At 69.6% G+C, this 52,444-nt stretch carries 62 protein-coding genes (2 of these 62 only partly in view); 36 read left to right on the top strand and 26 right to left on the bottom strand.

The features are described 5' to 3' along the window. From J2X20_RS17890 to J2X20_RS17850, 9 genes are all read left to right on the top strand, one after another. Positions 1-651 carry the 3' portion of a hypothetical protein gene (locus tag J2X20_RS17890; RefSeq protein ID WP_310267299.1) on the top strand. The gene continues 30 nt to the left of window position 1, outside the view, so the window shows 651 of its 681 coding nt (coding positions 31-681); its start codon lies off the left edge, out of view; it ends in the stop codon at positions 649-651. A gap of 3 nt (positions 652-654) precedes the next feature. Then, positions 655-1,326: a type III secretion system export apparatus subunit SctR gene (gene sctR, locus J2X20_RS17885; protein ID WP_310267298.1), complete on the top strand. Its 672-nt coding sequence runs from the start codon at positions 655-657 to the stop codon at positions 1,324-1,326. Next, positions 1,323-1,598, top strand: coding sequence for a type III secretion system export apparatus subunit SctS (gene sctS / locus J2X20_RS17880; RefSeq protein WP_119039777.1), 276 nt, complete (start codon positions 1,323-1,325; stop codon positions 1,596-1,598). The genes sctR and sctS overlap by 4 nt, the downstream gene beginning before the upstream one ends. Continuing rightward, positions 1,598-2,380: a type III secretion system export apparatus subunit SctT gene (sctT, locus tag J2X20_RS17875; protein WP_310267295.1), complete on the top strand. Its 783-nt coding sequence runs from the start codon at positions 1,598-1,600 to the stop codon at positions 2,378-2,380. Before sctS ends, sctT begins: the two co-directional genes overlap by 1 nt. Positions 2,381-2,529: 149 nt before the next feature. Then, positions 2,530-3,795, top strand: a complete 1,266-nt coding sequence (locus tag J2X20_RS17870; protein ID WP_310267293.1) for a LysM peptidoglycan-binding domain-containing protein — start codon at positions 2,530-2,532, stop codon at positions 3,793-3,795. Continuing rightward, positions 3,761-4,189 (top strand): hypothetical protein, encoded by a 429-nt coding sequence (locus J2X20_RS17865; protein ID WP_310267291.1) that lies wholly within the window; start codon positions 3,761-3,763, stop codon positions 4,187-4,189. Before J2X20_RS17870 ends, J2X20_RS17865 begins: the two co-directional genes overlap by 35 nt. Before the next feature lie 9 nt (positions 4,190-4,198). Next, positions 4,199-4,984 (top strand): hypothetical protein, encoded by a 786-nt coding sequence (locus tag J2X20_RS17860; RefSeq protein WP_310267289.1) that lies wholly within the window; start codon positions 4,199-4,201, stop codon positions 4,982-4,984. An 85-nt stretch (positions 4,985-5,069) separates the two neighbouring features. Continuing rightward, positions 5,070-5,291 carry a hypothetical protein gene (locus J2X20_RS17855; protein WP_310267287.1) on the top strand — a complete coding sequence of 74 codons (222 nt, stop codon included), beginning with the start codon at positions 5,070-5,072 and terminating at the stop codon, positions 5,289-5,291. After that, positions 5,284-5,898 (top strand): hypothetical protein, encoded by a 615-nt coding sequence (locus J2X20_RS17850; protein WP_310267285.1) that lies wholly within the window; start codon positions 5,284-5,286, stop codon positions 5,896-5,898. The genes J2X20_RS17855 and J2X20_RS17850 overlap by 8 nt, the downstream gene beginning before the upstream one ends. A 69-nt stretch (positions 5,899-5,967) precedes the next feature. Here J2X20_RS17850 and J2X20_RS17845 read toward each other — a convergent pair whose 3' ends face one another. Beyond that, positions 5,968-6,531, bottom strand: coding sequence for a helix-turn-helix domain-containing protein (locus J2X20_RS17845; RefSeq protein ID WP_310267283.1), 564 nt, complete (start codon positions 6,529-6,531; stop codon positions 5,968-5,970). A 17-nt stretch (positions 6,532-6,548) separates the two neighbouring features. Between J2X20_RS17845 and J2X20_RS17840 the strand changes: the two genes are divergently transcribed. Then, positions 6,549-7,730: an MFS transporter gene (locus J2X20_RS17840; protein WP_310267281.1), complete on the top strand. Its 1,182-nt coding sequence runs from the start codon at positions 6,549-6,551 to the stop codon at positions 7,728-7,730. Positions 7,731-7,916: 186 nt separating this feature from the next. On the opposite strand, the gene J2X20_RS17835 is transcribed toward J2X20_RS17840, so the two are convergent. Together J2X20_RS17835 and J2X20_RS17830 are read right to left on the bottom strand one after the other, a co-directional pair. Further along, a complete protein-coding gene (locus tag J2X20_RS17835) occupies positions 7,917-8,336 on the bottom strand; it encodes a hypothetical protein (protein ID WP_310267279.1) in 420 nt (139 codons plus the stop codon). Positions 8,337-8,895: 559 nt separating this feature from the next. Further along, positions 8,896-9,114 carry a hypothetical protein gene (locus J2X20_RS17830; protein ID WP_310267277.1) on the bottom strand — a complete coding sequence of 73 codons (219 nt, stop codon included), beginning with the start codon at positions 9,112-9,114 and terminating at the stop codon, positions 8,896-8,898. A 255-nt stretch (positions 9,115-9,369) separates the two neighbouring features. Between J2X20_RS17830 and J2X20_RS17825 the strand changes: the two genes are divergently transcribed. Next, positions 9,370-9,654 carry a LysR substrate-binding domain-containing protein gene (locus tag J2X20_RS17825; RefSeq protein WP_310267275.1) on the top strand — a complete coding sequence of 95 codons (285 nt, stop codon included), beginning with the start codon at positions 9,370-9,372 and terminating at the stop codon, positions 9,652-9,654. Positions 9,655-9,751: 97 nt separating this feature from the next. Beyond that, positions 9,752-12,109 carry a hypothetical protein gene (locus tag J2X20_RS17820; RefSeq protein WP_310267273.1) on the top strand — a complete coding sequence of 786 codons (2,358 nt, stop codon included), beginning with the start codon at positions 9,752-9,754 and terminating at the stop codon, positions 12,107-12,109. Positions 12,110-12,144: 35 nt separating this feature from the next. Here the strand turns inward: J2X20_RS17820 and J2X20_RS17815 are convergent, their stop codons facing one another. Next, on the bottom strand, positions 12,145-12,903 hold the full coding sequence (locus J2X20_RS17815; protein WP_310267271.1) for a helix-turn-helix domain-containing protein: 759 nt from the start codon (positions 12,901-12,903) through the stop codon (positions 12,145-12,147). Next, a complete protein-coding gene (locus J2X20_RS17810; protein WP_310267269.1) occupies positions 12,900-13,280 on the bottom strand; it encodes a phosphopantetheine adenylyltransferase in 381 nt (126 codons plus the stop codon). The genes J2X20_RS17815 and J2X20_RS17810 overlap by 4 nt, the downstream gene beginning before the upstream one ends. 113 nt (positions 13,281-13,393) lie before the next feature. Between J2X20_RS17810 and J2X20_RS17805 the strand changes: the two genes are divergently transcribed. After that, complete coding sequence (locus J2X20_RS17805) at positions 13,394-13,696, top strand: DUF2834 domain-containing protein (RefSeq protein ID WP_310267267.1); 303 nt, start codon at positions 13,394-13,396, stop codon at positions 13,694-13,696. On the opposite strand, the gene J2X20_RS17800 is transcribed toward J2X20_RS17805, so the two are convergent. From J2X20_RS17800 to J2X20_RS17775, 6 genes are all read right to left on the bottom strand, one after another. Further along, entirely contained in the window at positions 13,645-14,265 is a 621-nt protein-coding gene (locus tag J2X20_RS17800; RefSeq protein WP_310267265.1) for an HD domain-containing protein, read from the bottom strand. The genes J2X20_RS17805 and J2X20_RS17800 overlap by 52 nt on opposite strands. 135 nt (positions 14,266-14,400) lie before the next feature. Beyond that, positions 14,401-14,574, bottom strand: coding sequence for a hypothetical protein (locus tag J2X20_RS17795; RefSeq protein ID WP_409034168.1), 174 nt, complete (start codon positions 14,572-14,574; stop codon positions 14,401-14,403). Between the two features lie 332 nt (positions 14,575-14,906). Next, positions 14,907-15,467: an endonuclease V gene (locus tag J2X20_RS17790; protein ID WP_310267261.1), complete on the bottom strand. Its 561-nt coding sequence runs from the start codon at positions 15,465-15,467 to the stop codon at positions 14,907-14,909. 50 nt (positions 15,468-15,517) lie between these two features. Further along, positions 15,518-17,185: a long-chain-fatty-acid--CoA ligase gene (locus J2X20_RS17785; RefSeq protein WP_310267259.1), complete on the bottom strand. Its 1,668-nt coding sequence runs from the start codon at positions 17,183-17,185 to the stop codon at positions 15,518-15,520. After that, positions 17,182-18,057, bottom strand: a complete 876-nt coding sequence (locus tag J2X20_RS17780) for a DMT family transporter (RefSeq protein WP_310267257.1) — start codon at positions 18,055-18,057, stop codon at positions 17,182-17,184. Before J2X20_RS17780 ends, J2X20_RS17785 begins: the two co-directional genes overlap by 4 nt. A gap of 13 nt (positions 18,058-18,070) precedes the next feature. Beyond that, the gene (locus J2X20_RS17775; protein ID WP_310267255.1) at positions 18,071-18,784 is read right to left on the bottom strand and encodes a TetR/AcrR family transcriptional regulator; all 714 of its coding nucleotides are present in this window, start codon (positions 18,782-18,784) and stop codon (positions 18,071-18,073) included. A gap of 111 nt (positions 18,785-18,895) precedes the next feature. Between J2X20_RS17775 and J2X20_RS17770 the strand changes: the two genes are divergently transcribed. After that, positions 18,896-19,348 carry a nuclear transport factor 2 family protein gene (locus tag J2X20_RS17770; RefSeq protein WP_310267252.1) on the top strand — a complete coding sequence of 151 codons (453 nt, stop codon included), beginning with the start codon at positions 18,896-18,898 and terminating at the stop codon, positions 19,346-19,348. Here J2X20_RS17770 and J2X20_RS17765 read toward each other — a convergent pair. The 5 genes from J2X20_RS17765 to J2X20_RS17745 all read right to left on the bottom strand — a co-directional run bounded on the left by J2X20_RS17765 (position 19,312) and on the right by J2X20_RS17745 (position 24,874). Beyond that, positions 19,312-19,542, bottom strand: a complete 231-nt coding sequence (locus J2X20_RS17765; protein ID WP_310267250.1) for a cysteine-rich CWC family protein — start codon at positions 19,540-19,542, stop codon at positions 19,312-19,314. The two genes, J2X20_RS17770 and J2X20_RS17765, sit on opposite strands and share 37 nt — an antisense overlap. Beyond that, on the bottom strand, positions 19,539-19,961 hold the full coding sequence (locus tag J2X20_RS17760; protein ID WP_310267248.1) for a DUF1801 domain-containing protein: 423 nt from the start codon (positions 19,959-19,961) through the stop codon (positions 19,539-19,541). The genes J2X20_RS17765 and J2X20_RS17760 overlap by 4 nt, the downstream gene beginning before the upstream one ends. A 6-nt stretch (positions 19,962-19,967) precedes the next feature. Next, on the bottom strand, positions 19,968-22,610 hold the full coding sequence (locus tag J2X20_RS17755; RefSeq protein ID WP_310267246.1) for a DUF3857 domain-containing protein: 2,643 nt from the start codon (positions 22,608-22,610) through the stop codon (positions 19,968-19,970). Positions 22,611-22,651: 41 nt separating this feature from the next. Beyond that, positions 22,652-23,341, bottom strand: a complete 690-nt coding sequence (locus tag J2X20_RS17750) for a hypothetical protein (protein ID WP_310267244.1) — start codon at positions 23,339-23,341, stop codon at positions 22,652-22,654. A gap of 171 nt (positions 23,342-23,512) precedes the next feature. Further along, a complete protein-coding gene (locus J2X20_RS17745; protein ID WP_310267242.1) occupies positions 23,513-24,874 on the bottom strand; it encodes a DUF4397 domain-containing protein in 1,362 nt (453 codons plus the stop codon). Positions 24,875-25,101: 227 nt separating this feature from the next. Here J2X20_RS17745 and J2X20_RS17740 point away from each other — a divergent pair, with 227 nt between their 5' ends. Then, the gene (locus tag J2X20_RS17740) at positions 25,102-27,153 is read left to right on the top strand and encodes an oxidoreductase (RefSeq protein WP_310267241.1); all 2,052 of its coding nucleotides are present in this window, start codon (positions 25,102-25,104) and stop codon (positions 27,151-27,153) included. Here J2X20_RS17740 and J2X20_RS17735 read toward each other — a convergent pair. Beyond that, positions 27,150-27,356 (bottom strand): hypothetical protein, encoded by a 207-nt coding sequence (locus J2X20_RS17735; RefSeq protein ID WP_310267239.1) that lies wholly within the window; start codon positions 27,354-27,356, stop codon positions 27,150-27,152. The two genes, J2X20_RS17740 and J2X20_RS17735, sit on opposite strands and share 4 nt — an antisense overlap. Positions 27,357-27,596: 240 nt before the next feature. Between J2X20_RS17735 and J2X20_RS17730 the strand changes: the two genes are divergently transcribed. Beyond that, positions 27,597-27,983 carry a cupin domain-containing protein gene (locus J2X20_RS17730; RefSeq protein ID WP_310267237.1) on the top strand — a complete coding sequence of 129 codons (387 nt, stop codon included), beginning with the start codon at positions 27,597-27,599 and terminating at the stop codon, positions 27,981-27,983. On the opposite strand, the gene J2X20_RS17725 is transcribed toward J2X20_RS17730, so the two are convergent. Further along, on the bottom strand, positions 27,980-28,645 hold the full coding sequence (locus J2X20_RS17725; protein ID WP_310267235.1) for a DNA alkylation repair protein: 666 nt from the start codon (positions 28,643-28,645) through the stop codon (positions 27,980-27,982). The two genes, J2X20_RS17730 and J2X20_RS17725, sit on opposite strands and share 4 nt — an antisense overlap. A gap of 50 nt (positions 28,646-28,695) precedes the next feature. Here J2X20_RS17725 and J2X20_RS17720 point away from each other — a divergent pair, with 50 nt between their 5' ends. The 3 genes from J2X20_RS17720 to J2X20_RS17710 all read left to right on the top strand — a co-directional run bounded on the left by J2X20_RS17720 (position 28,696) and on the right by J2X20_RS17710 (position 31,152). Continuing rightward, the gene (locus J2X20_RS17720) at positions 28,696-29,124 is read left to right on the top strand and encodes a MerR family transcriptional regulator (RefSeq protein WP_310267233.1); all 429 of its coding nucleotides are present in this window, start codon (positions 28,696-28,698) and stop codon (positions 29,122-29,124) included. Next, entirely contained in the window at positions 29,121-29,537 is a 417-nt protein-coding gene (locus tag J2X20_RS17715; protein ID WP_310267231.1) for a nuclear transport factor 2 family protein, read from the top strand. The genes J2X20_RS17720 and J2X20_RS17715 overlap by 4 nt, the downstream gene beginning before the upstream one ends. 70 nt (positions 29,538-29,607) lie before the next feature. After that, entirely contained in the window at positions 29,608-31,152 is a 1,545-nt protein-coding gene (locus J2X20_RS17710; RefSeq protein ID WP_310267230.1) for a thioredoxin family protein, read from the top strand. Here the strand turns inward: J2X20_RS17710 and J2X20_RS17705 are convergent. Next, positions 31,149-32,027 (bottom strand): LysR family transcriptional regulator, encoded by an 879-nt coding sequence (locus J2X20_RS17705; RefSeq protein WP_310267228.1) that lies wholly within the window; start codon positions 32,025-32,027, stop codon positions 31,149-31,151. The genes J2X20_RS17710 and J2X20_RS17705 overlap by 4 nt on opposite strands. Positions 32,028-32,131: 104 nt before the next feature. Between J2X20_RS17705 and J2X20_RS17700 the strand changes: the two genes are divergently transcribed. The 3 genes from J2X20_RS17700 to J2X20_RS17690 all read left to right on the top strand — a co-directional run bounded on the left by J2X20_RS17700 (position 32,132) and on the right by J2X20_RS17690 (position 34,843). After that, the gene (locus J2X20_RS17700; RefSeq protein WP_310267226.1) at positions 32,132-33,010 is read left to right on the top strand and encodes an amino acid ABC transporter substrate-binding protein; all 879 of its coding nucleotides are present in this window, start codon (positions 32,132-32,134) and stop codon (positions 33,008-33,010) included. Between the two features lie 2 nt (positions 33,011-33,012). Next, the gene (gene cuyB, locus J2X20_RS17695; protein WP_310267225.1) at positions 33,013-33,711 is read left to right on the top strand and encodes a cysteate racemase; all 699 of its coding nucleotides are present in this window, start codon (positions 33,013-33,015) and stop codon (positions 33,709-33,711) included. 100 nt (positions 33,712-33,811) lie between these two features. Then, positions 33,812-34,843, top strand: coding sequence for a DUF3667 domain-containing protein (locus J2X20_RS17690; RefSeq protein WP_310267223.1), 1,032 nt, complete (start codon positions 33,812-33,814; stop codon positions 34,841-34,843). Here J2X20_RS17690 and J2X20_RS17685 read toward each other — a convergent pair. Then, positions 34,840-35,043, bottom strand: coding sequence for a hypothetical protein (locus J2X20_RS17685; RefSeq protein ID WP_310267221.1), 204 nt, complete (start codon positions 35,041-35,043; stop codon positions 34,840-34,842). The two genes, J2X20_RS17690 and J2X20_RS17685, sit on opposite strands and share 4 nt — an antisense overlap. A gap of 64 nt (positions 35,044-35,107) precedes the next feature. Continuing rightward, a complete protein-coding gene (locus tag J2X20_RS17680; protein WP_310267219.1) occupies positions 35,108-35,242 on the bottom strand; it encodes a hypothetical protein in 135 nt (44 codons plus the stop codon). Positions 35,243-35,410: 168 nt separating this feature from the next. Between J2X20_RS17680 and J2X20_RS17675 the strand changes: the two genes are divergently transcribed. Genes J2X20_RS17675 through J2X20_RS17660 form a run of 4 tightly spaced genes read left to right on the top strand, consistent with a single transcriptional unit; the run spans position 35,411 to position 39,335 of the window. Continuing rightward, positions 35,411-36,868, top strand: a complete 1,458-nt coding sequence (locus J2X20_RS17675) for an alpha/beta fold hydrolase (RefSeq protein ID WP_310267217.1) — start codon at positions 35,411-35,413, stop codon at positions 36,866-36,868. After that, complete coding sequence (locus J2X20_RS17670) at positions 36,865-37,647, top strand: ABC transporter ATP-binding protein (RefSeq protein WP_310267215.1); 783 nt, start codon at positions 36,865-36,867, stop codon at positions 37,645-37,647. Before J2X20_RS17675 ends, J2X20_RS17670 begins: the two co-directional genes overlap by 4 nt. After that, entirely contained in the window at positions 37,644-38,807 is a 1,164-nt protein-coding gene (locus J2X20_RS17665; protein ID WP_310267213.1) for an ABC transporter permease, read from the top strand. The genes J2X20_RS17670 and J2X20_RS17665 overlap by 4 nt, the downstream gene beginning before the upstream one ends. A 12-nt stretch (positions 38,808-38,819) precedes the next feature. Next, on the top strand, positions 38,820-39,335 hold the full coding sequence (locus J2X20_RS17660; protein WP_310267211.1) for a hypothetical protein: 516 nt from the start codon (positions 38,820-38,822) through the stop codon (positions 39,333-39,335). On the opposite strand, the gene J2X20_RS17655 is transcribed toward J2X20_RS17660, so the two are convergent. The 5 genes from J2X20_RS17655 to J2X20_RS17635 all read right to left on the bottom strand — a co-directional run bounded on the left by J2X20_RS17655 (position 39,332) and on the right by J2X20_RS17635 (position 43,061). Further along, entirely contained in the window at positions 39,332-39,829 is a 498-nt protein-coding gene (locus J2X20_RS17655; protein WP_310267209.1) for a hypothetical protein, read from the bottom strand. The two genes, J2X20_RS17660 and J2X20_RS17655, sit on opposite strands and share 4 nt — an antisense overlap. 99 nt (positions 39,830-39,928) lie before the next feature. Beyond that, a complete protein-coding gene (locus tag J2X20_RS17650; RefSeq protein WP_310267207.1) occupies positions 39,929-40,897 on the bottom strand; it encodes a Bug family tripartite tricarboxylate transporter substrate binding protein in 969 nt (322 codons plus the stop codon). Positions 40,898-40,929: 32 nt separating this feature from the next. After that, positions 40,930-41,187 carry a YkgJ family cysteine cluster protein gene (locus tag J2X20_RS17645; RefSeq protein WP_310267206.1) on the bottom strand — a complete coding sequence of 86 codons (258 nt, stop codon included), beginning with the start codon at positions 41,185-41,187 and terminating at the stop codon, positions 40,930-40,932. A gap of 43 nt (positions 41,188-41,230) precedes the next feature. Beyond that, positions 41,231-42,103, bottom strand: a complete 873-nt coding sequence (locus J2X20_RS17640; RefSeq protein ID WP_310267205.1) for an SDR family oxidoreductase — start codon at positions 42,101-42,103, stop codon at positions 41,231-41,233. 25 nt (positions 42,104-42,128) lie between these two features. Next, positions 42,129-43,061 (bottom strand): NADP-dependent oxidoreductase, encoded by a 933-nt coding sequence (locus J2X20_RS17635; RefSeq protein ID WP_310267204.1) that lies wholly within the window; start codon positions 43,059-43,061, stop codon positions 42,129-42,131. Between the two features lie 113 nt (positions 43,062-43,174). Between J2X20_RS17635 and J2X20_RS17630 the strand changes: the two genes are divergently transcribed. The 10 genes from J2X20_RS17630 to J2X20_RS17585 form a co-directional block, all read left to right on the top strand. Continuing rightward, complete coding sequence (locus tag J2X20_RS17630) at positions 43,175-44,047, top strand: LysR family transcriptional regulator (RefSeq protein ID WP_310267203.1); 873 nt, start codon at positions 43,175-43,177, stop codon at positions 44,045-44,047. A 236-nt stretch (positions 44,048-44,283) separates the two neighbouring features. Then, positions 44,284-46,245: a tRNA uridine-5-carboxymethylaminomethyl(34) synthesis enzyme MnmG gene (gene mnmG, locus J2X20_RS17625; RefSeq protein WP_310267202.1), complete on the top strand. Its 1,962-nt coding sequence runs from the start codon at positions 44,284-44,286 to the stop codon at positions 46,243-46,245. After that, entirely contained in the window at positions 46,242-46,868 is a 627-nt protein-coding gene (gene rsmG / locus J2X20_RS17620) for a 16S rRNA (guanine(527)-N(7))-methyltransferase RsmG (RefSeq protein ID WP_310267201.1), read from the top strand. The genes mnmG and rsmG overlap by 4 nt, the downstream gene beginning before the upstream one ends. 77 nt (positions 46,869-46,945) lie before the next feature. Continuing rightward, positions 46,946-47,719 (top strand): ParA family protein, encoded by a 774-nt coding sequence (locus J2X20_RS17615; protein ID WP_310267200.1) that lies wholly within the window; start codon positions 46,946-46,948, stop codon positions 47,717-47,719. Then, positions 47,716-48,258 carry a GNAT family N-acetyltransferase gene (locus J2X20_RS17610; RefSeq protein ID WP_310267199.1) on the top strand — a complete coding sequence of 181 codons (543 nt, stop codon included), beginning with the start codon at positions 47,716-47,718 and terminating at the stop codon, positions 48,256-48,258. The genes J2X20_RS17615 and J2X20_RS17610 overlap by 4 nt, the downstream gene beginning before the upstream one ends. Then, positions 48,251-48,997 carry a GNAT family N-acetyltransferase gene (locus tag J2X20_RS17605; RefSeq protein ID WP_310267198.1) on the top strand — a complete coding sequence of 249 codons (747 nt, stop codon included), beginning with the start codon at positions 48,251-48,253 and terminating at the stop codon, positions 48,995-48,997. Before J2X20_RS17610 ends, J2X20_RS17605 begins: the two co-directional genes overlap by 8 nt. A 108-nt stretch (positions 48,998-49,105) precedes the next feature. Continuing rightward, positions 49,106-50,140, top strand: a complete 1,035-nt coding sequence (locus J2X20_RS17600; RefSeq protein WP_310267197.1) for an OmpA family protein — start codon at positions 49,106-49,108, stop codon at positions 50,138-50,140. A gap of 31 nt (positions 50,141-50,171) precedes the next feature. After that, positions 50,172-51,212, top strand: coding sequence for an OmpA family protein (locus J2X20_RS17595; protein WP_310267196.1), 1,041 nt, complete (start codon positions 50,172-50,174; stop codon positions 51,210-51,212). Positions 51,213-51,231: 19 nt separating this feature from the next. Beyond that, positions 51,232-52,263: an OmpA family protein gene (locus J2X20_RS17590; protein ID WP_310267193.1), complete on the top strand. Its 1,032-nt coding sequence runs from the start codon at positions 51,232-51,234 to the stop codon at positions 52,261-52,263. Positions 52,264-52,294: 31 nt separating this feature from the next. Beyond that, positions 52,295-52,444: the start of an alpha/beta fold hydrolase gene (locus tag J2X20_RS17585; protein ID WP_310267191.1), read on the top strand. Its footprint extends 936 nt past the window's final position; only the first 150 of its 1,086 coding nucleotides appear in the window; its start codon is at positions 52,295-52,297; the stop codon falls past the right edge of the window.

Here is a 52,444-nt window from a genome sequence, read left to right as displayed (position 1 = left end):
GCCCTGAGCTGGCACTACCTGTGCGGCCAGGCGCGCCTGAGCCTCAGCGCCGACGACTTCGATCTCGGCGAGCTGACACCCTGCGCCGCCGAAGCCGCCGTCATGCTGGACCTGGCGGGCGAACTGCTCGACGGCCTCGTGGCCGCGGGCCTGGTGGCCGGTGCGGACTGGCAATGGGTGGCGCAATCGGGCGCCCTCAGCGCGGGTGGCGCCCAGGCCAGCTGGCGCGGCGCCGAGGTGCAGGCGCGGCTGTCCCTGCCCTGGGCGACGCTGCGGATGCTGGATGCCGCCCCCGAGGTGCCGGGCCTGCAGTGGCAGCCCGCGGCGGCGGAATGCCTGCTGGCGCAATGGCGGCTGCACGACGACGAGCTGGCCGCGCTGGAACCCGGCGGCCTGCTGCTGCTGGAGGAAACCGCCGGCAGGGAGCTGCGCGCCCGCAGCGAGGCGACGGCGGGCGAGCACCCCTGGCAACTGGTGGCGCGCTGGGAGCAGCCTCTCGCGGTGGCGACCCTGATGGGCTGGGGTGCGCCGCCGCCGGCGCTACCGCCGCAATGCCGGCTCATCGACGCCAGCCGGCCCGACATCACACGCGCCCTGGGCCGCCTCATCCCCTGGGGCAGCGGCCAGGCCTTTCGCATCGACGCGGTCTGAGCGATGGACCTGAGCACGTTCACGCCGGCCTCGGCCCTCATCACCGTCATCCTGCTGGCCCTGGCGCCCTTCGTGGCCGTCATGGTCACGTCCTTCACCAAGCTCGTCGTCGTGCTCAGCCTGCTGCGCAATGCCATGGGCCTGCAGCAGGTGCCGCCCAACGTCGTCATGAACGGCCTGGCCCTGGTGCTGAGCATCTATGTCATGTACCCGGTCGGCGTGGAAATGCAGGACCGATTGAGCGCCGCGCCGACCGTGGCGGCCAAGGCTGGCGGCGCATCGACCAGCCAGATGATCGCCGCGGCCGACGTGGCCAAGGAGCCGCTACGCGACTTCCTCATCAAGCACAGCCGGCCGCTGGAGCGCGCCTTCTTCCTGAAGACGGCCCAGCGCAGCCTGAAGCCCGAGCAGGCCAAGGAACTGAGCGAGCGCGACTTCCTCGTCATCGTGCCGGCCTTCACGGTCAGCGAGCTGACGGTGGCCTTCGAGATCGGCTTCCTGATCTTCCTGCCCTTCCTCGTCATCGACCTCGTCATCTCCAACATCCTGATGGCCATGGGCATGCAGATGCTGTCGCCCACCACGGTGTCCCTGCCCTTCAAGCTGCTGCTCTTCGTGCTGATCGACGGCTGGGTCAAGCTCACCCACGGTCTCGTGTTGACGTATCAGACATGAACAGCGAAGTCATCCAACTCACCCAGCAGGCCCTGTGGCTGGTGCTGCTGCTGTCGGCGCCGCCCATCATCGTGGCGGCGGTGGTCGGGCTCTTGATCGCCTTCATCCAGGCGGCCACGCAGCTGCAGGAGCAGACGGTGCAGTACGTGGCCAAGTTCTTCGCCATCGTCGTCACCATCTTCATCACGGCCTCGCTGCTGGGCGGCAGCCTCTACCGCCTCGGCGACAAGGTCTTCAGCGAGTTCCCTGGCTTGGTCAAGATCAACCGGTGATGGAGTTCTGGATCGGTCACCCGACCGACGCCGTGCTGATGCTCGGCCTGTCGACGATGCGCGTGGCGGTGGCCTTTCTGCTGGTGCCGCTGTTCACCCAGGACCTCATCCCGGCCCTGATCCGCAATGCCCTCTTCGTCGCCCTGGCCCTGCTGGGCCTGCTGGTGCAGGAGGTCAGGCCGCTGGCGCTGAGCGGCTGGCAATGGGCCCTGCTCTACGGCCGCGAGGCCCTGCTCGGCGCGGCCCTGGGATTCCTGTTCGCCGGGCTGATGTGGTCCTTCGAGATGGCCGGCCAGCTCATCGACACCAAGGTCGGCTCGTCCCAGGCCCAGGTGCTGGATCCGCTGTCGGGCCACCAGACGTCTCTCTCCGGCGCCTTCCTGGCGCGGCTGGCGAGCTGGGTCTTCATGGCCTCGGGCGGCTTCATGCTGTTCGCCGCCCTGCTGCTGGACAGCTTCGCGCTGTGGCCCATCCACGGCGGCTGGCAGCTGCTGCCCGCCGGGACGCTGGCCTTCGAGGCCGAGTTCGGCCGCATGCTGCGCCTGGCCCTGCTGGTGGCGGCGCCCTCGCTGGTGCTGCTCTATCTCGTCGACGGCGTGCTGGGCCTCGTCAACCGCTATGCCCAGCAGCTCAATGTGTTCAGCCTGTCCATGTCCATCAAGGCCGTCGTCGGCCACCTGGTGCTGCTGCTGCAGCTGGCCAGCCTGGTGGCGCTGATGAACGAGGAGATGCTGGTGCGGGCCACCACGGTCAAGGACATCCTGCGGCGCCTTTTCGGCTGACTGCGGCCAACCCTAGCAAGCCCCGGCTCGGCCCGGGTTCCGAAATAGCAGCGCCCGCAATTGCCCGTCCCCCGGCCTTGACCTGAAATGGCCTGACTGGCGCGATGCCCTGAATCGTGCCGTTCGCAAGCACTGCACCGAGGTCCGCCATGAGCACCATTTCCAGAGCCACTTCCGCCACCGCCAGCCTGCACGACGCCCCGCCGTCCGAGGGTGGCAGCTATGAGGTCCAGCGCGGCGACAGCCTGAGCGGCATTGCCGCCGCCAACGGCGTCAGCGTGAACGCCCTGCTGGCCGCCAACCCCCAGCTGCGCAACCCTGACGTCATCTATCCCGGCACGAAACTGCACCTGCCCGAGCCCGGCGGCAACGCCCGCTACACGGTCAAGCCGGGCGACAACCTGCAGCACATCGCCGCCGACCACGGCCTGACGCTGAACGCGCTGATGGCGGCCAACCCGCAGGTGCACAACGCCAACCTCATCCATGTCGGCGACTCGCTGCGCCTGCCGCAGCGCCACGCGGCCGCCACGGCGGCGCACCCGCAGGCAGCCCAGGCCACTCAACAGCCCGTACAAGGCCTGTGGGAGCGCCTGCTGAATGCCCTGCCGCGGCCGCTCTACCAATTCAGCCCGCAGTACCGCCACGCGCAGGAAGCCCAGGTCGCCATGGCACCGCGCGTCGGGCCGGCCACCGCCGAGATGGCCCAGCACACCCGCCCCGCCGACACCGTGGCCCACAACACCGGCTTCGACGCCCACAACGCGCGCGACCGGCGCTGGCTGCAAAGCCGTGACACCCTGGTCGACGCGGCCAACCGCACCGGCGTGGACGCCGGCGTGATGGCCATGATTGCCAACTTCGAGTCCGGCTTCAACGCCAACGCCCGGCCGGTCGCACGCGACGAGTCGCGCAACACCGTGCGTCAGTTCGACGGCACCATGGCCCTGTCCACCGCCCATGGCTTCGGCCAGTTCACCGACGGCACCTGGCGCCAGATGCTGCGCGAGCATGGCGCGGACTACGGCGTGCCCAATGCCGCCAACCTGACCACGGCCCAGGCCAATGCCTATCGCACCGACACGACGCTGCAGGCCGGCATGCTGGCCGAGTTCACGCGCCAGAACATCGCAACAGGACGCAACCTAGGGGGCCGTGACGACGTCGCCAACGTCTACGCCCTGCACAATCTCGGCGGCGGCGACGGGCGCGCTTTCCTGCGCACCCTCGCCAACGACCCCGGCACCCGCGTCGACGACGTGCTGCCTGCCGCGGTGATCCGCAACAACGCATCTCTGTATGGCGATGGAAGCATCACGGTCGAAGCCGCCTATGGGCGCATGGGTGACGCCATGCGGGCCGGGCAAAGATATGCCAACGATGCCCGGCAGGTCCAGGCTGAGCAACGCCACTGAAGGCGGCTGGCGCGCGCTGGTGTCGGCCGCGGCCCTGCTGCTGACGGCTTCCGCGGCGCAGGCCCAGTACGCGCGCGCCCAGGCCAACTACCGCTCGGAGCAGCTGGACGTGCGCGTCGTGCTGCTGGACCGCGAGAACGGCACGGCGGCGGCCAGCGCCACCCTCACCCAGGGTGCCTGCTCGGCCAGCCTGGCCGGCCTCGGCCAGCTGCGCCGCCGCACGCTGGAGCTCACGCCCTACGTCAAGCAGCCCGATGGCGAGAGCTGCCGCCTGGTGCTGAGCTTCGACGAGAAATGGTCGCGCGTCAGCGCCACGACGCAAGGCAATTGCGCGCCCTATGGCGGCGCGGCCTGCGAGTGGTCGGGCCAGTCCGCGGCGCGCACCGGCGACTGACGATCCGGCATGCGCCTCCCCGTCATGACGACGGCCCTGCTCGCGGCTGCGGGCTGCGCGAGCGCCCAGGTCATGACCTCCGTGCCGCCGACGCTGCGGGTGTGCCAGGCGAGCGACAACCTCACCGTCAGCATCAGCCACGACGCCAGCGGCACGCCGGTGGGTGCCGGCATCTCCGCCACGTCCGGCACCCACGAGTGCGATGTGCAAACCCAGGGCCAGGCCAGCGCCCAGCCCGATGGCAGCTGGCGTTTCGATTGGGCCGACGGGATCGAAACGCGCCGCTACCGCGCCACCGTGCGACGCGCCGGCGACGCCTACACGCTGGCCCTGGAGCCGGCGCGCTGCGGCACCCTGGCCCTGCCCGCAACGGCCACGCTGCCCGCCAGGCGCGGCCAGGGCTGCGAGTCGCGCGTGGACCGCGACGCCGCCTTCGTGCAGTTCTGGCAACAACTGCGCGAGGCCGTGGCGGGGCGCGACGGCGACATGTTGCAACGCCTGTCCCTGCCGCAGCTTTTTTTCTCCGAGGACCCCGACGTGAAGGCGCCCGCCGCCATCATCCACAACGCCGCCCCCTGCCTGGCCATCGTGACGACGACCGATGGCCGCAGCGACATCGGCCGCCTGCTGCAGTCCATCGCCACGCCGCGGCTGGACATGCCGCCGCTGTCGCGCCGCGGCGAGAACCGCGTCAGCGCCGGCGACGCGATGACGGTGCTGTGGACGCCCAAGGGCTGGCGCCTGGAATGGTTCAACGCCTCCCGCGCCGTCTTCTCGGGGTGCAAGGGCGGCTGACCGACGAATTAGGGGCAGCCGTAATCGCCTTTTGCGATGCGCTTCGCTAAGCTGACCCTCAATCTCCACCTCAAGGCCCCCAGCCATGATCGGCGCCCCCCTGTCACCGTCCGCCTCGCTGTTCTCGACAGCCTCGCTGCGCCCGCTGGAATCGCCAGCAGCTGCAGGCCGCGCTGGCGGCCCGACCTGGCTGGACGGACTGGGCGCGGGCGGCGCCGCCACGCTGCGTGCCGACGTGGCTGTCGATCAGCGCGGCCTGTCGGTCCAGCAGCATGCCGAACGCGTGCTCGCGGCCCTGATTGGCTGAGCTGCTGGCCCAACCGCGCTGGGTCGAGGCGGCCCAGGCCCTGGTCGGCGGCTGCGTCGATCTCGGCCCGCGCCAGGAAGGCGCCGTCGCCCTGATGGAGGCCGTCTGCACCGGCCTGGGCGACCGGCTCTACCCGGCGTTTCTGCGCGTGCTGGCCGAGGTCAATCTGCGCGGCGAATACGCCGCCCGCGCCGCTGTGGCCCAGACCCTGGCCCAGTCCCTCAGCCAGGGCCGCCTGCCCAGCGGCTCGCGCGCCGCCTGGGGCTCGCTGCAGCTGGGCGCGCAGCGGCGCAGCCTGGGCCCCATCGAATACCTCTGCCTGGCCGCCTGGCCCAGGCCCGGCGATTCCCGTGGCCCGTCCGAGCTGTCCCCCGAGCAGTTCCAGACCCTGGCCAGCGCCGTCATGGAGCTGCTGGACTGCGACCCCGATGCCCGCCTGCTCTATGCCGACCACCTGGCCGCCGTTGCCGACGACCCCCTGGACGGCACCATGCCGCGCGAGGTGCGGGCTGCGCTGCGCACGCTGGCCCAGGGCTGGCGCAGCCATCCGGATGCCAGCCAGGCCTGCTCGGCCTTTGTCGCCAGCCTCGGCAAAGCCGCACGCTGACGCGCTGAATAAATCATTCCTTGCGGCCCACCCCGGCGGCTGGCTAGATTGGCCGCCGTGAATGCAAGCTCAACCGACCACCGTTTCCGTCAGGCGCACGAAGCTGCCGTCCGAGAGCTGCATGCGTATCCAGCGCATGCGGCTGCGTTCGATGGGCATGACCGGATCGTCCGAGCCCTCGGTGTCGAACTCGATGGCCTCCGGGCCCGGCTCATACCAGCCCAGGTCGGCCAGGCGCGCCTCGTGCTCGACGATCTGCGGCGTGGCATAACGCCACAGCGCGCTGCCGAGCAACTCGCTGCCCGGCACGCGGCAATGCAGCTCGCGCGGCCGCGACAGGGCCAGCAGGCGGTGGCTGAAGTCGCAGACCAGGTGCATGGGCGTGTGGGCCGCACGCACCAGGCGGCCCAGCGCAAAGTCGGCGGCACTGTCCAGCCGCGCCGCCATCAGCGTCCTGAGGCCCTGCTGCTCCTGCAGCGAGGGCGCGGCCTGGCCGCTCTCCCAGCGCGACACCGTGGTCTGCGACACGCCCATCAGGTCGGCCACCGCCGCCTGCTTCAGGCGCCGCAGCGAACGCCACAGGCGCAGGCTGCGTCCGATCTGGCGGGTGTCGGGAATCAGGGCGTGGTTCATCGGCAGGGGAGCGACGCATGAGGGCGCGGACGCGGATTTTCGTCTACTACCTCTGCGGCGTCTTCGCCGCGGCCCAGCTCGGCAAGCTCGCCGCGCTGGCGCCGCTGGTCTCGCGTGACCTGCATCTGGGCCTGGCCGCGATGGCGGCCCTGACCTCGCTGCTGGAGATCTCCGGCGCCCTGCTCGGCGGCGCGGCCGGCCGGCATCTGCCGCGCCTGGGCCTGCAACGCGGCCTGACCACCGCCATGCTCTGCCTGGCCCTCGGATCGGCCGGCGCGGCGCTGGCTCAGGGCCTGCCCATGGCCGCGCTCGCGCGGCTGGTCGAGAGCCTGGGCTATCTGGTCACCGTCGTGGCCGCACCGGTCCTGATCGCCATGGCCGCGCCCGCCCACGCCCAAGCCGCGGCCATGACGCTGTGGGGCACCTTTGTGCCCGTCGGCATGGCCGTCGGCGCCGCCGCCTATGCCTATGCGGCCGGCCTCAGCGACTGGCGCTGGGCCCAGGGCCTGAGCGTGCTGGCCGGCCTGGCCCTGACGGCCAGCCTGCTCGGCATGCAGACCCACGAGACGCGTGCCGCCGCGTCGGCCGGCCCCGCGACGCGGCAGCGCACCGGTGCCACGCTCTGGGCCCTGGTTGCCGCCTTTGGCGCCTATGTGATCTCCGAGGTCGGCCAGTTGGCCTTGATGCCCAGCCTGCTGAAGGAAGCCGGCCTGTCGCTGTCCGAAGCGGGCAGCTGGACGGCTCTGGCGGCCCTGGCCAACGTGCCGGCGGGCGTCATCGCCGCTCGGCTGATGCGGCATCCCGCCCTCGTCGGCCGCGTGCTGGTGATCTGCCTGCTGCTGACCGGCGCGATCTTCCCGCTGGTCTACCGGCTGGGCGCGCCGCCGCTGCAACTGGCCCTCATGGCCATCGCGGTCAACCTCGTGTCCGGCGTCTTCGCCAGCCTGGTCTTCGCGCTGCTGCCGCGCGTGGCCGGCAGCCCCGAGCGGCTGAGCCTGGCCAGCGGGCGGCTGACGCAGTTCGGCGCCTCCGGCGCCCTGATCGGGCCGCCACTCGTCGGCAGCGTCGTCGAGCACTGGGGCTGGCAGACGGCGGGGTGGACGAGCCTCGCGCTGTCCATCGTCGCTGCGGGGCTGGCGTGGCGGGCGGTGGCGCATGGGGCCGCAGTGAATGCAACGGCGGCCAGGGCGACGGTCTAAATCGGCTTTGCAGCGGTTGCGGTCTCTCGCTTCCTCGAACTCGGCGCCCGAAAGCTGCCGTTCAACGTTGGAGCCGAGCAGCCGCCGCCGGCAAGGCGCTTGGGCCACGAGATGGATGATGAGACTGGCCGGCTCGCGGCCCAAGTGCCTTGCCGGCGGAGCCCCGCCCGAGCGAAGGGTTAGGCTTCACCTCGGACCAAACGATGCGACGGCATTGCTCACTTTGACCATCATCTCGCTTGTATCGTCGCCCCACATGGGGAACCAGATGACCAAGCGACCTTTGCGAGTTGGGTTCAGGAGGTTGGGGCTACGCTCAATGGCTTGGCGATGCGCTTCGGCGGCCTCCTCTGTGGGGCAGGCGGAGACGGATATTGGAAGCGGAAAACTGGTGAGCTCGTAGGCTCCGTGCGCGGATACCTGGCTGTGACGAAAGCCGTGGCGGACTGGATAGAACCGTGCGAGAAGTCCTGCGGCCTTCAGGTGTTCCCCGAGCGCGACCATCTCTGGCGTGGGTGGGTCGACTGGGCGTAGGAAGCTGCGATAGGTCCACTCTCCGCCGAACAGTAGTGCGGCAAGGAGGATCGCAAGCAATGCGTAGCGCATGGGTGCCTTGTGTGAGGCCTAACGTTCGACGTAGGGGGCGGCTTGCGGCTTGCCGCAAGACATCCCCTTGACAAATGGGTTAGCAGCCGCGAACCAAGGCACCAGATGGCGCGGCACGCTCTGTTTGACTGGAAAGAAGGCGAGAAATGACAGGGCGACGACAGATCCGGCCACGACTTCCGACCAGTGCGGATTGTGAGCCAGCTCGACACCGCACTGCGGGCACACGGGGACGGCTTGATTCGGAAGCACTTTGCGCTCGCCCGGCAAGGGTTTCGAAGAAACCAGCCTCCACTTGAGCCTAGCGCTGCAGCGAGGGCAGTCGTATTTCATGCGCTTTAACGTTCGCGCTCAGCGGGCGGCGAAGCCGTCCGCTGCAGCAAGGGTTAAGCGTCATTCTCGCCACGGACATGGTCCGTGCCTGGGACAACGACACCGAGGTAAGTGTCAAGATCCTCCGCAGCACTGGCTGCGTGACCGCGCGCAAAATCGTGGTCGTCCTGCAGCGCAGCGGCGATGACGGGCACCACCGGTGTACGGCTCGGTAGCAGCGCCAATGCTAGAGCTTGCTGATGGCCTCGTAGCGCGCCGCGCCCACGACACCAAACACCGCCCGCGTGGACTGGCCGCCCAGCGTGGTCACGGCGATGGCCTGCTGCAGGGGCATCTGGCTGATGAGGGGCTGCGAGCCCATGGCGACCCGGCGTGAAGCCTGGACCTGGGCCAGCTCGATCGACCGGACGACCGCGTCCGTCGCCACGACGTAGGGAAGTTTCATCGACTGGAAAAGCGCGTCAGCATCACGCGGCGTCATGCCGCGGCAGGGCCGGCGAGGCTGGCGTGGCAGCAACCCACGCGACCCAACCCGGCATCCTAGGCAAAGCATGTGCCCGTGGCGGGCACGGTCCGAGCCCGCGTGTGGCGAATTGCCGCTTGGCGGAATTTTCGCGGCGAAACGATGGCCCTCAGCGGCCTGCGCGGGCCTCGAACGCCCGTTTCAGCCGCAGCATCGACTCCACCGACCCCGGAGATCGTGCTCGGCTCCGCCAAGCTGCGTCGCCGCGTCGGCCTTCTTGTGCCCGGCTATATGGCCATCCCCGACGTCGTCGCACAGACGGACCTGCTGGGCACCGTCCCGCGCCGCCTGGCCGATGCCTGCTCCGCGGTCCTGCCCCTGGCCATGCTGCCCCTGCCCTTCGCGATGCCGCCGTTGCAGGTCAGCCTGATCTGGCATCGCCAGCAGATCGTGGCGGCGGTGGCCGGCTTGACGCAGCAGGTCGAGGGGGCTCTGCACAAGCGGGAAATCCGCCTGAAGTGAACCTAGGGGTGCTTGCCATCCCCATCCGTCCCCTTGTGGATTCGTCCCTAACGGCCCCGAGCGTAGATTGCCTTCATCGCAACCCCGGGGGTGAACCATGATGCTCTTCTTGCAAAGCACGTCCTGGTTCCGCACGCGGGCGCTGCTGGCCGGTTTCGGCCGGGCCGTCGCCCTGACCGGCGCCTTGGCCCTCGCGGCCCCGGTGTTCGCCACGCCGCCGCGGCCACCTGCCTTCCTGACCGATGGCGACAAGCTGACGGCCGAGCGTGAGTGGGTGCTGGATCGGGCGGCGCTGCCGCTGCAGGTCGTCATGCGCGAGCAGGGCATCGCGTCACTGACTCTGAGCGCCGCGGTGGTGGCCATGGAGCCGGGCAAGCCCGAGCTCGCGGCGCCGCGGGTGCTGTGGCGCACGGAGCTCAAGCCCGCCGCGCGCGACCAGAGCGCGGCGGTGGAAGTCCCGCTCAAGGGGCTCAAGCCCGGCGAATGGCGGCTGGAGGTCAGGCTCACGGGCAAGAAGGGCGCGAACGAAGGCTTCTCGCACCTGCTGGTGCGCTACCTGGTGATCGACGCCGACGGGCGCATCCACGTGCTGTCGCCGCAGCTGCGCAGCCTGCGCGGCGCGGCGGAACGGCAGCGGCAGTTCGACGTCGCACGCCGCGGCGACGAGCGCCAGCATCCGATCCGGCTGCTGTTCGGTGACACGTTCAAGCTGCCGGCGGATGCCAAGGTGGCCAACGTGGCCGCGTTCGTGCCGCGCGAGCGGCGCATCGAGGTACGGCCCGCCGAGCTCACGCCCTTCCTGCGCGAGCACAGCGTCGACAGCACCGCCACCAGCTACACCTCGCGCGACCCCATCACCGTGCGCGGCCGCGTGGTGTTCCGCGACCTGAGCGGCAACTTCGTGCCGCTGGTCAACGTGGCCATCCACCTGTGGGACTCCGACACCTTCGGCGACGAGCACCTGGGCAGCGTGGCCTCCGACTGGGACGGGCGCTGGGCGTTCACCGTCAACAACGACGATGGCTGGTTCCAGGACGGCCGCGACCTCTACTACACGATCAAGCTGGACACGAGCCGCCTGTCGCTGGGCACGTGCAACTTCCTGGCCGGCGCCTACGAATGGAAGTCGGCCGTGCATGACGACATGTCCGATGGCACGGTGCTGGACTTCGGCACCGAGACGGTGGGCTCCGACATGGATGCGGCCCGCGTGTGGTCGACGCTGAACCTGGCCTGGAACCATGCCGCGACGGCCGGTGGCTTCGACCCCGGCAAGATCGACGGCTGCTTCCCCGGCAGCGGCACCTTCTACAACGGCAAGATCAACATCGAGGCCGGTGACTTCGACGGTCCCGACTCCATCACCCACGAGTACGGCCATGGCGTGATGGCCCACGCCTACTCCGGCGGCGATCCCTCGCCGGGTGGCGACCACGGCTTTGGCGACTGCGGGCAGAACAAGGCGCTGTCATGGTCGGAAGGCTGGGCCACGGCCTTCATGCTGACGCTGCGCCAGGACGGGCGCTACAACTGGCACGAGGGCGACGGTGGGCAGGAGATCGAAGGTTTCTCGTCGTCCTGCCAGACGGGCGACAACAGCGAAGGCCGCGTGGCCGCGGCGCTGCTGGACATGTTCGACACCCACAACGACAGCAACGGCGGCGATGCCAACCTGGGCCGCAACGGCGCCTCCGACAGCAACGCCGGCGGTACGGTGGCGCTGGCCACGATGCTGCGCGACACCATGGTGGGCACGCAGCACTCGACGGTGATCGAGTTCTGGAACGACCTCGCGGGCGAGCTGACCAGCACGCAGCGGCCGGCCGCGCAGACCATCATGAATTACAACTGGATGCCGGTGATCCTGCCTTCGTCCTGCGTCGCGACCAAGGTGGTGGCGACCAGTCTGCCCGACAAGGAGGGTGATGGCGTGCTCGCTGGCCTGCGCAGGTTCCGCGACCATGCGCTGTTGCCCTGGCCCGGCGGCCGTGAACTGGCCAATCTGTACTACCGCAACAGCCCCGAGATCGCCCTCGTGCTGCTGCGCCACCCGGCGCTGCTGCCCGACGCCCTCGCCGTGATGCGCCACTTCTCGCAGCTGGGCGACACGCTGACGACGCACCGCCGCTTCGTCGAATTCGAGAAGGCCAACGGAGCCCTCATCACCCCTGAGGTGCATGCCGCGGCCCAGCGCATCGTGGCCGCACTCGCCGAAGACGGCAGCGAAGGCCTGCGGCGCGACGCGCAGCGCTTGAAGACCGAGTTCGAAAGGCTGCTCAAGACCCGCCTGTCCGACGTGCAGGACCGCGCAGCGAAGGAGAAGGCGGCCTTGGTCGAGCGTGGCCAGGGGCTGCCGCCGATCAAGCGGCAGGACTTCCAGCCGGGCAGCAAGGACGCGCTGCAGGACAAGCGCATGAAGGACGTGCTGGAGCGCAGCGTGGCGCCGAGGAAGTGAGCTTGCGGGCCGGCGCTCGCGTCGGCCTGCCCTGCCTAGCCGCCCGTCAGCGCAAACCGCGTCGCCTCGTCGGCCGGGAACAGATGCTCCACCTTCAGCGACGCCAGCGTGATGTCCAGCGGCGTGCCGAAGCTGGTGAAGGCGGAGAAGAAGCTCAAGGTCTGGCCGTCCGCGGCACGCAGGCGCAGGGCCAGGACGGGCAGGCCGCTGGTCTCGATGGCGCCCCAGGGGCGCAGCGACGGTCTCAGCTCGTCGAGCAGGGCGCGCAGCCGCGGCAAGTGCTCGGCTTCGCGGCTGGCGCGGGCCCACATCTCGCCGCACAGCTCGGCCTCGTTGACGCACAGCGCCCGCAGGCCATCGGGGCGGAAGACGGCCCGCAGCAGGTTGAAGGGGCCCGCCAGCAGGTGGTCGGCCGGCAGGCCCAGCAATCCCATCAGCCGCGCCAGACCGGCATTGGCCATGACGAGGTTGTATTCGCCGTCCAGCACCAGGGCCGGCGTGGGGTCGTGGGCGTGCAGCAGCTGTTCCAGCGCGGCGCGCACCGGCGCCATCTCCGGCGCGTCCAGGGCGCGCTCGGCATGGGCGGGTGCATAGCCGGCCGCGAGCAGGGCCTGGTTGCGCTCCTCAAGCGTCGCGCCGAGGGCGTCGAGCAGGGCGATCAGCGTCTCGCGGCCGGCTCGGGAGCGGCCGGTCTCGATGCAGCTGAGGTGGCGTTGCGAGACACCGGTGCGCAGCGACAGTTCCAGCTGGCTGACGCGGCGCGACTTGCGCAGGGCGGCGAGGGTGGCGGTCATGGTGAGGGCGTGGGCAGCAGGTGGACGATGCCGGCGGCGAGCAGCAGTATCAGGGCCGCCACATCCAGCTTGACGACGGTGGCCAGGGCCGGCGGCAGCAGACCGGCCGGCACCGCGAGCAGCAGGAAGGACACGACGCTGACCAGGCCCGCCAGCAGGCCCAGGCCGCGCAGCGCGGGTTGCCAGGCAGCGTAGGCGAGGAAGGCGGCCAGCAGGCCGAAGAGCACGGCGCGGTGGCGCAGCAGCAGCTCCAGCGCGGGGTCGCGGGCGTCGACGCCATAGAGGGCCGACAGCTTGGCAGCGCCCAGCACGCCGGCCAGCGGCAGCGCATGCAGCAGGGCCACGAGGGCCAGCGCGAGGGGGACGATCAGCTTCATGGGGACCGACCATAGGCCCTGCAGGGCGCGGCCGCGATGACCTCCGAGGTCATTGCCGCGCGGCACGCTGCGGCCGAGCATGAGGCCATCAACCACCCGCAAAGGAGATCGTCATGAGAGTCGCTCTGATCCTTGTCCTCGCCGCCTTCGGCCTGTTCTCGACCTATGTGATGTGGCAGGTCGGCTACCTCGGCATCTGGCAGGCCGGCATGAGCAGCGTCGGCGCCTGGCAGGTGCTCGTGGACCTGGTCATCATGTCCTGGATCGCGCTGGGCTTCATCTGGCGCGACGCGCGGCAGACGGGGCGCACGGTCTGGCCCTTCGCGCTGATCACGCTGGCCGCCGGTTCCTTCGGACCGCTGCTCTATCTGCTGCTCAAGCCCTCGGGCCGCGACAGCGCGCTGAGGGCCGCCTGAAGATTGGCCCGCGCGGGCGCCTCGAAGCGCTCGCGCAGGGCCGGCGTGCCGTAGAGCACGGCACGCGCAAGAAAGCCGGCCAGGATCTGGCCGCGCTTCTCGTTGAAGACCTCGACCGGGACATGCGCGTACTCCATGCGGATCTGCGCCTCGTACTCGGCGAAGCGGGTCGGCGCGGCGCCGAGGATGGCGAGGTCGATGTCGACGAGCAGCTGCTCGTCGGGCGTGGCCGGCGCAACGCTGTGGCGCGTGGCCAGCACCAGGGCCGCGACGCGCCCGGCGGCATCGGCCGGGGCGCCGGCGTCGAGCAGCGCCGCGCGGGCCCAATCGGCGCTCAGCGCCTCGTTGTCATGGCGGTGCACGTCGTAGAGGGCGTCGTGGAACCACAGCGCGATCTCGACTTCGGCCGGCCGCTCAGCCAGATGGGCGAACTCGCCGAACAGGGCCAGGCATTCGCCCAGATGCTGCTGGGTGTGATAGCCGCGATGCGGCTCGGCATAACGGGCCAGCAGCTCGGCCTGCAAGGCTTCTGCGTCGCGGCCGCCAAGGGACGTCCAGGCCTGCTTCATGACGTCGGCTGGCCGAACATCATGCGATGGCGATCGGGATGCATGCCGACGGCCCCTGGCGGCCTGCTACCAACCCATGGCCGTCATGCGCGCGTCTCGAGATCGGGCACTGCACTCGCGCGCAATTCTGGGACTTCATGGAAGGCTCAAGTCCATGCCAAGCATGCTGGCGAGTCCGAAAGTCAAGCTCAGCAAGACGAGCAGCAACAGTACAAAGACGGCGACGAACTTGGCGCCCACGCGTCGTAGCGCGCGCCGGTCCGCCCACTGCTTCTCTCGGTCGTAATGCCACTTGATGGCGAAATACATGCCCGTTACGAAAACCAGACTCTTGAATAGAACGAAGACTATGAGAACCCAATCCACTTGAGCACTCCCGGCTATTGCTCGACATCATCTATCTTGACCGTAAAGAAGAGTCGATGGCATTGGACGTTTTGACTCACTGCCTGCGCCGCAGACGTGAGGCAGTCATCAGAAGCGTCCTGGTCCGATTGCGTCCCAACCGGATCAAGATGTTCCGAGGCCGCCTCCTGGGACTGCAGGTTGTGGCCGAGAGCTGCCGTCGGGACGCGTTGCTGCGACCAGCCACTTGCTCAGTCGCCGATCTTGATGCGCCCGCGAACGGGCAAGGCCGGAAATCAGTCGCTGCTCTTTGCCAGGCGGGCCACGAGCTTCATGAGCGTGGGCACGCGCTTCCTGCCATGCATTGCCCGCAGCCTGACCTTGGCCGCGCCGATGTCGATGCCCGCGCATGTCACGAGCAGCGGCTGCGTTTCCTCTTCTCGCATGACCTCGAACTGCGCCGACAGGCCCGGCAGGCCCTTCCTCGAAACACCGACGATGGGCACCTTGCCGCCCAGCGCTTGATGGAGGTGCTGGCCAAGGCCCGGTGTTTCGCCGGCATCCAGATGGACAAAGCCGTCGATCAGGATGAGCTCGGGCGCCAGGCTGTGCTCGCGCAACAGCTGCATCACGCAGGGCAGTTCCCGCAGATCGAGTGCTCCCCGCACGGCCTTCTCGACATGGATGATGCGCGAGACGTAGGTCTGCGTCGCTTCTGCGGCATCCCAGGCATCGAAAGCCGCAGCGGCAGCCACCGCCTGCGTGCCATCGAAATGAACAGCCACTATGAGTTTCATGCAGCAGTATGAGCCGCTCGGTTCAGGCGCTGGACCAACAGCGGCCGCACGGTCCGGCACGCACGCTCGACAGGCCTGGGACCTTTGCGCTCCGCGGCGCGCGGGGTCGATCACCCGCCGCGCGCCTTCTCCCTCTCCTGCAGCGCCCGCCACATCACCTTGCCGGCGCCGCTCTTGGGCAGGCTGTCGACAAATTCGATCAGTGCCGGCACCTTGTAGGCGGCCATGTTGGCGCGGCACCAGTCGCGCAGCTGCTCTTCGGTCAGCGCCTCATGGCCGGCGCGCTTGACGACGACGGCCTTGACGGTCTCGCCGCGGTAGGGGTCGGGCGCCGAGATGATGCAGGCTTCGGCGATGCCGGGGTGGGCATGCATGAGGTTCTCGACCTCGCTTGGCCAGACCTTGAAGCCGCTCGCATTGATCATGCGCTTCAAGCGGTCGGTCATGAAGAAATAGCCGTCGGCGTCCGCGTAGCCGATGTCGCCGGTGCGGAAGAAGCGCTTGCCCTCGAACTCGATGAAGGCGGCGGCGGTCGCGTCGGGGCGGCGCCAATAACCGTCGAAGACCATGGGGCCGCAGACGATGATCTCGCCGGCCTCGCCGACGGGCAGCTCCTTGAGCGTGTCCGGGTCGATGACGCGCGAGTCGCAGCTCATATAGGGCACGCCCAGGCATTGCTGCTTGGGCGCGTCATAGGGGTTGCTGTGGCTGGGCGCGGCCGTCTCGGTCAGGCCATAGCCTTCCATATAGCGCAGGCCCCAACGCTGCCAAAGCCGCTCGGCGATGGCCTGCGGCATGGAGGCACCGCCGCCGCCGATGGTGACCATGCTGCTCATGTCGAAGCTGTCCACCTGCGGGCTGGCCAGCAGGTCGATGACCATGGTGGGAATGTTGGTCCAGCGCGTGACGCGGTGCTCGGCGATCAGGCGGGCGGCGTACTCGCGCTGCCAGCGCGGCATCAGCACCAGGGCGGCGCCGGCGGCCAGCGTGCCGTGCATGATGACGACCATGCCGGTGATGTGGAACATGGGCACGACGCCGAGCACGACGTCTTCGTGGCTGACATTGGCCCACAGGCCGCCGGCGAAGATGTTGTGCTGCAGGCTGCGGTGCTTGTGCATGCAGCCCTTGGGGTTGCCCGTCGTGCCGCTGGTGTAGGGCAGCAGGGCGAGGTCGTCAGCGCCCACATCCAGCGTTGGCGGCGTGGCCGTGCAGGCCAGGGCCTCGGCCCAGGCGGTGGTGCCGGCGGGCAGGGCGATGTCGGCATTCAGCCAGTCGGCCCAGCCTGGGGGCAGGCCGTCGCCCGCGGCGCGGCCACCGGGCAGGGCCTCGGCCATGCGGGTGACGAGCAGATCCCGCGCCGCCACACCGGCGGCCAGCCATTCGGCGCTGAGGTCGGCGCTGGTGATGGCCAGCACCGCGCCGCTGTCCTCGATGAGGTGCTTGAGCTCCGCCGCCTTGTTCATCGGGTTGACCGGCACGACGACGGCATTCGCGCTCAGCACCGCGTAATGGGCGATGACGAGCTGGGGGCAGTTCTGCAGGCCCACCAGCACCCGGTCTCCCTTCCTGATGCCGCGCTGGGCCAGCCAGGCGGACAGGCGGGCGACCTGGGCGGCCAGCTCGGCATAGGTGGTCGTCTGGCCCAGGAAGACCAGCGCCGGGCGCTGCGGAAAGCGGCGCGCGTTGACGAGCAGGTTGTCGGGCAGGGCCGTGGCCGGCGGCTCGATGGCATGCGGCACGCGGACGGGCCAGAACTTGTGGTGGGCTCGGCTCATGAAACAGTCTCCGTTTTCCTCTGCACGACGACGAGGTAGACGCCGAGCAGCGTCACCCCCATGCCGGCGATGGCTTGTGCGCCGAGTGTCTCGCCGAACAGCAACCACGCCATCACCGAGGTGACAGAGGGCACCAGATACATGGTGCTTGACACGGCCGTCACGCGGCCATGGCGCAGCATGTAGAACATCAGGCTGATGCCGCCGGCCGTCAGCACCAGGATGCTCCAGGCCATGGCCACCCCTACCGAGGCATTCCACTCGATGCGCATGGGCTCGAACCACCAGGCCGCGGGCAGGGTGACGGCCAGCGCCGCCGCGAACTGCACGACCTGGCCGGTGCGCAGGTCGAAGTGGGGCACGAAGCGCTTCTGGTACAGGGTGCCGCCGGTAATGGCCAGCAAGGCCATCAGGCACAGCAGCAGCGGTGGGCCGAAGCCGGCGCCGATGTTGAGCTTGTGCCAGATGACGAGGATGACGCCGGCCAGGCCCAGGGCCACGCCCGCCCACTGGCGCGGCGCGACGCGCTCGCCGATCAGCGGCGCTGCCGCGGCCACCAGCACCGGCTGCAGGTTGACGATCAGGGCCGCCGTGCCGGCCGGCAGGCCCTGGCGGATGGAGACCCAGACGCCGGCCAGATAGAGGGCCTGGATGCCCAGGCCCGAGATGGCCAGGTGGGCCATGTCGCGCGGCGACGGCCAGGCCGCGCGAGCCGCCAGGGCCAGACCCAGCATCAGCGCAACGACGCCGGCATAGCGCCAGGCCAGGAAGGTCAGCGGGTCGGCATAGGGCGCCGCCAGCTTGGCGACGATATAGCCGGTGGCCCAGATGAAGATGAAAAGTGGCGGCGCTATCCGGTCGAGCAGGGGCATCCAGCCATCATGCCTAACCCGACAAGACCTTGGCGCTCATCAGTCGCACCAGCTCGGCCGGCTCGGGCAGGGGGCCGGGCAGGGGCAGGCCCGTGAAGGCAGCGTCCAGGCTCAGATGCGACAGGCCGTGGGCCAGGCTCCAGCCGGTCAGCGCGATCAGCGGCCCCGAGGCAGCGTCAAAGCGGGTGGCGGCGTCCAGCAGCACGCGGAAGGACGCCTCGGCCGCGCGGTCCAGGCCCGGGTGCTGATGGCGCGACGCCAGCACGGGGCCGAACATCAGCCGAAAGCGCGCCGGGCGGCGCTGGGCGAAGTCGACATAGGCCGTGGCGATGGCCAGCAGCTGCTCGCGCGCGTCGCCGGGGTGGGCATCGACACCGGCCTGCATGGCCGCGCCCAGCTGCTGGAAGCTGCGCTCGGCCAGGGCCGCCAACAGCTCCGGCAGGCCGGCGAAGTGGTGGTAGGGCGCGGCATGCGACACGCCGGCGCCGCGAGCCACGTCCCGCAGGCTCAGGCCCGCCGCGCCGCGCTGGGCCAGCAGGGCCTCGGCGGCGTCCAGCAGGGCTTCGCGCAGCTCGCCATGGTGATAGGCGCCAACCGCCTTGGCACGCGGGCGCGGCGGACGCTCGGCAGCCGGTTGGCCCGCGGCCTTCGTGGCCCGCGGCGCGCGCGCCGGCTTGGCGGAGGCCGCTTTCGCGGCCGGCGGTCGGATCAAAGCGGCCTTGCTCATGCGCCGCATCTTGCCATCGTCAAGATCAAGGCGGATACTGCCGACATCTTTACATCGTCAAGATCATGTGCCGTGTCGCATGTCTGGGCGGATAGCAAGGAGAGAGCGGCCATGTATCACGCCATCGTCAGGCGCAAGCTGTTGAACGCCTTTGCCGAGTTGAACGCGGGGCGCTATGACGCCATCCCGGCCCAGTTCGCCGCCGCGCACCGGCATTGCATGGTGGGCGAGCACGCCCTGGGCGGGGAGCGCCGCGACCTGGGTGCGACGACGCGCTGGTATGGCCGGCTGCAGCGCCTGCTGCCGGGGCTGCGCTTCGAGGTCGACGGCGTCTGGGTCAGCGGCTGGCCCTGGCGCACGCGCGCCGTCATCAGTTGGCGCGACCGCTTCCAGCTGCCCGGCGGCCGCGAGGGCAGCAATGTCGGCATGCACGAGTTCGAGCTGCGCTGGGGCCGCGTCAGCGCGCTGACGGTGCATTGCGACACGGCCCGCCTGGCAGGCTATCTGGCCGAGGTGGCCGCGGCGGGTCACCCGGAGGCTTTGGCGGAACCCATCACCGGCTGACGGCGCAGGTCGGCCTCGATCAGCTCGCGCAGGCAGGGCAGGCACAGGCAACCGCTGTACTGTTCGGCCAGCTCCACACGCAGGCGTTCGGTCAGGCGGATACCGAAGCAGGCGCAGTGGCCGGCCTGCACGCCGCATTCGAAGCCGCCGCCGCAACGCGGGCAGTTCGTGTCGAGCATGGGGCCGATGCTCATGCCCGCTTCTCCTGCAGGGCCGCCACGCAGAGTTCCTCGAGCACGCCGAGGTCCACGTCGGCCAGGCGCTTGACGTAGAGGCAGCCCTTGCCCTGGCGATGCCGCCCCAAGCGCGCCAGCAGGGTCTCGCGCCCGGCGGGCAGGCAGCCCAGGCTGACGTAGAGGCTGATGTCGCCCTTGCCGCCGGCACCGCTGGCGAAGCCGATCTCGAAGATGTCGCCCTCGCGCCCGCTGTCGTAGACGTAGTGGTGGTGGCCGAAGCCGACCATGCGGCCCCACATCACCGGCGGATGGCCGCTGGCGCGCTGCATCAGCGCGATCAGGGCGCGGCAGTCGGCGGCGCGGGCCTCGGGCTGGGTCGCGAGATGGGCTTGGACGTCGGCGTCGGTCGGAACGGTCTTGTTGGCGGCAGCGGCCATGGCGACTCAGGCAGGACTGGCTGAGGCGGATTGTGCGGCGTCGGCCTGGCCCTTGCCCAGCCGCCGCACAAAGGTGCGCTGCACCCGCTCCGAGCGAAGGAAGTAGGCAACCCAGATGACGGCGAACAAGCAGGTGCGCACTGCCACGCCGGCGTCCTTGGCCGTCCACTGCGCGCTCAGCGCCGGGATCAGCTGCGAGGCCAGCGCGTCGCCCAGGGTTGCGACGGCCGCGAGCAACATCCAGCCGATGTAGATCCTGGGCATGTTGCTGCGGCGCTTAAGCATCAGCACGAGCAGCAGCAGGGCACCGGCCACGAGGGCGAGGTTGATGACGAGTTCGACCAGCAGCACCGGCGCCCACAGCCCGTGATAGGCCGGCGAAGACGGCTGGGTCAGGGCGCTCCAGCCCTGCACGGTCAGGGTCGGCAAGGCATCGACCACGGTCTTGCCGACGGTGAAGGGCGAGACGATCAGGCCGATCAGGGGCAGCCAGAGCCAGCCGCCCAGGCCTTCGCTCACACGGCTCCACGCCGGCAGCGGCGCAGGCTCGGGGTCCCAGCGGTAGAGGCGGTGGGCCAGCACGCCCAGGCCCCCCAGGGCCAGCAGGCAGACGACGAGAGGCAGCCAATGCGGGGAGTCGCCGCCCAGGGCCGCAGGGGCGCGCCCCGCATCGTCCTGGCGGTAGAGGCTGTAGTTGATGCCGGCGCGCGCCTTGTCGAGCTGGGCCACATAGTGCTGCATGCCGGTGGCCTCGACATGATCGGCCCGGGTCATGTAGTGGTCGGTCAGCACGACGGTATGGCGGTCACGCCAGGACTCCTCGCGGCGCAGCGTGAAGGCGGCGTCCTCGACGACGAGGTTGTCGGGCTTGATGTCCCAGACCTGCGGCAGGCGGAATTCGCTGACGAGCTTGAAGTCCACCGGGTGGCGCAGCGCCAGCGGACTCTGGCGGTTCAGGCCCTTGGGGCGTTGCAGGAATTCGTGCAGGTCGGGCACCTCAAGCTCGCCCGTCCAGCGCGCCTGCTTGTCGTTGCGCACCCAGTAGCGCGGCATGCGGTAGTGCTCGACCAGTTCCAGCGTGTTGGCGTCAGGGTCGTCACGGGTGGTGAAGGGCTGATCGACGGCCAGGCCGGGATAGCTCGCGGCGTAGAAATCGAGGTATTGCTTCTGCAGATCCTGGCGGGCGTTGTTGGCCAGTGCGGCGCGCAGCATCTCGGCAGCTTCGCCTTCGGTGCGCGTCGTGATGGTCAGCGTGGCGGGCTGGTCGAAGCCGCTGCTGGCATCCAGCACGGCATGCAGCTCGCGCTTGAGGGCGCGCGCCTCGAAGCCGGCCATGGGCGCGAGCTCGCGCGTGCCGGCGTCCACGAGCAGGGCGCGGCCGAAGTCGGCCTGCACCCATTGCGCGACGCCCTTGCCGGCCTGCGGCGCGCGGGTGGGGTCCAGCCAGATGCGTTGGCCGCCGAGATCGGCCTGCACGAGCACATGGTTGAAGGCCCAGGGCGTGGGCAGGCGCTCGGCCGTGGCCTGGCGCAGGCCGGTGTGGACGAGGGCAGGGCGCGCCGGGATGCCCAGGCCGCGCAGCAGGGCCAGGCTGAGCAGGGTCTTGTCCTTGCAGTCGCCGAAGCGGCGCTGCAGCACCAGTTCGGGCGCGTGGGGCGCGTGCGAATTGGCGCCCATCTCGATGCCGAGATAGCGCACCTCACGCTGCACGAAGCGCAGGGCCGCGAGCAGGCGCTGCTCGGGGTCGGTCGTCGCCGCGGCAATGCGGGCGACCTCGCGGTCGACGGCCGGCAGAGGACCGGCAGGCAGGCGGTACAGCGGCAGGGCCCAGCGAGCCACGGCGGCCCAGTCTTCGAACTCACCCCATTCGGCCCAGGCATAGGGGTCGTACCAGCCCGGGCTGTTGTCATCGACGATGCGCGCCGGCACCTCGCGCAGCCGCCAGCGATGGTCCAGCTCGCCGTTCGCCTCGCTGACGCTGGCGGCCCGGGCGCCGTTGTGCAGCTTCCAGTGCAGCGGCCGCTCTTGGGGCCAGAGCAGGCGGGCATGGCGGTAGGCGACCGGTACGCCCCAGTCGAAATCGAAGCTGCCGAAGCGACGCTCGCCAAAGACGGGGTTGCTGCCCTGCACGCTGTAGGCGGTCTCGACGACATCGCCGACGCGCACGTCCTGCAATGCGACATGGGCCGTCAGCCGGCCGTCGAAGATCAGCGATTCCAGGCTGGCCTCGCGCTGCAGCAGCTTCAGTGCACCGGGCGCCACGCGGGACACGACGCGGCCCGCGCGGCGCACCTCGATGCGGTGGACGGTCAGGGTCTGGTAGCTGGGGTCGAAGCGGATCTGCACATTGGCGATGTCCTCGACGCCACGCTCATTGACGGCGCGGGTGGCCACGTGGTGGTAGTCCGTCAGCGTCGAGCCGGCGACGCGGACCTGCTGGTCCGCCAGCAGGTAATGCCGCCCCTGGCTCAGGCCTTCGGCCGGCGCGGCCGCCTCCAGCGGCACGGCCTGGGCATCCACCCAGGCCGGTGGCGGCGCAAAGCTCACGCCCTTGGTCGGCGCGACGGCCTCCACGGCCTGCGCGCCCGTGGCCAGCAGCCCCCACAGCAGGCAGGCGCCGGCCAGCCTCTCCCTCCACGTGCGCATCATGGCGCCTCCCCTTGTTCTGGCGCGGCGATTATGGGCAGTTCTCAGGCCAGCTCGGACTGAGGATCCTCGGGCGGCGCCAGCGGCGTGGCGCGGGCCAGGGCCATCCAGGTCGCGAAGTCGGGCTTGCAGGCGCGCTTCGGTGCGGGCCTGGCCAGTTCGAGGTGGGTGTCGTGGCCGATCAGCACGCCATAGTCGTCCGGGATCTCCTGCGGCTGGGCGATGCCGGCCTTGATGACGAACCAGCACTGGCCGCACAGGGCCCGGTAGGCGGCGGATTTGGCGGGGCGGCGCAGCTCGCCGAGCAGGTCGGCGCGGCTGACCTTGATCTCGTGGATGGCCGGCTCGAGGTAGTCCTCCACCGTGCTGTGGCGGATGGAATAGACATCGGGCATGGCGTTGACCCACAGCGTCTTGCCATCCTCGCCTGGCAGGCCCGCGCGCAGCGTGAGGCCGCGCCAGGCGATGCGGCCGGCGCGCTGCATCTCGGTGGCGACACGCTCGACCAGGCTCTCATGGGCATCGCGGGCGGCGCGGTTGCGGGTCAGCGAGGCGGCGATATGCGCCACGCCGGCATCGGTCACGCGCAGGCGCTCGCGGCCGTCGGCCTCCTGCAGGCGCTCGACCCAGCCGGCCGCCAGCAGCTCGACCTCGACGAGGTCCTGGCTGGGCCAGCCGGCGCTGCGCCAGAGCAGGCGCAGGCGTTGCAGATGGAGGCGGGTGGGCGCGGGCATGGCGTGATCTTCGCGCGCGGCAAGGCCCAAGGCTTGCAGATGTCCGCAGCATGCCGGCGACCGTCATCGCCGGTCAGGCCGGTGCGCCGCAGGGGGGCTTCGCGCGCCCGAAAAAAAGCCCCTCGGCCGGGTGGCGCGAGGGGCTGGCTTGAAAAGCCTTTGGGGCGTCGATCAACGATCCTTGTAGAGACGGCCACGAACAGCCGTCGGATCGCCGGTCACGACGACGGTGTAGACGCCGTTCGCCTGCAGGACGGTATTGCCAGGGCTGGTCACGGTGCCCGACTGCACCCACAGCGGATCGCCCGACTGTGTGAAGGGCGACGTCACGACCACGGGAACGCCGTTGCCGCCGTTGGCGTAATTGGCGCTGCTGAACGAGTCCGAGCTGCTGCCAGTGGCCACGTTGATTGCCGTCTGCACATCCTGCGAGTTCACGTTCAGCGTGGCGGTGGCCGACGGGTCGGACAAAGCGTTGATGAGGCGAATCTTCACATTGCCGTTGACCGACGGCAGCGTGTTGTCATCCTTCACGGCCTTCACTTGCGCCCCGGCTGCGGGACCCCAGACGAGCACCGTGTAGTCCTGGCCCGCAACGAAGCTGCTGGTCGGCAGCGTTTTCGCCACGCCATCGATCAGCACCGTGACCGTGCCGGCACCGCCGTTGAAGGTCACATAGCTCGACAGGTTGAGCGGCCGCGACGCTGCCAGGATGGTCGTGGTGGTCGACGCGGTGCTGTCAGCGACGGTCGCGGACACGATGGGCGAGCCGGCCAGTCCATTGAGCACGCGCACTCGCGCCAGCGGATTGGCGAAGTTGGTGACCTTGCCTTGTTGCACCACCTGCGTGCCCGTGACGAGCGAGCCGCTGACGGTGTTCGTCAAGAGCAGCGTGTTGATGCTGGCCGAGTCCAGCGTGACGGCCGGGATGTCCAGGCGCACGTCGCCGCGCACGCCTGTACCGGTGACACGGACACGGAACGTGCCGGAGTTGAGCTGGATGTAGCCACTGCCACCACCGCCAGCGTTGTTGGTCACCGCCGGAGTGGCCGTGTCCGGCGAATCGCCGGAACCCAGCAGGTAGACGTCCACCGGGCCGGCATCCGGCGCCAGGTTCAGCACCAGCAGCTTGGCCTTTCCAGAGGCCGGCGCGTCCTGGTTCTCCTGCAGCAGGCTGGTTCTCACGATCCCCGCGGAGTTGTAGGCAATCACGGTGTAGTTCGAGTTGCCAGTCAGCGTGGGCGACCACACTGCAACGCTCGTGCCTGACCCGCTGGTCGTGACGTTGCCCGACGGGTTATTCGTGTCCACGCTGCCGTAGCTGCCAGCGGTGCCCTGCGTGACTTTCGAGCTGACGGTCGTGTCAGTGCCAACCACCAGATCAAGACTGGTCTGGTTCAGCGTGGCGTTGAGCAGGCGGACCTGGGCAGTGCTGCCACCACCACCGCCACCGCCGCCGCAGGCGGTCAGGAATGCAGTGGCCGACAGGCTCAGCGTCAGGACCAGCCGGGTGGCCCAAGGGGTGAATCGCATCGAGAACTCTCCGAAAAAACCAAACCGCCGGGCCCTATTGCCAAAGCTGCGGCCAAATACGCGGACTCGCGATTAGAACTCAAGCTGAGGACGTCACGATTTCCACCACCTAGCGGCGGGTGAAGAACTGTTGCTGGCGATTGACGAGCCGCCGTCACCACAGCGTCACGCCGGGGCTGAGGAGAACACTCCAATTCCGGCGCCCGCGCGTCGCTAGCATCGCCGCCATGAACTACCCCCACCTCCTCGCCCCCCTGGACCTCGGCTTCACGACGCTGAAGAACCGCGTGCTGATGGGCAGCATGCACACCGGCCTGGAGGACGGGCGCAAGCATTTCGAGCGCATGGCGGTGTTCTTCGCCGAGCGTGCCAAGGGAGAAGTGGGGCTGATCGTGACGGGCGGCTTCGCGCCCAATATCGAGGGCTGGGCCAAACCCTTTGCCGGCACGCTGGCAACGTCGGGCGCGGCGCGCCGCCACAAGATAATCACCGACGCCGTGCACGCCGAGGGCGGCAAGATCGCGCTGCAGATCCTGCACACCGGCCGCTATGGCTATTCGCCGCTGTGCGTGGCGCCGTCGCGCATCCAGAGCCCGATCAGCCCCTTCACACCCCGCGAGCTGAGTGCCCGCGGCATCGAACGCCAGATCCGCGCCTTCATCCGCTGCGCCAGGCTGGCCCGCGAGGCCGGCTATGACGGCGTGGAGGTGATGGGCAGCGAGGGTTATTTCATCAACCAGTTCCTGGTGGCGCACACCAATCAGCGCAGCGACGCCTGGGGCGGCTCCTACGAGAACCGCATGCGGCTGCCGCTGGAAATCCTCGCCCGCATGCGCGAGGCCGTCGGGCCGGACTTCATCATCATCTACCGCCTCTCCATGCTGGACCTGGTGCCCAATGGCAGCAGCTGGGAGGAGGTGGTGGAGCTGGCGCGGCGCGTGTCGCGCAGCGGCGCCACCCTCATCAACACCGGCATCGGCTGGCATGAGGCGCGCATCCCGACGATTGCGACCAGCGTGCCGCGCGCCGGCTTTGCGTGGGTGACTGCCAAGCTGCGGGCCAAGCTGCGGGAAGAGGGCATCACGACGCCGCTGATCACCAGCAACCGCATCAACACGCCCGAGGTGGCCGAGGGCGTGCTGGCCGACGGCAGCGCCGACATGGTCTCGATGGCCCGCCCCTTCCTGGCCGATTCGCACTTCGTGCAGAAGGCCCGCCAGGGCCGGGCGGACGAGATCAACACCTGCATCGCCTGCAACCAGGCCTGCCTGGACCACACCTTCGCCCAGAAGATCTCGACCTGCCTCGTCAACCCGCGGGCGGCCTTCGAGCAGGAGATCGTGCTCAGGCCCGTGAATGGCGCGAAGAAGCGCATCGCGGTGGTGGGCGCCGGCCCGGCCGGCCTGGCCGCGGCGACGACGCTGGCGGAGCGCGGCCACGCGGTGACGCTGTTCGACGCGGCCCACGAGATCGGCGGCCAGTTCAACATGGCCAAGCGCATCCCGGGCAAGGAGGAGTTCAGCGAGACGCTGCGCTATTTCGGCCGGCGCATCGAGGTCACCGGCGTGGAGCTGAAGCTCAACCGTCGCGTCTCGGCCGAAGAGCTCAAGGGCTTCGACGAGGTGCTGCTGGCCACCGGCGTCAGCGCCCGCAATCCGAAGATCAAGGGTCAGGACGAGGGCATGGCCCGTGGCCAGGTGCTGAGCTATATCGACGTGCTGCGCCACGACAAGCCGGTGGGTGGCCGCGTTGCCATCGTCGGCGCGGGCGGCATCGGCTTCGACGTCGCCGAATACCTGCTGGAGGCCGGCCATTCCCTGACCCTGGACCCGGCCGCCTGGCGCCGCCACTGGGGTGTGGGCGATCCCGAACAGGTGCGTGCCGGCCTGCTGCGTCCGGCCCCTGAGGCTCCGACACGCCAGATCACGCTGCTGCAGCGCAAGGCCGGCAAGCCGGGTGCCGGCCTGGGCAAGACGACGGGCTGGATCCACCGTGCGGCCCTGAAGATGAAGAACGTCGACATGCTGGCCAGCGTCAACTACGAGCAGATCACGGCCGAGGGCCTGTGGGTCAGCTATGGCGAACAACGCAAGGATGCCCAGCTCATCGAGGCCGACACCATCGTGCTGTGCGCCGGCCAGGAGCCGCTGCGCGAGCTGGAAGCGCCCTTGAAGGCTGCGGGCGTCAACGTCCACCTGATCGGCGGCGCGCTGGAGGCCGGCGAGCTCGACGCCAAGCGGGCCATCCTGCAAGGCACCAAGCTGGCCTGCACGCTTTAGTTCTGGGACAGCTCCCAGAGCTGGTAGAGGGTGTCGCAGTCCTGCTCGACGACCTCCAGGCCCTGGGCCAGGTCGAAGCTGGAGTCGTACCAGCCACAGTCTTTCTTGGATCCCGCGCCGACGCTGTTGACGCAACGCAGGGCCGCGCCCTGGGGCAGCTTGGAGTTGGACCAGGGGAACTGCGAGGAGCTGAAAAATTGCATGGCGGTCTCCGGTTTGAGGCGGTTCGGCGGCGTGTTCAACGCCATGCCGTCAGCATCGCGGCCGGGCCTTTTTCGGGACATCACCCGGAGGACGGAGCGAGGGGGGAGGCCCAGTCTCCGCATCCCCCGCCCCTCCCCCCAAAGGGGGATGAAAACTGGGGTCAGAGTCGATTTATGACCCCAAGGCTGCGGCTCCAGGCCGGCTGAGCTAGGCTGGCAGGCCTGCCAGGAGCCCTTCCCATGCCCGCCCACACCCCCGCCGCAGCGATCAGCCCCGTCGATGTCGCCGCCAGCCTGACCGAGTTCTGGTCGCCGCGCGTCATCGGCGCCTTCGACGACAACTACGTCAAGGTCGCCAAGGTGCGAGGGACCTTCGGCTGGCATCGCCACCCCGACGAGGACGAGCTCTTCCACATCCTGCGCGGCCGGCTGCGCATCGAGATGCGCGACGGCGCCGTGACGCTGGAGGCCGGACAGATGTTCGTCGTGCCGCGCGGCGTGGAGCATTGCCCGGTCGCCGAGCAGGAGTGCCTGCTGATGCTGGTGGAGCGCAAGACGACGCTGCACAGCGGCGACTCGCCCAACGAGAAGACCCGCTCCATCGAAGAGCAGCTCGGCCCGGCTTAAGCCGACCGATTCAGCTCGCGACGCGCGTCGCTGCCAATCCAGCGCGCTGACTTCTCCTCACGCTGGCACAGCCGCTCCGCCACAGTGAGCGCAGGCTCACGCAGGGCCGCGCTGCGCTTGCCGATCTGGCGCAGGGCCCAGTTCACCGCCTTCTTGACGAAGTTGCGCTCGTCGTCCGCCGCGGCTTCGATGAGGGGCAGGCGGGCGAGGAAGTCGGCGTCCGGCCGCGTCTTCTGATGCACAGCGGCGACGGCCAACAGGCTGAAGGCGGCGCGCTTCTCGAACTCCGCCGGGCGAGCCGCCCAGCGCGGGATGGCCTCCCAGGCCAGCGGGCTCTTCACAAAGGCATTGGTGCAGGCCTGGTCGCAGACGTCCCAGGCCCGCATGCCAGCCACCCAATGGTCCATCTGCTTGACCGTCAGCTTCGCCGGCTCGGCCACCATGCCGGCCAGGATCTGGGCGTCGGGGATGCCGCTGTCCCACAGCGCCAGGGCCAGCTCGTGGTCACGCTTGAACTCGCGGGCCAGGCTGCGCAGCGTCGGCACGGCCAGGCCCAGGCGGGCGTCGCCGGTCAGGCCGAAGCGGGCCATGGCGTCCAGGGCCTCGGGGCGGGCCGCGGCGCGCAGGCGTTCGAGGGCGAGATTGAGTCGGGTCGGGGACATGGCAAGAAGGCGCTTGACTTAGAGCGCACTCTAGGTCGTCCAATGGCTTCATGACACCCCGCGACGACCCTCCCCTGCTGCTGATCGGCGCCCTGGCCGCGCGCTGCGGCAAGTCCGTCCACGCCATCCGCTGGTACGAGGCGCAAGGCCTGGTGCCCGGCGTGCAGCGCGACGCCGGCGGGCGGCGCCGCTACCGCGAGCAGCATGTTGCCTGGCTGGAACTGATGGAGAGGCTGCGCGTGACCGGTATGTCCATCGCCGAGATGCGCCGCTACACGGAGCTGGTGACACAGGGCCGCAAGAGCCTGGCCGCGCGCCGCGACATGCTGGCCGCCCACCGCGCCGAGGTGCTGGCCACCATCTCCCGCTGGCAGGAAGCCCTGGCGGCCCTGGACCAGAAGCTGGATTTCTATGACGACTGGATCGCTACCGGCGAACGCCCGGCCCGCGACCCGCTGAACCCAAGGAGCAAGTCATGAACACCCCCACCGCCGCCAACAAGGCCCTGCTGCAATCCATCTACGCCGCCCTGGCCGACGGCGATGGCCGCCCCTTCAGCGAGGCCATGGCCGATGACTTCAGCTGGACCATCGCCGGCCACTCGGCCTGGTCGCGCAGCTGGCGCGGCCGCGAGGCCGTGCAGAAGGAGCTGCTGGCACCGCTGATGAAGCGCTTCGCAACACGCTACCGCAGCCACGCCGAAGCCTTCATCGCCGAGGGCGATACCGTCGTCGTGCAGTACCGCGGCGAGGTGCAGACCACCACCGGCGAGGCCTATGACAACCACTACTGCATGGTCTACCGCGTCGCCGACGGCCGGCTGCGCTCGGTGACCGAGTACATGGACACCGACCTCGCCTGCCGCGTGCTGGGGGGTCCACCGGCCGCATAACCATATGAAGAAACGGCGCCGGCAACCGCGCACAATCGAGGCTATCGCTGCTGCGAAACAAGCCTTCTTCATGAAACTGCATGTCCTGGCGCTGAGCGCCGCCCTCGCCCTGAGCATGGCCACCCCGGCCGCCCACGCCGCCACCGGCCCGGGCGTGTCCTGGCAGGCCGCCGCGGCCGATGCCGACATCGACCGCTACTTCGTCCAGGCCAAGGCCGAGAAGAAGCCGGTGCTGCTGTACTGGGGCGCCAAGTGGTGCCCGCCCTGCAACCAGCTCAAGGCCACGCTGTTCAACCGCGCTGACTTCATCGAGCAGAGCAAGGCCTTCGTGGCCGTGGGCATAGACGGCGATGCGCCCGGCGCGCAGAAGCTGGGCACCCGCTTCAAGGTGCGCGGCTACCCGACCATGATCCTGTTCAACCCGGCCGGCAACGAGGTCACCCGCCTGCCCGGCGAGGCCGACGCGGCCCAGGTCATGAAGGTGCTGCAGCTGGGCCTGTCCAGCGGCCGCCCGGTCAAGGCCGTGCTGGCCGACGCCAAGGCCGGCAAGAAGCTCAATGCCAACGAATGGCGGCTGCTGGGCTTCTATGGCTGGGAAACCGACGAGCAGCAACTGCTGCCCGTGGCCGAACGTCCGGCCACGCTGACCCAGCTGGCCAAGGCCAGCGAAGGCGTGGACACCGAGACGACGACGCGGCTGTGGCTGAAGTCCGTCGGCGCCCTGGCCGAGGGCAAGGCGGCCGACCCTGCACAGCTGCCGCGCCTGCGCGCCGTGCTCGCTGACGCCGGCCAGTCCCGCGCCCAGATGGACGTGCTGACCAACGAGGCGCCGGATCTGGTCAAGGCGTTCGCGCCGCAGCCCGGCGAAGCGCGCAACGCCCTGGTGGCCGAGTTCGACGCCGCGCTGAAGCGCCTCAACGAGGACAACACCCTGTCCCGCGCCGACCGCCTCAACGCGCTGCAGGGTCGCATCGACCTGGCCCGCCTGGACTCGCCCAAGGACGACCCCAACCCCAAGGGCATCTCCACCGCCCTGCTGACCGAGGCACGCGAGCAGGCCGGCAAGGCCAACCGCGAGATCACCGATGGCTATGAGCGTCAGGCCGTCGTCACCGAGGCCGCGCATCTGCTGGGCCGCGCCGGGCTGTGGAAGGAGAGCGACGAGCTGCTGAAGTCGGCGCTGGCGCGCAGCCATTCGCCCTACTATCTGATGAGCCAGCTCGGCGGCAACGCCAGGAAGCAGGGCCGCAAGGCCGACGCGCTGCGCTGGTACGAGGAGGCCTTCAACAAGAGCGAGGGCCCGGCCACGCGCCTGCAATGGGGCTCCAACTACTTGGCCGCGCTCATCGAACTCAGCCCCGAAGACACACCCCGTATCGAGAAGGCCGCGGCCCAGCTCTTCGCCGAGGCCGAGAAGGATCCCGGCGCCTTCTACGAGCGCAGCGAGCGCTCGCTGAAGAAGGTGGGCAGCCTGTTGAGCAGCTGGAACCAGGGCCCGACCCAGGCCGCCGCTGTCGGCCGTCTCAAGGCCCAGCTCGACGGCGTCTGCGGCAAGCTGGACGGCAGCGATGCCAAGGCCAGGTCGGCCTGCCAGGGCCTGATGAAGAAGGCCTAGGCGATCACCCGGCGGAAGGCGGCGATGAAGTCCGCCACCGCGCGCGGCGAGCGCACCCCCTGAGGCTGCACGGCGTGCACCTCCACCGGCACTTCGGGCAGCAGGGTGCGCACCTGCAGGCCCTCGCCGGTCGACGCTTGCGCGGTGAAGGAATCGATGATGGCCGGGCCGAAACCCTGCTCGGCCATGACCATGGCGATGTGATGCGTCTGCACCGTCATGCCGGCCTTGGCCGTGAGGCCCAGGCGTGACCAGTGGTCGGCCAGCACAGCCCCGAGCGGATCGCGCTCGTCGATGCGGATGAAGGGCTCTCTCAGCACGTCCTGCAGCGTCACCGTCGTGCGCTTGTCGGTGCGCGCCTTGCGGGCGGACACGCAGACGAGCCGCCCCGTCGCCACCAGCTCGTCCTGCAGCGCGGGATGCGGCAGCTTGCCGTAGACGATGCCGACGTCGGCCTCCTGCAGCGCCATGGCGCGGGCGATGTCGTTGGAGTGCAGGGTGCGCACCGACACCGGCGTGCCGGCGTGCGCCTTGCGGAAGATGCGCAGCGCGTCCGGCAGGGCGCGCACGGCCAGCGACGGCACGATGAGGAGGCGAAAAGGGCTGTCCTGGTCCTGGCGCAGCGCCGAGGCCATGCGACGCACGGACTCCAGCTGCAGCATCAGCGCCTGCACCTCCGGGTAGAGAGCCTGGGCCTCGCGCGTGGGCACGAGGCGGCGCTTCTGGCGCGTGAACAGCGCATAGCCCAGCTGCAGCTCGGCATGCTGCAGCGTCTGCGTGATGGCGGGCTGGGTGACGTGCAGCAGCCGGGCGGCGGCACCGACGCTGCCGGTCAGCATGACGGCGTGGAAGACTTCGACGTGCTTGATTCGCATGACGAGTTCATTAGCTCAGCTTATGAACTCGCGGTCAAACGCGATGCACGGGGCCGGTCTGATTTCCTAGCATCCGTGCATCCGATCAACGACCCGGGAACGCCATGAAGCTCCTCGTCCTCGCCGCCACCACGCTGGCCTGTCTTGCCGCCCAAGCCGAGCCCGGCACGCTCGACAAGGCCAGGGCCACGGGCACGATCACGGTGGCCTATCGCGACTCGTCCATCCCCTTCTCCTACCTCGGCGCCGATGCCAAGCCCACCGGCTTTGGCTGGGAGATCTGCGCCCGCATCGTGGAACAGGTGAGGAAGGCCACCGGCCGCGCCGACCTGCAGATGGCCACGCAGGCCGTCACGTCGGCCAACCGCATCCCGCTGCTGATGAACGGCACCGTCGACATCGAATGCGGCTCGACGACGAACAACACGGCACGCAGCAAGCAGGTTGCGTTCTCGATCAACTATTTCTATACCGGCACGCGGCTGCTGGTGAAGGCGGGCTCGCCGGTGCGCGGCTACGGCGACCTGAGGGGCCGCAGGATCGTCTCCACCACGGGGACGACCAATGTGCTGGTGCTGCGCAAGTTCAATGCCGAGCGCGATGCGGGCTTCGAGCTGATCAGCGCCAAGGACCATGCCGAGGCGGCCCTGCTCGTGCAGCAGGACCGCGCCGACGCCTTCGGCATGGACGACATCCTGCTGTTCGGCCTGCGCGCCAGCGCGCAGGACCCGGCATCGCTGGCCGTCGTCGGCGAGCCGCTGCAGGTCGAACCCTACGCCATCATGCTGCGCAAGGACGACCCCGCCTTCAAGAAGCTCGTCGACGACACGCTGGCCGCGCTGATGAAGAGCGGCGAGTTCGAGATCCTCTACAAGAAGTGGTTCCAGTCGCCCATCCCGCCGCGCGGCATCAACCTCAATGCGCCGATGAGCACGGAGCTGCGCGACAACCTGAAGCAGCTCTCCGACAAGCCTGCCGTCTGATCATGGATGTCGTGGGTGTGCTGGGCGGCATGGGCCCGCTGGCGACGATCGACTTCATGCGCAAGGTGCTGGACGCCACACCCGCTGAACGCGACCAGGACCACGTGCCCATGATCGTCAGCTGCCTGCCGCGGATCCCGGACCGCACGGCGGCCTTCCGAGGCGCGGGCGATTCGCCGCTGGACGCCATCGTCGACTGCGGCCGGCGGCTGGAGTCGGCCGGCGCCGACCTCATCGTCATGCCCTGCAACACGGCCCATCTGTGGTTCGACGCGGTCCAGGCGCGCCTGCAGCGGCCCATGCTGCACCTCGTCGACGCCGCCCTTCACGAAGCCCTGGCCCTCGCCGGCCCGCGGGCTCGCCTGGGCCTGCTGGCGACCGACGCCACCGTCGCCTCGGGCCTGTACATCAACCGCCACCTGCCGGATTCGACGGCGCCGGCCTGGCTGATGCCCACGGCCGGCGAGATGCTCGAGCAGGTCATGCCCGGCATCGAGGCCGTCAAGGCCGGCCGGCTCGATATGGGCCAGGCGCTGTTGGCCGAGGTGGCCAGCGCCTTGCGCCGACGCGGCGCCGACGTGCTCGTGCTCGGCTGCACCGAGATCCCCCTGGTGCTGGACGCCGCAGCCTGCGGGCTGCCGGTCGTGGACGCCACCGCCGCGCTGGCACGCGAGGTCGTCGCCCACATCCGGCGGTGCTGAGCCGGCAGGCAGCAACTGCGGCACACTCCGCGCGGGCGATGCGGTCGCCCCGGTGGCCCACGAGGGCTGCCTGACACTCGATGCCGCGGAGGGACGGAAGATGGATGACGCAGGCTTGAGCGGCCTGGCCGGCGGAACCGCCGCGGCGGTGGCCTCTGCCGATCTGGCCAGCCTGGCCTTGAGCGGCGGCCATGCCGGACACGGCCCCGCGGCCTCGGGCGATTGCCTGAACTGCGGCACTGCGCTGGTGGCGAACGCGCGCTTTTGCAGCCAGTGCGGCCAGGACACGGCCAACCATCCGCCCTCGCTGATGGAGTTCGTGCACGAGTTCGTCAGCCACTACATCGCCGTCGAGGGCACGCTGTGGAAGAGTCTGTGGGGCCTGATGGCCAAGCCCGGCTTCCTCACGCGCGAGTACCTGGCCGGCCGCAAGCAGCGCTATGTGTTGCCGCTGCGCCTGCTGCTGACCCTGGGCCTGCTGTTCTTCCTGGCGCTGAAGCTGATGCCCGGCAGCACGCACGCCTTCGGGCTGGACGACGACGAGGTCGCGCAGTCGGTGCCCCATGCAGCGTCGGCGGCCTCAGCAGCGTCAGCGGCGTCGGGCGCCTCGGCCAAGATCGCCAAGGCGAGGAAGAAGGCGGTCGAGCGCAGCGCGGACGCCAACATCCTCAGCCCCGAGCTCGCCACCCAGCTGCCCCAGGGCATGCAGGACCGCATGCACCGCGCCGAAGGCCATTGGCGCGCCGATCCCGAGGGCTCCATGCGTGCCATGGGCGCCACCATGCTGGGCCTGGCGCCCTATGCGGTGCTGTGCTCCCTGCCCTTCTTCGCCGGCCTGCTCAAGCTGCTATTCTGGCGCCAGCCCTATGGCGCCCACTTCGTCTTCGCCATGCATCTGCACGCGGCCTGGTACGGCATGCTGCTGCTGGCGGTGCTGCTGCCCTGGGGCGTCGTGGCCTTTGCCGTCTGGGCCTGGTCCAACGTCTATCCGGTGCTGGCCTTGAAGCGGGTCCACGCGGCCAGCTGGTGGACGACGGTGCTGCGCGCCGCGCTGCTGGCGGTGCTGCACTGGGTCATCATCACCCTGGGCCTCGTCATGTTGACGATGGCGGGTGCACTGGCGGCGGGCTAGGGCCCTGACAGCGGCGGCTCACGCCGCAGGTCGGCGTCCACGTCCATCAGCACGCTGGCCAGTTCCAGCGTGCGCCACAAGCCCTCGGGCATGGCCAGGATGGCCTCAGGGGTGCGCGCCTGGCTGACCCAGGCACCGATCTCGGCATGCTGCTCGTCGGTCAGCAGGCAACGGTCGCGCATCTCGTCGAGTGTCTGCACGCTCAGCCTTTCATCGCGGCACGGCGGCCGCAGCAGGGGTTGTTGCGGTCGTGTGGGCCGGGCATCACTGCTTGCGCGGCTTGGCGGGCGTGGCCGACGGCGTCTTGGGCGCGTCGCCGATGACGGTCTTCAGCGGGCAGACCTTGTAGGCCGGGCACTTGGCGCAGCCGGCAACGATGGCGATCGGGCAAAGTGTCATGGCTGGCTCCCGGGGTCGGTGGCGGGCTGAAGGGCGGCTCAGCATACGCTGCCATTCATCCCGCGTCAGTGGCCATTCAACGCCTGGAACCGCCAACCGTCATCGGGCCGGGCTGCTCCCGCCCGACGGCCCGGATACTCGCGGCCATTCCATCCCTGGAGCCCTGCCATGCCCTTCCCCGCCCGGCGCGCCCTGGCGCTCGCCGCCGCACTGGTGCTCGCCCCGCTGGCTCATGCGGCCGCGCCGCTCAAGCCCTGCCGCGTCGACGGCATTCCCACCGAGCTGCAATGCGGCAGCCTGGAGCGCCCGCTGGATCCGGCCCGGCCGGACGGCGTGAAGGTAGACATCCACTACCTCGTCGTGCCGGCCCTGGCGCGCAACAAGCAGCCCGACGCCGTGCTGCTGCTGGCCGGCGGCCCCGGCCAGAGCGCCATCAAGGTGGCCGCGCGTGTGCTGCCCCGCCTCTCAAGGCTGAACAACCGCCGCGACCTCGTCTTCATCGACCAGCGCGGCACCGGCAAGTCGGCGCCGCTGGACTGCCCGGACGACAGCAAGCTCTCGGTGGCCGAGCAACTCGAGCCGGCCGCGCAGATGCGCCGCATCGACGAGTGCCGCGCCACGCTGGAGAAGCTGCCCTATGGCAAGGACGGCGGCCTGCGCTTCTTCACGACCACCCTCGCCATGCAGGACATGGAGGCGGTGCGCGAACGCTTAAGCGTGCCGCAGTGGAACCTCGTCGGCGCCAGCTACGGCACGCGCGCCGCGGTGGAGTACCTGCGCCTGTTCCCGACCAAGGTGCGCCGCACCGTCATCGACGGCGTCGCGCCGCCGGACATGGTGCTGCCGGCCAGCTTCTCGACCGATGGCCAGGCCGCGCTGGACAAGCTCTTCGAGGCCCATGCCAAGACCCACCCCGAGCTGCGCGCCGATTGGCAGAAGCTGCTGGCCTCGCTGCCCCGCTCCGTCAGCGTGCAGCAGCCGCTGACCGGCGTGGCCGAGCGCTTCAGCGTGGACCGCGACCTCGTCATGCGCTCCGTGCGCGGGCCGCTCTACCAGCCGGCCCTGGCCGCCGCCCTGCCCGCCGCCATCCACGCGGCGGCCAGCGAAGCCAACTTCGCCCCCCTGTTCGGCTTGACCACGGCCTTCGGCTCCAGCCCCTCCATGCGCCTCGCCATGGGCATGCATTTCTCAGTCATCTGCGCCGAGGATGCGTCGCGCATTGCCGAGTCCAAGGACGCGCCGGGTGCCGACTTCCGCACGGTGGACGCCGAGATGTATGCCCGTGTCTGCAAGGCCTGGCCGCGCGGCGACGTGGCGCCGGACTTCTACAAGATCCCGCCCGCCCCCAGCCCCGTCCTCGTACTGAGCGGCGGCGCCGATCCGGCCACGCCGCCGCGCCACGGCGAGCATGTCGCCCAGGCCCTGGGCGCCGGCCATCCCGAACGCGTGCAGCACATCGTCGTCGCCGAGGCAGGCCACGGCGTCATGCCGGTGGGTTGCATGCGCGATCTCATCTTCCGCTTCATCGACGCCAAGCGGGATGCGGCTGCCCTGCCCCAGGACGCCGCTTGCGCCACCCGCATCCCGCGCCCCGTCGCCTTCCAACCCGTGCAGGCCGCGAAATGATCGACATTCAGGACGTTCACAAGCAGTTTGTCGCCCACAGCGGCGGCAGCCTCTTCAAGCGGGGTACGAAGCGCATCGTGCACGCAGTGCAGGGTGTCAGCGTGCAGGCCGCCAATGGCCGCATCACCGGCCTGCTGGGCGCCAACGGCGCGGGCAAGACGACGACGCTGCGCATGCTGGCCGGTCTCTTCCCGCCCGACCAGGGACAGATCACGGTCGACGGCATCGCCGTGAAGAGCGACGCGCTGAAGGCCCTGTCGCGCATGGGCATCCTCGGCGACGCCCACGGCCTCTACCCGAGGCTGTCGGCGCGCGAGAACATCATCTACTACGGCCGCCTGCAGGGCATGGCGCCTGAGGCGGCGAATGGACGCGCCGAGGAACTCGCGAAGCTGCTGGACATGGGCGCCATCCTCGACCGCCGTGCCGACGGCTTCAGCCAGGGCGAGCGCATGAAGACGGCCCTGGCCCGCGCCCTCGTGCACGACCCCGCCAACATCGTGCTGGACGAGCCCACCAACGGCCTCGATGTGCTGGCCACCCGCGCGCTGCGCGAGGCCCTGCGCTGGCTGCGCAGCCCCGCGGGCGGCAGCAAATGCATCGTCTTCTCGACCCACATCATGCAGGAGGTGGAGCAGCTCTGCGACGAGGTCATCATCGTCTCCAAAGGGCGCAGCGTGGCCCACGGCAGCGTGCCGGACCTGCTGGAGCAGGCGGGTGAATCCCGCTTCGAGGATGCCTTCGTGAAACTCGCCTTCCCCGAAGAGGTGGCCGCATGAAACAGGCTGCGATTGTTTTCGTCAAAGAGCTGAGTGACGCCTTGCGCGACCGCCGCACCCTGCTGCGCCTGCTCATCCCCGCCGTGCTGATGGGGCCGCTGCTGCTGATGGCGCTGTCCAGCCTGATCGCCTCGCTGGAGGAACGCGCCGAGAAGCGCGAGATCCTGGCCGTCAACATCGAGGCCGCGCCGACGCTGAAGAACTACATCGAGCGCCAGACCTACACGGTCAAGGCCGCGCCCGCCGACTATGAATCCCGCCTGCGCGGCACGACACTGCTGGAGCCGGTGCTCGCGGTGCCCCAGGACTTCGAGGCCAAGCTGCTGGCCGGTGAGGCGCCGACGGTGGAGATCGTCAGCGACAGCGCCAACCAGCGCGCCGGTGCCGGCGTCGGCCAGATCGCCCGCCTGCTGGGCGGCTTCAACCACGAGCGCGCCATGCTCAACCTGGCCATGCGCGGCGTGTCGACCGAGCTGCTGGAACCGGTGGATGTGAATGAGCGCGACCTCGCCAGCGCCCAGGCGCGCGCCTCGCGCTTCACCAGCATCATCCCGATGTTCATCATCATGGCCGTGCTCTACGGCGCGCTGACCGCGGCCCTGGACAGCACGGCCGGCGAACGCGAGCGCGGCTCGCTGGAACCGCTGCTGATGAATCCCGCGCCGCATGGCGCCATCGTGGCCGGCAAATGGGGCGCCGTCGCGCTGATGGGCATGGCCGTGGCCCTGTTGTCGAGCTTGAGCTTCGTGCCGGCGCAATGGCTGCTGAAGAGCGATGTGCTGCAGGCCCAGTTCAGCTTCGGCGGGCCCGAGGTGCTGGCCTTCTGGCTGCTGCAGATCCCGCTCGCCGCCGGCCTGTCGGCCCTGCTGATGGCCCTGGCCATCCGCTCCAAGACCTTCAAGGAGGCCCAGGCCGGCAGCACCCTGGTCATCACGGCCGTCACGCTGATGCCCATGGTCAGCCTGCTCAATCCGGGCGGCGAAGCGGCCTGGTATTTCTGGGTGCCGGGGCTGGCCCAGAACACGCTGATGATGGCCGTCCTCAAGGGGGAGGCCTTGCGTTGGGGCCAGGTGATGCCCGGCGTGTTCGTGGGCTTCGCGCTCGCGGCCGTGGCTTTGCTTTACGTGGCCCGGTCGATGCGGGCCGCCGTGGCGAGATAAGCTGCCCTCGCCATGAAACGCATCGCCTCGCTGGCCGCCACGGCCCTGCTGCTGTCCGGCTGTGCCGGCGTGAAGAGCTTCACCGCCCTCGAGCCGGCCACGCCGCCGGACTACACCGGCCCCACGGCCAACGTCGCCGACCAGGTGGTGGCCGTCAGCCCGCAGCGGCTGCACGTCTTCGAGATGACCGAGGTCGACGGCCGGCGCCTGTCCAGCAGCAGCATGGCCAGCGGCCGCGCCGGCCAGGGCAGCGGCATGACGCTGACGCCGGTGGCGCTGACCAACGAGCTGCCGGTGATGGCGCTTCGCGTGCGGCTTCAGGCGGCGACGCAGTACGCCTCGCCGCTGGTCTCGATGTCCAACCCCAGCTGCCGCACGGTGGGCGAGGTGGGCTTCACGCCGCAGGAAGGCAAGCGCTACGCCGTCAACGGCCGCATCGCGGCCGATGCCTGCGAGGTCTGGGTCGAGGACAGCGCGACGCGACAGCCCGTCACCGAGAAGCTCACCGGCCCGGGCACCGCCCGCTAACCCAGCCGTCGCGCGGCGGCGCTGAGCAGCGCCCGCGAGTACCAGCGGTGAAAGCCCAGCAGCGCGTGGAAGACCCAGCTCATGCGCGCCTCGCCACCCGGCCCGCGGCGGCGCGGCACGACGGCCGAGCCGAACCACAGCGTCGTCGCGCCGGCCGCCCCGGGCTCGACCTTGAACCACGAGCGCGTGGCGCCGCTGTCCTCGTGCATCAGCAACTCGTCGGGTTTGCGCGCCTCGATGGTCCAGACCGCCAGACGCTCGCCTTCGCCGCGCGCCACGGCCCGGGCCATGGCATCGCTGGAGGGCTTGCCCAGCAGCGAGATCAGCGCCCGCTCGGCCTTGAAGAGGCGCGTCGTGTAGAAAGCTTCGACGAATTCAGCCAGGGTCACGGCGCGCGGGAAGCGCAGCGTGTAGGCGTCGGCAAAGGCGCCGCGCTGTTCGGCGAGCTGGCCCAGCAGGCTGGCGGGCGGCAAGGGAGTGTCGGTGGGTGTCATGACGGGCAAGCGTAAACGCCGATGTCGCGATGGCGCCCTGCTTCTTCGACAAATATGGGGATCACCCGCACGCTCAGGGCTGGCGTGGGCGGCTGGCGCTCAATCCGGCCTGACCTTGGCGCGCAGCAGGACCGGCTTCCAGCGTTGCTGCTCCTGGGCGATGAAGGCGGCGAACTGGGCCGGTGTGTTGCCGACGGCCTCGGCGGAGTCGGCACCCAGGCGCTCCTTGGAACCCACCGAGCGGATGGCCTTGGCCGCCTCGACGGCCAGCTTGTCGACCGAAGCCTGAGCCATGCTGGAGGGCGCCAGCAGCCCATACCACTGCGTCATCTCGAAGCCCGGGAAGCCCTGTTCGGCCACGGTTGGCACGTCGGGCAGCTGGGGCAGGCGTTCGCGCGAGCCGGTGGCCAGGCAGCGCAGCTTGCCGGCCTTGATGAACTGCAGCACCGCAGGCGCGCCAACCGCCGCGGCCTCCAGCCGACCGCCCAGCAGGTCGGTCAGTTGCGGACCGGTGCCGCGGTAGGGCACATGCAGCATGAAGATGTTGGCGGCCATCTTCAGGTACTCCATCGCCAGGTGGCCGGCGCTGCCATTGCCGGCCGAGCCGTAGTTCAGCTGGCCCGGACGCTTGCGCGCATAGGCGACGAACTCCTGCAGCGTCCTGGCCGGCACGTCGGGATGGACGACGTAGAGGCTGGGCACCTTGGCCAGCAGCGTGACGGGGCGGAAATCCTTGACCGGGTCGTAGGGCAGCTTGTCGAAGATATAGGGGTTCACGGCCAGCGTGCCGATATGGCCGAGCACGAGGGTGTGCTGGTCGTCCGCGCGGGCCACCTCGGCCATGGCGACATTGCCGGCACCGCCCGGCTTGTTCTCGACATACATGGTCTGGCCCAGCGTCTTGGTCAGCTCGGCCGCGACGGTGCGCGCGACGATCTCGCTGCTGCCGCCCGGCGCGAACGGCACGACCAGGCGGATGGTGCGGCTGGGCCAGGCGGTATCGGCCCAACTCGGCAGGGCCAGGCCGGTGGAGGACAGCAGCAGCAGGCGGCGTTGCAGATCGGTCATGGCGCGGCGAAGGAGTCAGCGGTGGGTCGACTCTAGCCGGGTGCCGTCTCGCGCTCCATCCATCCGAGCCAGCGCATGGCCTGCTCGCGGTTCTCGCCGCACATCTCCTCATGCGGCGGCAGCGAGCCGCAGACAGCCGGGCGCTCGGGCCGGCCGAAGATCTTGCAGCGCAGCTCGTCGTCCAGCTGCGCGCAGCGCACGCCCGCCGGCTTGCCATTCGGGTGGCCGGGGATGGGCGAGCTGATCGACGGCGCGATGCAGCAGGCGGCGCAGCGGGGGCGGCATTCCATGGCGCGATTGTCCCGTGTCGCCGCCCCGCGCGTCCCGGGGACTTCAGCGGCTGCCGGCCACCTGCTCCCGCACCATCGCGTCGTAGCGCCGCAGCGGTCGACCCAGCAGGGACTCCAGGCGCTGCACGCCGCCGGCGGCAGGCTGCATGCCGTGTTGCTGGATGCGGGCCATCATCAGCCGCATGTCATAGGCCATCCAGCCCGGCATCTGGGTGGCCAGCTGCGCCTCGAAGGCCAGCAGGTCGTCGCCGGCATAGGCGATCGGGCGTTGCAGCGCCTCGCTCCACACGCGGGCCGCCGCTTCGCCAGTGAGCGGCTCGGGACCCACCACATCCAGCGTGACGCGCGGCAGCGGCGCGGGAGCGCGGTCGCGGCGCAGCAGTTCGGCGACGGCCACGTCGGCGAGGTCGCGCGTGTCCACCATCGCGATGCCCGCCGCGCCTATGGGCATGGGGTAGACGCCGTAGCCCTCAATGACGGCCTGCACCTGCTGGTCGTTCTGCATGAAATAGGCCGGGCGCAGCACGGTGGCCGGCAGGTCCAGGGTGTCGATCATGCGTTCCACCGTGTGCTTGCCGGTGAAATGCGGCACGTCGGTGAACCGGTCGGCATGGATGACCGACAGGTAGACGATGCGCTGGATGCCGGCTTCGCGCGCCAGGTTCAGCGTCTGCAGCGCCTGGGTGACCTCGTCCGGCGTGACGGCATTGAGCAGGAACAGCGTGCGAACGCCCTGCAGCGTCTGGCGCATGGATGGCACGTCGGTGAGGTCGGCGACGGCCTCGGTGACGCCGGCCGGCCAGAGAGTCTTGCCGGGCTGGCGAACCAGCGCCTTCACGTCGGCGCCGTGCTGGGCCAGACCTTGGACGACGAGGGAACCGATGGTGCCGGTGGCACCGGTGATGAGCAGGCTCATGGTGAACTCCTTGGGTTGAAAAGAATCAGGCGGTGAAGTCGATGACGGTCTTGCCGCGCAGGGCACCCGTGCGGTGGCGTTCGATGGCGGCGGGCAGGTCGGCCAGGGGCAAGACCTGGCCGACCGGTGCCTGCAGCTCGCCCCGCGCCACCTGCTGGGCCAGGCGCGCCAGCAGCGCGGCATCGGGCGTCATCACGAACCACAGGCCGCGCTGCCCGGCCGGCGTGCGCGTCAGGATCTCGGGCGATGACGTGCCGACCACCACGCCGCCCTTGGCCACCACGGGCCAGGTGCGCTCCAGCACCTCGCCGCCGACGTAGTCCAGCACCAGGTGGATGTCGCTCACCAGCTCCTCGAAGCGCTGCGTCTCGTGGTCGATGACCTGGTCAACCCCGAGCGCGCGCAGCGCCGCCACATCGCGGCCCGCGGCGGTGGCCACGACGAAGGCGCCCGCCCGCTTGGCGAACTGCACGGCAAAGCGGCCCAGCGCGCCAGCGGCGCCATGCACCAGCACGCGCTGACCGCCCCACACCGGGCCGGCGAAGTACAGGCTCTGCCATCCGGCCATCGCGGCCACCGGCAGCGCGGCGGCGGCGACATCCGTCAGCGCAGCGGGCGTGAGCGCCAGCCGGGCTTCGTCGACGGCGACCAGCTCGGCATAGGCGCCCAGTCGGCCGAGCGGCCCCATGACGCGGTCGCCGGGCCGCAGGCGCGTCACACCAGCGCCGATGGCCTCGACCACGCCCGCCAGCTCCAGGCCCAGCACGGCCGGAAGGGCGAGCGGGAAGGCATCGCGAACCAGGCCCTCGCGCACTTTCCAGTCGAGAGCGTTGAGGCCGGCGGCGCGCACGCTCACCAGCACCTGGCCGGGACCCGCCGTGGGGGCGGGCACCGCCGAGAGTCGGGTGGCCTCGGGGCCGCCATAGGTTTGCAGGGTCAAAGCGCGAACGGTTTTCATGGTCAGGTCCTTGGATCGGGAGTGAAAGGGTGGCGATGGAGTGAAAGATAGGGCGTTGCGTTGGATAAACACAGACGCCAAAATTCAGACATACCGTCTCAAACACAAGACATATGGACCTCAACGCACTGGCGGACTTCAACCTGGTGGCCACGCACGGCGGTTTCGGCCGCGCCAGCCGCGCCAGCCGGCGATCCAAGGCCACCCTGTCGCGCCGCGTGGCGGATCTGGAGGAACAGCTGGGCGTGCGCCTCATCGAGCGCAGCGCCAAGGGCCTGGAGCTGACGGAAGCCGGCCAGCTGCTGCTCAGCCGCACCGAGGGGCCGATGCACGAGGTGACCGATGCCATCACCTCCGCGCGCGAGGGCGCTGCAACGGTGAGCGGCCAGTTGCGCATCGCCGCGCCGCTGCTGTTCTCGCAACTGGCGATGGGGCGGCTGTGCGCCGACTTCCGCGCCCTCTACCCCGGCGTGACGGTGGACGTGGTGGGCGAGGACCGGGTCGTGAACCTGGTGGACGAGCGCTTCGACGTGGCGATCCGTCCCAACCCGCGCATGGACACCGCGCTGGTCGGCCGCTGCTTTGCCAAGGACCGCATGGTCGTCGTGGCTGCGCCGGCCTTTCCCATGCCGCCGCCCGGCCCGGCGCCGGTGGATGTGCCGGCCGTGCTGTCACGTCGCGACGATGCCCCCTGGCGGGTCGACGGCGGCCTGATCCTCATGCCCGTGCCCGTGCTCAGCCTGTCCTCCATGCTGATGGTGAGGGACGCCGCCATCGCCGGCGCGGGTGCCGCGCTGCTGCCCCAGTCCATCGTCTGGCACCAGCTGAGCCGCGGCGAGCTGGTGCAATGGGGCACCGTCGCGGACAAGACGGTGGACCTGTGGGTGCTGCACACCTCACGCCGCCTCGCGAGCCCCAAGGTCAAGGCCTTCGTCGACTTCCTGTGCGCGCGTTACCCGCAAGGCCTGCTGACATTGCCGGGCTGATGCGTGCGGGGCGCAAAAGCCCTGCGCCCTGCGACATCCTGGGGTGACTTATCCACAGCCGCTTCGTAAAATTCGCGGTTCGCTTGGAGGATGTGGCGCCCCTCGGCCAAGGAGTACCTTGGCCGGTCCCCCGAGGGGACGGCGATGCTTGCCGGCTCGACCGCCAAGCACATCGCCAACGCGGGCCGGCTAGGGAGCGGCCCGGCGCTCGGCCCGAAATGCGGAATGGATAACTGATGCTTTACCCCAAGGAATTCGATGTCATCGTCGTCGGCGGCGGCCATGCCGGCACCGAAGCGGCGCTCGCCGCGGCGCGCATGGGCGCGCAGACGCTGCTGCTGACCCACAACATCGAGACCCTGGGCCAGATGAGCTGCAACCCCAGCATCGGTGGCATCGGCAAGGGCCACCTGGTGAAGGAGGTCGACGCGCTGGGCGGCGCGATGGCGCTGGCCACCGACGAGGGTGGCATCCAGTTCCGCATCCTCAATGGCAGCAAGGGTCCGGCCGTGCGCGCCACCCGCGCCCAGGCCGACCGCATCCTCTACAAGGCCGCCATCCGGCGCATGCTGGAGAACCAGCCCAATCTGCAGCTGTTCCAGCAGGCCGTGGACGACCTGATGGTGGAAGGCGACCGCGTTGTCGGCGCCATCACCCAGGCCGGCATCCGTTTCCGTGCCCGCGCCGTCGTGCTGACGGCCGGCACCTTCCTGGACGGCCGCATCCACGTCGGCCTGGAGAACTACAGCGCCGGCCGCGCCGGCGACCCGCCGGCGGTGTCGCTGTCGGCGCGCCTGAAGGAATTGAAGCTGCCGCAAGGCCGGCTCAAGACCGGCACGCCGCCGCGCCTCGACGGCCGCACCATCGACTTCTCCAAGTGCGAGGCCCAACCGGGTGACCTGGACCCGGTGCCGGTGTTCAGCTTCCTCGGCAACACGGCCATGCACCCGCAGCAGCTGCCGTGCTGGATCACGCACACCAACCTGCGTACGCACGAGATCATCCGCAGCGGCTTCGACCGCAGCCCGATGTTCACCGGCGTCATCGAGGGCGTGGGGCCGCGCTACTGCCCCAGCATCGAGGACAAGGTGAACCGCTTCGCCGACAAGGACTCGCACCAGATCTTCCTGGAGCCCGAGGGCCTGACGACGCACGAGTTCTACCCCAACGGCATCTCCACCTCCCTGCCCTTCGACATCCAGCTGGCCGCCGTGCGCAGCATCCCGGGCCTGGAGAACGCCGACATCCTGCGCCCCGGCTATGCCATCGAGTACGACTACTTCGACCCGCGCGGCCTGAAGGCCAGCTTCGAGACCAAGGTCATCCAGGGCCTGTTCTTCGCCGGCCAGATCAATGGCACGACGGGCTACGAGGAAGCTGCCGCGCAAGGCTTGTTCGCCGGCCTGAACGCGGCGCTGCAAGTGCGCGGCGACGGCCCGTGGACGCCGGCGCGCGACCAGGCCTATCTGGGCGTGCTGGTGGACGACCTCATCACCAAGGGCGTGACCGAGCCCTACCGGATGTTCACCAGCCGGGCCGAGTTCCGGCTGCAGCTGCGCGAGGACAACGCCGACGCCCGCCTGACCGAGACCGGCCGCCAGCTGGGCCTGGTGGACGACGAGCGCTGGACCGCCTTCAACCGCAAGCGCGACGCTGTTTCACGTGAAACCGAGAAGCTGAAGAGCACTTGGGTTCACGCAGGCATCCTGCCGGCAGCGGATGCCGAACGTCTCGTCGGCAAGGCGCTCGAGCGTGAATACACGCTGGTCGATCTCCTGCGTCGGCCCGGCGTGGGCTTCGACACGGTCGCCGAGATCGCTGCGATTGCACGACCCGAGGCCGGTGTTTCACGTGAAACCTTGAACGCCGAGCTGGGCGCGGAGTTGGCCGCCCTGGTCACCGAGCAGGTCGAGATCAGCACCAAGTACGCCGGCTATATCAACAAGCAGGTCGATGACGTCGCCCGTGCCGCCCACTTCGAGCACTTGAAGCTGCCCGAGGATCTGGACTACCGCCTCGTCCACGCCCTCTCCTTCGAAGCGCGCCAGAAGCTCAACAAGCACAAGCCTGAGACCCTGGGCCAGGCCTCGCGCATCTCCGGCATCACGCCGGCCGCGATCTCACTGCTGCTGGTGCATCTGAAGAAGGGCAAGTTCAAGGGCTTCACGGAAGCGGCCGACGTTGCGGTGTCTGCATGAGGGACACGCTCGCCGCGGCAGCCACCGAACTCGGCCTCGAACTCAGCGACACCCAACTCGACCAGCTGCTGGCCTATTTGGCCCTGCTGCAGAAGTGGAACAAGGTCTACAACCTGACCGCCGTCCGTGACCCGGCGCAGATGCTGAGCCACCATCTGGTGGACAGCCTGTCGGTCATCGCGCCGCTGCAGCGCCACGGCGCGCCGGCGCGGCTGATGGACGTCGGCGCCGGTGGTGGACTGCCCGGCGTCGTCATTGCCATCTGCTGCCCCGGCACCGACGTCAGCTGCGTGGACGCCGTCGCCAAGAAGGCCACCTTTATCCAGCAGGTCGCGGCCGAGCTGAAGCTGCCCAATCTGCATGGCGTGCACAGCCGCGTCGAGCAACTGAAGACCGAGCCGTTCGGCGTCATCACCTCCCGCGCCTTCGCCTCCCTGGTCGACTTCACCAGCCTGACCCGCCAGCACTTGGCCGAAGGTGCAATCTGGATGGCCATGAAGGGTCAGCATCCCGCCGACGAGATCGCCGCCCTGCCCGCCGACGTGGAGGTGTTTCACGTGGAACAACTGGCCGTCCCGGGCCTCGATGCCCAGCGCTGCATCATCTGGATGAGGCCCCGCTGAGGTCACTTCACGGGTCGCGCCGGAGGGTCGACCCGTCTTCTCCCCGGTACGATGCCGGCAGTCGAGAACTGGAACCCATGGCCAAGATTTTCTGTATCGCCAACCAGAAGGGCGGCGTCGGCAAGACCACCACCACCGTCAACCTTGCCGCCGGCCTGGCGCAGATCGGTCAGCGCGTGCTGGTCGTCGACCTGGACCCCCAAGGCAACGCGACCATGGGTTCCGGCATCGACAAGCGCACGCTGGAGCTGACCGTCTACGACGTGCTGCTGGAATCCGCCAGCCTGGCCGAGGCCAAGACCCGGGCCGAGAAAGCCGGCTACGACGTGCTCGGCGCCAACCGCGAGCTGGCCGGTGCGGAGGTGGACCTGGTGGCGCTGGAGCGCCGCGAGGCCCGGCTCAAGGCCGCCCTGCACGACGCCGGCAAGGACTACGACTTCATCCTCATCGACTGCCCGCCCTCGCTGTCCATGTTGACGCTGAACGGCCTGTGCAGCGCCCATGGCGTCATCGTGCCCATGCAGTGCGAGTACTTCGCGCTGGAAGGCCTGACCGACTTGGTCAACACCATCAAGCAGATCCACGCCAACCTGAACAACGACCTGCAGATCATCGGCCTGCTGCGCGTGATGTTCGACCCACGCATCACGCTGCAGCAGCAGGTCAGCGACCAGCTCAAGGCCCACTTCGGCAACAAGGTCTTCGACACCGTCATCCCGCGCAATGTCCGCCTGGCCGAGGCGCCGAGCTATGGGCTGCCGGGCGTCGTCTTCGATCCGAGCTCCAAGGGTGCCCAGGCCTTTGTCGACTTCGCCAAGGAAATGGTGAAGCGCATCGAGACGATGCGGTGAGTGCGCCCCTGCTGCGCCCCCTGCGCGCCGACGACGCGGATGCCGTCGCCACCCTGCACGCGACGAGCTGGCGCAGCGCCTACCGCGGCATCGTGCCCGACGACTTTCTCGACCACGAGGTCTTCGCCGAGCGCCAGGCCGTCTGGCGCGAGCGCCTTCAGGGGTCAGCTGTTGCATCGGCCTTCGGCATCGTGGCCGAAGACGCCACCGGCCAGATGATCGGCTTCGCCTACGTGCTGCCCGGCCACGACCCGGTCTGCGGCACCCTGGTCGACAACCTGCACGTCCACCCCGAGCTGAAAGGCGGCGGCATCGGTCGCAAGCTGCTCCAGGCCGTTGTCCGCGAGCTGGGGCCGGACCACGCCCAGCCCCTGTATCTCTGGGTGTTGGACCAGAACGAACCGGCCAAGCGCTTCTATGCCCGCCTGGGTGCGGAGTTCATCGACCCCGGCACGACCCCGCCTTTCGGCGGCGTCTGCCTGCCCGAATGGCGCTGCATCTGGCGCGAGCCCTCTACCCTGCTGTCCGACCATGCTTGACCCTCTCGCCCTGCGCGCCGAGCACGCCGGCCTGGACGCCAGCGCTCCGCCCCAGCAAGCCGACATCGACGGCTGGCTGATCCGCCTGTCGCCCGGCAAGGCCAAGCGCTCGCGCTGCATCAACGCGCTGCGCGCCGGCACGCTGCCGCTGGACGACTTGCTGGCCCGCTGCCAGCAGGCCTATGACGCCGCCGGGCTGCCGCTGGCCATCCGTGTGACGCCCTGGAGCCAGCCGGCCGACCTCGACGCCCGGCTCGCTGCCAAGGGCTGGGGCGTCTTTGACGCGGCCGACGTCATGGTGATGGGCACGCTGGCATCCGACCCCGCGCCAGCCGCCCTCCAGGCCCTGGATGCTCCCACCTACGCCGCCACCGTCGGCGCCCTGCGCGGGTCATCCCCCACGGCCATAGCCGCCCACGCCGAGCGCATCGCCAACGCCCCGGTCACCTACCAGGGCTTTGCGCTGAACGACGCCGAGGGCCGGCTGCTGGCCTGCGGCCAGATGGTGGTCGATGGCGATATCGTCGGCCTCTACGACATCTTCTCGGCTGTACCGCGCCAGGGCCATGCCGAGCGCCTGTGCCGGGCCCTGCTGGCCCTCGCCCACGACCGGGGCGCCCGCCAGGCCTATCTGCAGGTCGGCAGCGACAACGAAGTCGCCAAGCGTCTGTATGCGCGCATGGGCTTTGTGTTCGCCTACCGCTACCACTACCGCAGCCCGGAAAAAGAGCTGCGCTGAATTCCGGGGGCGTCCCCCCTTTCGGCTCCCACGTTTGCAGGTCGCCGTGGCAGGGGTCTCGCGCGTTGGCTGCGTCAACATCCGCGCCACCTCAAACCGACGCCACCCATGACGCTCCACCGAGCCGCCCTCACCCTCCTCGCCTCCTTCGCCCTGGTCACCACGGCCCTCGCCGACGCCCCCAAGGCTGATGTCTCCGGCAGCGCCGACCACCCCGTCCTCAAGCGCTTCACCGGCAGCGTGCTGGCCGGCTATGCCCAGCAGGACTGGGAGCAGCGCAGCTTCCCCGACGCGAGCGGCGTGTCCAAGACCGAGAACGACAAGTTCAACCGCCCGGTGAACCTCGAGGGCAAGGCGACCCGCCTCTTCTATCTGGGACAGCTGGGCAAGAGCCCGCTGGAGGTCTTCCGCAACTACCAGCAGGCCCTGAATGCCGCCGGCTTCAAGGTGACCTGGCAATGCGAGAGCGAGGCCCAAGGTTGCGTCAAAGCCTATTTCGCACTGGACGGCTATGAGCGCGCCAAGGGCATGCGCTGGGCCGAAGGTGATGTGCCCGGCGTCGGTGCCGAGTACCGCAGCAGCTCCTGGCCCCTGGCCATGTCCATCAGCTACGACCAGGCCCGCATGCTGGTCGGCACGCTGAGCAGCGGCGGCCGCACGCTGAACCTGCTGCTGTTCACGTCCATGGCCGCCACCGAGCACACCAACCGCTCGGCCACCTATATCGAGATCGTCGAGCCCAAGGCCATGCCCACCGGCCAGGTCACGGTGGACGCCAAGGCCATCGCCTCCGGCCTGCAGGCCGAAGGCAGGATCGCCCTCTACGGCCTCTTCTTCGACACCGGCAAGACCGACATCAAGCCCGACAGCAACGCCCAGCTCGACCAGATGGTGGCCACGCTGAAGGCCCAGCCGGCCCTCAAGGTCCTCATCGTCGGCCACACCGACAACGTCGGCAGCATCGACGCCAACCTCGCCCTCAGCGAGGGGCGCGCCAAGGCCGTGGTGGCGGCGCTCACGCAGCGCGGCATCGCCGCCAACCGCCTGCAGGCGCGCGGCATCGCCAACTTCGCGCCCGTGGCCTCCAACGCCAGCGAAGACGGCCGCGGCAGGAACCGCCGTGTCGAGATGGTCCTGCAATAACGCCTCAACTCCAGTGACGACGAACCGCAAGATGCGAAGCAGCTTCACCCTGGCCCTGCTGCTCGCCGTGGGCCTGGCCGGCAGCGCCGCCCGCGCCGCCGACGAAAGCCCCACGGCCGACGTCAAGGGCAGCGCCGACCATCCCGTCATCAGCCGCTTCTCTGGCAGCCTGCTGGTGGGCTATGGCCAGCAGGACTGGGCCACCACCGTGCTGCCCGGCGCCGGCGGCATGTCCAAGACCGAGCGCAACAAGTTCGCCGACCCGCTGCAGGTCGAGGGCAAGATCACGCGGCTGTTCTACCTGAGCCCGCTGGGCAAGACGCCGCTGGAAGTCTTCCGCAACCAGCAGCAGGCGCTGATGGCCGCGGGCTTCAAGCCGCGCTTCAGCTGCGAGGTGAAGGACTGCCTCGGCCCGGCCTATTTCGCCATCAAGGACGACAACCGCGGCAAGGGCATGGACTGGGCCAAGGGCTATCTGATCGGCGTCAAGGGCAACAACTTCAGGGGCGCCAAGTGGGGCATCCCGATGTCCGTCACCTACGACGAGGGCCACATCCTGGCCGGCACCCTGACCCGCGGCGGCAGCACGCTGCAGATCCTCGTCTTCACCTCGCTGGCCGAGAACGAGTACACCGACCGCGCCGCCAGCTATGTCGAGATCGTCGAGCCCAAGTCCATGCCCACGGGCCAGGTCACGGTGGACGCCAAGGCCATTGGCGCAGGCCTGCAGGCTGAAGGGCGCATCGCGCTGTACGGCATCCTCTTCGACACCGGCAAGGCCGAGCTCAAGCCCGACAGCGACGCCCAGCTCGACCAGATGGTGGCCGTGCTGAAGGCCCAGCCCGCGGCCAAGGTCTTCATCGTCGGCCACACCGACAACGTCGGCAGCGTGGACGCCAACCTCAAGCTCAGCCAGGGCCGCGCCCAGGCCGTCGTCGCGGCGCTCGCGCAGCGCGGCATCGCCGCCAACCGGTTGGCCGCGCACGGCAATGCCAACTACGCGCCCGTGGCCTCCAACGCCAGCGAGGAAGGCCGCGCCAAGAACCGCCGCGTCGAGATGGTCCTGCAATAACAACCGAGACAGCACACCCATGAAGATCACCGCCCGCCTCACCGCCGCCCTGCTGGCGGTCGTCGCCCACGCCAGCGCGATGGCCGCCGACCCGCCCTCCTATGGCGATCTGCCAGGCGCGGCCGACCATGCCCTCATCAAGCGCTTCGCAGGCTCCTGGCTGGCCGGTCAGCGCACCTCCAACTGGGATGCCGCCGCCATGCCCTCGAGCGTCGAGCTGTCCAAGTCCGACAAGCGCCAGTTCAAGGACACGCCGCTCAACCTCGAAGGAAAGGTCACGCAGACGGTCTATATCGCGCCGCGCGGCAAGTCCAATCTGGAGGTCTGGCGCAACTACGAGCAGGCGCTGAACGCCGCCGGCTTCAAGAAGCGCTTCGCCTGCGAGCGCGACTGCTTCGACCTCTACTTCGCCTGGCTCAAGCTGAGCGATCCGATGAAGGGCATGGTCTGGGCCAAGGGCTATGTCGAGACGCCCAGCAGCGGCCGCTACAGCCTGGGCTCGGCCCTGTCCGGCGACGAAGGCCGCATGCTGGTCGGCACCCTGGGCAAGCCCGGCCAGGAAGCCACCGTGCTGATCTACAACTCGCTGGCCGCCAACGCGACCACCGGCCTGGTCGCCACCTATGTGCAGGTCGTCGAGCCCAAGCCCATGGAGACGGGCCAGGTCACGGTCGACCCCAACGCGCTGCAGGCCGGCCTCGTCGCCGAGGGCCGCGTCACGCTGACCGGCCTGTTCTTCGACACCGGCAAGACCGAGCTCAAGCCCGAGTCCAAGGCCCAGCTCGAGGCCATGGCCGAACTGCTGAAGAACCAGCCCACGCTGAAGGCCTGGATCGTCGGCCACACCGACAACGTCGGCGGCTTCGATGCCAACCAGACCCTGAGCATGGAGCGCGCCCGCGCCGTCGTGCTGGCCCTGACCGCGGCGCCCTACAAGGTCGACCCCAAGCGCCTCAGCGCCAAGGGGCTGGCCAGCCTGGCGCCGGTGGCGGGCAATGGCGACGAGGCGGGGCGGGCCAGGAACCGGCGCGTGGAGCTGGTGGCGCAATAGCCGAGCCTGCAGCGGACGCAGCACGCGCAGAATGACCGCCGTGACGCTGCGCCAGTCGATCCGCTTTGCCACCGCCGCCGACGGTGTGCGCATCGCCTACGCCACCAGCGGCAGCGGGCCGCCGCTGGTGAAGATCGGCACCTGGATGTCGCACCTCGAATTCGATCTGGGCAGTCCTGTC

The sequence above is a fragment of the Roseateles saccharophilus genome (genome assembly GCF_031458095.1).
GTDB lineage: Bacteria > Pseudomonadota > Gammaproteobacteria > Burkholderiales > Burkholderiaceae_C > Pelomonas > Pelomonas saccharophila_A.
Note: the sequence above shows the minus strand (reverse complement) of the source record. Positions and strands in the feature narration are given on the sequence as shown.

What these genes read in the sequence shown, in the direction of transcription:
- sctR (WP_310267298.1), top strand. Translation starts at nt 655, where the DNA reads ATGGACCTGAGCACGTTCACGCCGGCCTCGGCCCTCATCACCGTCATC.
- sctS (WP_119039777.1), top strand. Translation starts at nt 1,323, where the DNA reads ATGAACAGCGAAGTCATCCAACTCACCCAGCAGGCCCTGTGGCTGGTG.
- sctT (WP_310267295.1), top strand. Translation starts at nt 1,598, where the DNA reads ATGGAGTTCTGGATCGGTCACCCGACCGACGCCGTGCTGATGCTCGGC.
- J2X20_RS17870 (WP_310267293.1), top strand. Translation starts at nt 2,530, where the DNA reads ATGAGCACCATTTCCAGAGCCACTTCCGCCACCGCCAGCCTGCACGAC.
- J2X20_RS17865 (WP_310267291.1), top strand. Translation starts at nt 3,761, where the DNA reads ATGCCCGGCAGGTCCAGGCTGAGCAACGCCACTGAAGGCGGCTGGCGC.
- J2X20_RS17860 (WP_310267289.1), top strand. Translation starts at nt 4,199, where the DNA reads ATGCGCCTCCCCGTCATGACGACGGCCCTGCTCGCGGCTGCGGGCTGC.
- J2X20_RS17855 (WP_310267287.1), top strand. Translation starts at nt 5,070, where the DNA reads ATGATCGGCGCCCCCCTGTCACCGTCCGCCTCGCTGTTCTCGACAGCC.
- J2X20_RS17845 (WP_310267283.1), bottom strand. Translation starts at nt 6,531, where the DNA reads ATGAACCACGCCCTGATTCCCGACACCCGCCAGATCGGACGCAGCCTG.
- J2X20_RS17840 (WP_310267281.1), top strand. Translation starts at nt 6,549, where the DNA reads ATGAGGGCGCGGACGCGGATTTTCGTCTACTACCTCTGCGGCGTCTTC.
- J2X20_RS17835 (WP_310267279.1), bottom strand. Translation starts at nt 8,336, where the DNA reads ATGCGCTACGCATTGCTTGCGATCCTCCTTGCCGCACTACTGTTCGGC.
- J2X20_RS17830 (WP_310267277.1), bottom strand. Translation starts at nt 9,114, where the DNA reads ATGAAACTTCCCTACGTCGTGGCGACGGACGCGGTCGTCCGGTCGATC.
- J2X20_RS17820 (WP_310267273.1), top strand. Translation starts at nt 9,752, where the DNA reads ATGATGCTCTTCTTGCAAAGCACGTCCTGGTTCCGCACGCGGGCGCTG.
- J2X20_RS17815 (WP_310267271.1), bottom strand. Translation starts at nt 12,903, where the DNA reads ATGACCGCCACCCTCGCCGCCCTGCGCAAGTCGCGCCGCGTCAGCCAG.
- J2X20_RS17810 (WP_310267269.1), bottom strand. Translation starts at nt 13,280, where the DNA reads ATGAAGCTGATCGTCCCCCTCGCGCTGGCCCTCGTGGCCCTGCTGCAT.
- J2X20_RS17805 (WP_310267267.1), top strand. Translation starts at nt 13,394, where the DNA reads ATGAGAGTCGCTCTGATCCTTGTCCTCGCCGCCTTCGGCCTGTTCTCG.
- J2X20_RS17800 (WP_310267265.1), bottom strand. Translation starts at nt 14,265, where the DNA reads ATGAAGCAGGCCTGGACGTCCCTTGGCGGCCGCGACGCAGAAGCCTTG.
- J2X20_RS17795 (WP_409034168.1), bottom strand. Translation starts at nt 14,574, where the DNA reads ATGTATTTCGCCATCAAGTGGCATTACGACCGAGAGAAGCAGTGGGCG.
- J2X20_RS17785 (WP_310267259.1), bottom strand. Translation starts at nt 17,185, where the DNA reads ATGAGCCGAGCCCACCACAAGTTCTGGCCCGTCCGCGTGCCGCATGCC.
- J2X20_RS17780 (WP_310267257.1), bottom strand. Translation starts at nt 18,057, where the DNA reads ATGCCCCTGCTCGACCGGATAGCGCCGCCACTTTTCATCTTCATCTGG.
- J2X20_RS17775 (WP_310267255.1), bottom strand. Translation starts at nt 18,784, where the DNA reads ATGAGCAAGGCCGCTTTGATCCGACCGCCGGCCGCGAAAGCGGCCTCC.
- J2X20_RS17770 (WP_310267252.1), top strand. Translation starts at nt 18,896, where the DNA reads ATGTATCACGCCATCGTCAGGCGCAAGCTGTTGAACGCCTTTGCCGAG.
- J2X20_RS17765 (WP_310267250.1), bottom strand. Translation starts at nt 19,542, where the DNA reads ATGAGCATCGGCCCCATGCTCGACACGAACTGCCCGCGTTGCGGCGGC.
- J2X20_RS17760 (WP_310267248.1), bottom strand. Translation starts at nt 19,961, where the DNA reads ATGGCCGCTGCCGCCAACAAGACCGTTCCGACCGACGCCGACGTCCAA.
- J2X20_RS17755 (WP_310267246.1), bottom strand. Translation starts at nt 22,610, where the DNA reads ATGATGCGCACGTGGAGGGAGAGGCTGGCCGGCGCCTGCCTGCTGTGG.
- J2X20_RS17750 (WP_310267244.1), bottom strand. Translation starts at nt 23,341, where the DNA reads ATGCCCGCGCCCACCCGCCTCCATCTGCAACGCCTGCGCCTGCTCTGG.
- J2X20_RS17745 (WP_310267242.1), bottom strand. Translation starts at nt 24,874, where the DNA reads ATGCGATTCACCCCTTGGGCCACCCGGCTGGTCCTGACGCTGAGCCTG.
- J2X20_RS17740 (WP_310267241.1), top strand. Translation starts at nt 25,102, where the DNA reads ATGAACTACCCCCACCTCCTCGCCCCCCTGGACCTCGGCTTCACGACG.
- J2X20_RS17735 (WP_310267239.1), bottom strand. Translation starts at nt 27,356, where the DNA reads ATGCAATTTTTCAGCTCCTCGCAGTTCCCCTGGTCCAACTCCAAGCTG.
- J2X20_RS17730 (WP_310267237.1), top strand. Translation starts at nt 27,597, where the DNA reads ATGCCCGCCCACACCCCCGCCGCAGCGATCAGCCCCGTCGATGTCGCC.
- J2X20_RS17725 (WP_310267235.1), bottom strand. Translation starts at nt 28,645, where the DNA reads ATGTCCCCGACCCGACTCAATCTCGCCCTCGAACGCCTGCGCGCCGCG.
- J2X20_RS17720 (WP_310267233.1), top strand. Translation starts at nt 28,696, where the DNA reads ATGACACCCCGCGACGACCCTCCCCTGCTGCTGATCGGCGCCCTGGCC.
- J2X20_RS17715 (WP_310267231.1), top strand. Translation starts at nt 29,121, where the DNA reads ATGAACACCCCCACCGCCGCCAACAAGGCCCTGCTGCAATCCATCTAC.
- J2X20_RS17710 (WP_310267230.1), top strand. Translation starts at nt 29,608, where the DNA reads ATGAAACTGCATGTCCTGGCGCTGAGCGCCGCCCTCGCCCTGAGCATG.
- J2X20_RS17705 (WP_310267228.1), bottom strand. Translation starts at nt 32,027, where the DNA reads ATGCGAATCAAGCACGTCGAAGTCTTCCACGCCGTCATGCTGACCGGC.
- J2X20_RS17700 (WP_310267226.1), top strand. Translation starts at nt 32,132, where the DNA reads ATGAAGCTCCTCGTCCTCGCCGCCACCACGCTGGCCTGTCTTGCCGCC.
- cuyB (WP_310267225.1), top strand. Translation starts at nt 33,013, where the DNA reads ATGGATGTCGTGGGTGTGCTGGGCGGCATGGGCCCGCTGGCGACGATC.
- J2X20_RS17690 (WP_310267223.1), top strand. Translation starts at nt 33,812, where the DNA reads ATGGATGACGCAGGCTTGAGCGGCCTGGCCGGCGGAACCGCCGCGGCG.
- J2X20_RS17680 (WP_310267219.1), bottom strand. Translation starts at nt 35,242, where the DNA reads ATGACACTTTGCCCGATCGCCATCGTTGCCGGCTGCGCCAAGTGCCCG.
- J2X20_RS17675 (WP_310267217.1), top strand. Translation starts at nt 35,411, where the DNA reads ATGCCCTTCCCCGCCCGGCGCGCCCTGGCGCTCGCCGCCGCACTGGTG.
- J2X20_RS17670 (WP_310267215.1), top strand. Translation starts at nt 36,865, where the DNA reads ATGATCGACATTCAGGACGTTCACAAGCAGTTTGTCGCCCACAGCGGC.
- J2X20_RS17665 (WP_310267213.1), top strand. Translation starts at nt 37,644, where the DNA reads ATGAAACAGGCTGCGATTGTTTTCGTCAAAGAGCTGAGTGACGCCTTG.
- J2X20_RS17660 (WP_310267211.1), top strand. Translation starts at nt 38,820, where the DNA reads ATGAAACGCATCGCCTCGCTGGCCGCCACGGCCCTGCTGCTGTCCGGC.
- J2X20_RS17655 (WP_310267209.1), bottom strand. Translation starts at nt 39,829, where the DNA reads ATGACACCCACCGACACTCCCTTGCCGCCCGCCAGCCTGCTGGGCCAG.
- J2X20_RS17650 (WP_310267207.1), bottom strand. Translation starts at nt 40,897, where the DNA reads ATGACCGATCTGCAACGCCGCCTGCTGCTGCTGTCCTCCACCGGCCTG.
- J2X20_RS17645 (WP_310267206.1), bottom strand. Translation starts at nt 41,187, where the DNA reads ATGGAATGCCGCCCCCGCTGCGCCGCCTGCTGCATCGCGCCGTCGATC.
- J2X20_RS17640 (WP_310267205.1), bottom strand. Translation starts at nt 42,103, where the DNA reads ATGAGCCTGCTCATCACCGGTGCCACCGGCACCATCGGTTCCCTCGTC.
- J2X20_RS17635 (WP_310267204.1), bottom strand. Translation starts at nt 43,061, where the DNA reads ATGAAAACCGTTCGCGCTTTGACCCTGCAAACCTATGGCGGCCCCGAG.
- J2X20_RS17630 (WP_310267203.1), top strand. Translation starts at nt 43,175, where the DNA reads ATGGACCTCAACGCACTGGCGGACTTCAACCTGGTGGCCACGCACGGC.
- mnmG (WP_310267202.1), top strand. Translation starts at nt 44,284, where the DNA reads ATGCTTTACCCCAAGGAATTCGATGTCATCGTCGTCGGCGGCGGCCAT.
- rsmG (WP_310267201.1), top strand. Translation starts at nt 46,242, where the DNA reads ATGAGGGACACGCTCGCCGCGGCAGCCACCGAACTCGGCCTCGAACTC.
- J2X20_RS17615 (WP_310267200.1), top strand. Translation starts at nt 46,946, where the DNA reads ATGGCCAAGATTTTCTGTATCGCCAACCAGAAGGGCGGCGTCGGCAAG.
- J2X20_RS17605 (WP_310267198.1), top strand. Translation starts at nt 48,251, where the DNA reads ATGCTTGACCCTCTCGCCCTGCGCGCCGAGCACGCCGGCCTGGACGCC.
- J2X20_RS17600 (WP_310267197.1), top strand. Translation starts at nt 49,106, where the DNA reads ATGACGCTCCACCGAGCCGCCCTCACCCTCCTCGCCTCCTTCGCCCTG.
- J2X20_RS17595 (WP_310267196.1), top strand. Translation starts at nt 50,172, where the DNA reads ATGCGAAGCAGCTTCACCCTGGCCCTGCTGCTCGCCGTGGGCCTGGCC.
- J2X20_RS17590 (WP_310267193.1), top strand. Translation starts at nt 51,232, where the DNA reads ATGAAGATCACCGCCCGCCTCACCGCCGCCCTGCTGGCGGTCGTCGCC.